Origin of the sequence: Paraburkholderia sp. Cy-641 (genome assembly GCF_011752945.1) — a bacterium.
Lineage (GTDB): Bacteria > Pseudomonadota > Gammaproteobacteria > Burkholderiales > Burkholderiaceae > Paraburkholderia.
Map to the genome: position 1 here is coordinate 1 of NZ_VWWM01000059.1, position 48,293 is coordinate 48,293.

Genomic DNA, 48,293 nt, shown 5'->3' on the forward strand with positions numbered 1-48,293 from the left:
GGCCGCCTGCGCGAGCGCGGCATCGGCCTCAACGCGATGCGAGCGCGCCCATGCCTGCGCCGCCGCGCGTTCGTGCGGCGGCCAGCGGCGCGCATCGGCGCCGTAGGCTTCGACGATCTGATGAAATCTTTCGGGTGTCATGACTTGTCCTTGCCAAGGCCACTGCCGCCGGCCAGTTGAGTGCGCAGATTGCGGCGCGCGCGGGCCAGCAGACTTTCCAGCGCATCGACGCTGACGCCCATCAGGGCGGCCGCGTCGAGGTTCGACATTTCCTGGTGGTAGGTCAGCACGAGCGCCTCGCGCTGGCGAGCCGGCAACGCGGCAAGCGCCGCGCGAACCCGCTCGCTCTCGGCTCGCGCCTCGAGCCGAGCCTCGGGCGGCGCGGCGGGATCGGCCATGTCGGGCAGTTCGTCGTTCGGGTCTTCGCGCCGGCCGCGCAGACGGTCGTAGCAGAGATTGAGCGCGACGCGATGCATCCACGTGTCGAATTTCGCTTCGCCCTCGCGCCAGCGCGCCGCCTGCTTCCAGATTCGCACGAACACCTCCTGCGCGACATCCTCCGCTTCCATGCGATCGCCGAGCATGCGCGTGGCGAGCGCAAGCAGCCGCGGCAGCTTGCGCGCGACGAGCGAGCGAACCGCGCCGGGCTCCTCGCGGCCGATCTGGGCGATCAGCTCGGCGTCGGGATCGGGTGGGGCTTCGCTCAAGGCGCGGCGCTCCAGCGCGACATGACGCGGGTTGGCACGGACCGTCTCACTGCATGAAGATCGTTCACTCGCCGCCGCTCCTTCGCTCGTTGCGCCGCGCCTTGTACTGCGCCTGGTACCACGCCTTGTACCGCTTCATGCGCCGCGTGCTGTTCCGTCAACCCGGTCAATATACGACGATCCCCGGCCGGTAATAAGCCGGCCGCGCCGGGTACACCACACAGCCGGCGAGCGAGACCGCCAGCACAATCATCACGAGTATTTTCATGGCAAACCTGCCTCAGTGACTGAATGAGGCTTCGCGTCGACAAACGCGCAGCACGTTATGGGAAGCGGTGACACAGCCGCAAGACTCAAGTCCAATGCTCAGGCCCAATGCCCCTCGACCCAGCGCCAGTTCGGACCACGCTGCACCCAATGCCCGGGCACCCAGTGATAGCCGACGCGAACCGGCCGCCAGTACCCCGGCGCCCACACGTAACGGCCGTACCGCCAGTGCCAGTGGCCCTGATCCCATACATAGCCCGCCCGCGGCGCGGGAACGACTTCGACGCGCGGTGGCGGCGGCGCCATCGGCGCGATGATGATTTCGGCGCTGGCGGGCGCGGCCGTCAGCGTGGCGGCACAGCACAACGCGGCGGCGAGCGTGGAGCCCAGTAGGCGGGCGATGCGATTCGAGGTCATGTCGGTTTCTCCCCAAAGGACCAGAAAGAGCCGGAGCCTGAAAACGGCGCCGTTTCTGCTTGAACGCGGTGGCGGGAGAAATCCGTCGCCCGATTCGCGGGAAATGGCCGGTACGGTATCCTTGCCGCTTCAGCGACTCTTTTCCCTACACTGCCCGATGGCCGATTTCCCCTTCGATGCCGTGCTCTTCGATTGCGACGGCGTGCTCGTCGACTCCGAACCCATCACGAACCGCGTGCTCACCGAGATGCTCGGCGAGCTTGGCTGGCACCTGAGCGTCGAAGAGACGATGCGCATTTTCGTCGGCAAGGCCGTCAAGGACGAAGCCCCGCTGATCGAGGCACGCACCGGCTTCGCGATCACCACCGACTGGCTCATGCAGTTCCGCGCGCGGCGCAACGCGGCACTCGACGACGAATTACAGGCGATCGCCGGCGCGGGCGCGGTGGTGCGTTCGCTACACGAAACGCTCGATGGACGCATTGCGGTCGCCTCGGGTGCGGACCGCGTCAAGGTCGAGTTGCAGCTCGCAAAGGCCGGCATGCTCGACTGCTTCGAAGGGCGCATCTTCAGCGGTCACGAGATGCCGCGCAGCAAGCCGTTTCCCGACGTGTATCTCGCGGCGGCCGCGGCGCTCGGCGTGGACCCGCAACGCTGCGCGGTGATCGAGGATACGGTGACGGGTGCGACTGCCGGAGTCGCGGCGGGTGCGACGGTGTTTGGTTACTGCCCGTCGCACCTGGCGCATAGCAGCGCAACCGCGTTGCATGGCGCGGGGGTCGTGCGGGTGTTCACGGATATGGCCGAGTTGCCCGGATTGCTGGCGGAGTGGGTCCGCGGGTGATCGGCTGGTTTGGTGGTTTGCTGATATGTTGAAGTGTTGGCGGTTCGACTCATGACGAGTCTCATCCCTGGCGACCTGTCGCGCTGCGACGAACCCGACCGCGCCGGCGCGCAAACCGTACGCGGCGGCAACGCATGCTTCAAACGCGCAGAGCCCAACTGGTGTCACAACGAGCCGCCGCCGATGCGCGTCCCGCCGCACGGGAACCCCTGCCCGCCAGGACATCCCGGCTGCGGGCCGGTCCGTACGCCGATTTGCTACCCACAGCCGGGGCACACCGTGCCATTGTGAGCGCCACTGCGAACACCGCGCGTAGTACTGGCGCGCGCAGCAACGCAATCGCTGCGGCCCGTCTCGCGTGAACCGGCCGCCGCGTGCGCTTCACACGCTTATTCGAAGGCCGGATCGATCGGCACACGATAGCCGACCGCGAGCCGATTGGTTTCGTTGGCCATGCCGACGATCGCGAGCAGTTCGCCGAACATCTCGTCGGTCATGCCTGCGCGACGCGCTGCCGCCGTGTGACTCGCGACGCAGTAGCCACAGTTATTGGTCACACTGACCGCGACGTACAACAGCTCCTTGACGAGCGGATCGAGCGTGCCGGGCGCCATGACCTCCTTCAGACTGTCCCACGTGCGCGCGAGCGTCGGCGGATGTTGAGCGATGTACTTCCAGAAGTTGTTCACGTCGTCGACCTGGCGCATCTGCTTGATGTCGTCGTAGACGGCTTTGACTTCAGGCGATGCGTCGGTGTAGTCGACCGGGTTGGACTGGGACATGCATTCTCCGGGAGATAGAGCGGGGGGCTGAGCGATGGATAAGCGTGCAGATTTTCTTTATCAGTATATCCATAACCCTGCCCTTCCTGATATGCCACGCTCACTTCATGAAGAAAGCATCAACGGCGTTTGCCTGCCGTGAAACTTCAGGCACGTCTACTGCCCGAAATCATTCACGCGTTTCGAAGCGCATGCGCACCGATTCCAATGCCATTGGCAGACGCGGCGAGCGTGGCTTGCGCCTCGGCAGTTCGACAAAGTTGGTTGGGCCGGCATCAAGCCTTTGCCACACGCCCGTAAGTATCTTCAAACCGTACGATATCGTCCTCGCCAAGATAAGCGCCCGACTGCACCTCGATCAGTTCGAGCGGAATCTTGCCGGGGTTCATCAGCCGGTGCGTGACGCCGAGCGGGATGTAGGTCGACTGGTTCTCGGTCAGGATGATTTCCTTGTCGCCATTCGTGACGAGCGCAGTACCCTTGACGACGATCCAATGTTCCGCGCGATGATGATGCATCTGCAGACTCAGTTGCGCCCCCGGGCTGACAATAATGCGCTTGACCTGGAAACGATCGCCGTTGTCGATGCCCTCATAGGAACCCCATGGCCGCACCACCCGGCGATGCGTGACCGACTCGTGGCGCCCCATCTCGTTCAGTTGCGCGACGATCTTCTTCACCTCCTGCGCCTTGTCGCGATGCGCCACCAGCACGGCATCCGCGGTCTCGACGATGACGATGTTCTCCAGACCGATCGCGGCCACCAGCCGATGCTCGGCGCGAATATACGAATTGCTCACTGAATCTGTCAGCACGTCGCCGATCAGTGCGTTGTTCTGCGCGTCAAGCGCGGCGATATCGGCCAGCGCGGTCCACGAACCGATATCGTTCCAGCCGAGGTCGGCAACCGCGACCACGGCCGCGCGGTCGGTCTTCTCCATCACGGCGTGGTCGACGGAAATATTCGGGCATGCCGCAAACGCGCCGGCATCCAGCCGCACGAAATCGCTATCCTGCTGCGCGGCCTGCAGCGAAAGCTCAGCCTGCCGCGCGATGTCGGGTTCATAGCGCCGCAGTTCTTCCAGATACGTGGACGCCTTCAGCATGAACATGCCGCTGTTCCAGTAATAGCGGCCATCGTCGATAAAACGCTGCGCGGTGGCAGCGTCGGGCTTTTCGACGAACGAGTCGACCGCGAACACCGCTGCGTCGTCGATCAGCGGCGCGCCGGCGCGAATGTAGCCATAGCCGGTATGCGGCTCGGTTGGCGTAATACCGAACGTAACGAGACGTCCGTCTTTCGCGATATGCGCCGCGGCTTCCGCCGCCTTGACGAAGGCCGCCTCACCGGCGATCACATGATCGGACGGTAGCACGAGCAGCAACGCGTCCGGCCCGTCACGCAGCGCGAGCAGCGCCGCGGCGGCAATCGCCGGCGCGGTATTGCGGCTCACGGGTTCGAGCACGATTGCCGACGAGGTCACGTCGACCTGACGCAATTGTTCGGCCACGAGAAAGCGTTGCTCGTTGTTCGTGACGACGATAGGCGTGACGATATCGGCAATGCCGCCCAATCGCAGTGCGGTTTGCTGAACCAGCGTATGCTCCCCGGTCAGCTTCAGATACTGCTTCGGATATCCCCCACGCGACATCGGCCACAGCCACGTGCCGCTGCCGCCGCAAAGAATCACTGGATGGATATGCATGATTTCATTCCTTGTATGTTTTCGTGAATCGACTGCATCGTAACGTCCGTGTCTGCCTCGCACGGGACCCTCATCAATCCTTGCCGGCCCACTCCAGCCGAACCGATTCCAGCTCACGTGGCAGGCGCTGCGAAACCGGAGCACGGCGCGGCAACTCGACAAAGCCGAGGCGCCGGTATAAATCGTAGGCGCGCGTATTGCTGACCAGCACGTCGAGCACGATCTGCCGCCGGCTTTCGCTGCTCGCGGCGCCACGTCCTTGCGCGGCCGTCGCCTCCGTGCGCATGGCATCGGCAAATAGCGCGCTGAACACCCCCGTACCACGCATCGGCTCGAACGTCGCGCAATGCGCGATCAGCGTTTGCGACGACTTCGGCGCCGGCAACTCGCTTTCCAGAACGAGCCCGCGCAACAGCATCCGGAGCGTGCGGCGCACGCCGAAAAACCGCAGCAGCATCAGTGCGGCATGCGGATCGTCGAGCCACGTGCCACGCCCATCATGCAGCGCCAGCACCGCGAGCGGCCGATCGTCCGAATGTACGGCCACACGATGACGCCGATGCGAAAAGCGTCCGGATTTCGACGCGAACGCAAAGGCCAGAAATGCGACGCACGTATCGGCCGGTTCGCCGAGAAAGAAGCTGAATTCGCGCACACCCGACGCGAAAATCAACGGCGCGCACGCTTTCGCGTCTTCCGCGCGCGCGGAGCGAAAGCGCAGCGAGACCGGTTCGTTGTCGCAAGGAAATGCACTCGCGCTTGCGGGTTCTACGGCGTACATGGTGAGATAAGTGTTGTTGTGGTGGCGTCAGCGAGGCAGACGTTTAAGTGCCGCAATGGTCCGGCTGATCTGCTCCGGCTCGTGCGTCGAGCAGATGAAAAATCGCAGACGCGCAGCTTTTTCCTCGACCGCCGGATAGAAAATCGGCTGCACGTTGATGCCGTCCGCGAACATCGCGTTGGCCCATTGCGCGGCTTTCAGCGTGCTGCCGGTAATGATCGGAATAACCGCATATCCCGCGCTCTTGCCGGTATCGAATCCCGCAGCGCGCGCTTCGTCGAGAAACTGCTGCCCGCGTGCGCGCAGTCGCGTCACCCGCTCGGGTTCCGCGGCCATGTATTCGAGTGCCGCGAGTGCCGCCGCCGCCAACGCGGGAGCGAGACCCACGCTGTACAGAAAGCCCGGCGCGAGATGCCGCAGGATGTCGATCAATGCCTGCGAACCGGCGATGAACCCGCCGCAGCCGGCCAGCGTCTTGCTCAGCGTGCCCATCCAGATGTCGACGTCGCCGCTTGCGACATCGCAATGCTCGCGCACGCCTTTGCCCCGCTCGCCCAGCACGCCGAGCGAATGCGCTTCATCGACCATCAGAAACGCCGCATGCCGGCGCTTGATATCGACGAACTGCGCGAGCTCGGGGATATCGCCATCCATGCTGTAGAGGCCCTCGATCGCGATCAGGACGCGCCTGTAATCGTGCCGCACGCGCGCGAGCAGCGCATCGAGCGCTTGCCAGTCGTTGTGCGGAAAGCTCAGTCGTTTCGCGCCGCTCAACTGCGCGCCCTGCACGATGCTGTTGTGCGCGAGAGAATCGTGCACGATCAGATCGCCCGGGCCGAACAGCGAGCCGATCACCGTCACGTTGGTTGCATGACCGCTGACGAACACGACACAGTCGTCGACCTCGTAAAACGTCGCGAGCGCGGCTTCCAGCTCGCGCTGCACCGGGCGCTCTCCCGCCACCATGCGACTTGCCGATGCCGACGTGCCATAGCGGTCGATCGCCTCTTTCGCGCGCTCGCAGACGCGCGGATCGCCGGCCATTCCGAGGTAGTTATAGTTCGCGTAGTTCAGATACTCGACCCCGCCGATCCGCGTCGTCGCCCCCGCCACGCCTTCGTGCACGCGGAAGAAAGGCGACTGCACCCGCAGCGTGTCGCCCATCTGGCGCAATATTTCGACCTGCTGATAACCAGGCATGCTTTCGAAGCGGCACAGTTCGGCGCGCGCGGCATCCCGCGCTGCGCCGGCACCTGCGGCCGGGAGCGGCACGCCCGGCGTATCCGCTTCTTTGGACACGCGTTCCAGTTGCCGCTTCAATGCCTTCGCGGCGAGTTGCTGACGAAGGTGATCGCCCAGTCCCATAGTGTTTCGCTCATCCCGTGTGCGAGCCCGTTCAGCTCGCGAATTCGGCCCATTCCCACGCATCGCAATCGGCGAGCAGCGCGGCAACGAGCCGGTAGTTCATTTCATGGCTTGGCCGCAGCGCGCGTACGCGGCCGAGCAACGGCGCACCGGCCATTGCCATGTCACCGACCAGATCGAGTACCCGGTGCCGGACGAATTCGTCGGGTACGCGCATGCCGCCCAGCACGCGATTGCCAACGATCGCCGCGGTACAGGACAACCGCGCGCCGCGCAGAATCGGCATGCCGCGCACGTAACCGGCGAGAATCGCGGGAATCGCCCATTTGACGCGCCCATACGAACGCGACGGCGCAATCTCGCCGGCAAAACTCGCCGGCGTTAGCGCTCCATCCCAGCGCAATTCGCCAAAGCCTTTCAGGTCATTGCGCACGGTCATTTCATAGGCGGACGCGGGTTCGACCGACAGGCTGCGTTCGTCGCGCGTGCCCGCGTCGTCCACGATTTCGACGGGACGCAGTACGCGAATGAAACGCTTCGCCTCAGGCAACTCGACGCGTCCGCACGCGCGAATGGCGTCGAGCCAGGGTTGCGCGCTGCCGTCGAGAATCGGCACTTCCTCGGCGTCCAGCTCGACCGTCGCGCGATCGATTTCACACGCCAGCAACGACGCGAGCAGGTGCTCGACCGTGCGCACGCGCACGCCCCCGGCCGACTCCAGCATCGTGCACAGCGGCTGAGCGCGCCGCCATGCCGGGCTCACTGCGAATTCGGCGAGCACCTTGCCCTGCTGCACGCGTCGAAACACGATGCTTCGTGGACTGTTCGACGTGCCAGGCAAAACGCGCACGTTCACGCGGCGGCCGGTGTGCAGCCCATGACCACTCAGCACGAGCTCGCGCGCGAGCGTTCCCTCCCGGTGGCTCCAGCCTGCGGGCGCGTGCATCAGAGCAGCTCCGGCACGGCGCTCTGCGCCGATAACGCATCGGCAACGTCGGCCAGCGCATGCGTGCCAACGTCGAGCGCATGCTGCGCGGCAACCGCCGCAACTTGCCCGGCCATCTGCGCCGCGCCGCTTCCCGGCTCGGCGGTCTCGCCGTGCGTCTGGATCGATTCGACGATCCGTTGCGCGAGCGAATGCACGGTCGCGCCTTCGGCCATCGTCATGATCGACAGCTTGACCTCGAAGCGCTCCTCGACCGCCATCCCGAGCTCCATGCCCATCAACGAATCCATGCCCATGTCGAGAATCGAGCGACCGGTTTCGATTTTTTCCGGCGACATGTGCAGGATTCGCGCAATCTGCGCCTGCAGCGTTTCCTCGACCAGACGCAACGCATCGGCGAGCGGCATACCCGCGATCTGTTCACGCATCTGCACGCTGCCCTGACGCGCCGGTTCATGGCTGCCGCGCGCGTGCAGTTCGGCATAGCGATGCGCACGCGCCGCCGGCATGCCCAGCGCGAGCGCCTGCCAGTCGAGCCGCACCACGGCCTCGCCCGCGGTCATGCCGACCAGCGCGCGTTCGAGTGCCGCGAGCGCTTCAGCCGACGTGATCGACACGCCGCCAATACGCGCCTGCAATGCTTCACGCGTCCCCGCATTGCGCGCGAGGAAACCGACGTCGTCGAGCGGCCCCCACGCCATGCAGGTCCCCGGCAAACCGGCTGCGCGACGCTGCGCGACCAGCGCTTCGAGGAAGCTGTTCGCCGCCACGTAACTCGATTGTCCCGGATTGCCGAGGAAGGTCGTCGCCGACGAATAGAGCACGAAGCAATCGAGTTTCATGCCGAGCGTCGCGCGATGCAGATTCCACGCGCCGGCAACCTTCGGCGCGAGCACCGCGGTAAAACGCTCATCGTCGAGATTGCGCACGAGACCATCGTCGATGACCATCGCCGAGTGCAGCACGCCTTTGAGCGGCGTGCCGCGTTGCGCGATATCCGCGAGCAACGCGTCGAGCGCGCCCACGTCGGTGACATCGCACGCCACCGTGCTCACTTCTGCGCCGGTCTGCGCCTGCCAGCTCGCGACTTCGCCGGCGAGTTCCGGCGCAAGGACGCCGGAGCGGCTTGCCAGCGTGAGATGACGCGCACCGCGCGACAGCATCCAGCGCGCCGTGGCGAAACCGAGCCCGCCCGTGCCGCCGACGATCAGATACGCGGCGGCCGGATCGAGTTGCAGCGCGAGCGCCTCTTCGATGGGCCGCGCGGGGCTCGGCGTACCAGCCGGATACGTGACGAGAATCTTGCCGATCTGCCGCGCCTGCTGCATGTGGCGGAAGGCCTCTTCAACGCGCTCGGCCGCAAATGCGCGATAGGGCAGCGGATACAGCGTGCCGTCCGCGAACAGCCGCATCACGTCGTCGAACAGACGCGCGGTGAGTTCCGGCAGCGCACTCATCAACTGGTCGGCATCGATGCCGAAATAGCTGATGTTGTTGCGGAACGGCCTGAGCCCGATGCGGCTGTTTTCATAGAAATCACGCTTGCCGAGTTCAAGGAAACGGCCAAACGGACGCAGCGTGTCGATACTGCGCACCATCGCTTCCCCGGCCAGCGAATTGAGCACGATGTCGACGCCCGCGCCTTGCGTGCGCTCGTGGATTTCGTCGGCAAACGCGAGGCTGCGCGAGTCGAGCACGTGGTCCGCGCCGAGCAGACGCACGAACTCACGCTTCTCGCGGCTGCCCGCCGTGGCAAACACCTCCGCGCCCAGATGCTTCGCGAGCTGTATCGCCGCGATCCCCACGCCGCCCGCGGCCCCATGCACGAGCACCCGCTCGCCACGCCGCAAACGCGCCAGCTCGCACAAGGCGTAGTACGCGGTGAAGAATGTGGTCGGCACCGTCGCCGCCTCTTCGAACGTGAGACGCACAGGCTTGTGCGCGATCGCCTCCGCTTTCGTGTACACACGGCTCGCGAACGACGCGGGTGCAAAGCCGAGCACGGCATCGCCCGCCGCGAAGTTCTGCACGCGAGCGCCAACCCGCGTGACACGCCCGGACAGTTCCATGCCGATCGTCGCGCCCGCGAAGCCGTTTTCGACCGCTTCGTCCGAGAGCAGACCCATCGCGTACATCACGTCGCGGAAATTCAGACCCGTTGCGACCGGCTCGATTTCCACTTCATCCGCCGCGAGTTCGCGAGGCGGCAGCACGAACCATTCGAGATTGCGCAACGAACCCGGCGACGCGAAACCCAGCACCGCCGCTTCGTTGCGTGCGCGCAGCGGTTCGGCTGCCGTGCCGCGCAACGCCGCGTTCGCCGCCGGCAACATCCGCGTCACGTAACGGCCATGCGCCGTCAGCAGCACTTCTTCCTCGCCGTCGGACATCAGCAATTCGCGCGCAAGCAGAGCAGCTGCGTCGCCCTTCGCCGGGGATACGTCGATCAGGCGGCACGCCAGTTCGGGATGTTCGTTGGCCAGCACGCGGCCGAGCCCCCACAGCGCGGCCTGCTCGGGACGCAACGCTGCGGCATCGGTGAATGGCGCCGCGACGGGCGCACCGCCGCGCGTGATGATCCAGAGTTGCGGCCGGATCACGTCCGACACCGCGGCCAGATCGCGCACGAGCCGAGCGAGCGCAAGCGTGGTCTGCTGCTGCGCGCGCATGACTTCGGCGCCGTCGGCCGCGGCGGACAACGGCTCGTCCGGCGCGATGAACACGACGTGACACGCGGCACCCATCGGCGTCGCCAGTTTGCTGATATCGTGATGCACCGCTTGCAGCGTGGCGCTCGACGCGGTGTGACCGGCCGCTTGCAGCGCCGCGGCCAAGGTATCAGCGACGGCGTTCGGCGTTGCGCACAGCAGCGACCAATGCGTGGGCAATGGGCGGACCTGGCTCGCCTCGACCGCATCCGCAACCGCCAGCGGCGCGCGCGCGACCAGCAGTGTGGGCGCCCCCTCGAGATCGAGCCCGAGCTCCGCATATCGCGCGACCTGTTCGAAGCCCGCGTCCTTGAATAGCTGCGTCAGCGCCTGCGGCGACAGCCATGCCGCGCGCCGCGCGTGAGCGAGCGCGGCGTGCGCGTCGAGGTCGAAGACGATATCGGCGAAACGGCTGTTGCGCGGCTCCGCGACGATGACCAGGGCGCCCGGAGCCAGCCAGCCGCGCAACGCGGCCAGCAACGCACGCGGCTCGCTCTGCTCGGCCAGCACATGGCTTGCCACGACGACGTCGTAGCGTTCGCTTGCGTCCACGCCCGAAAGCTGCGGTGTCGCGCCGAACTCGACGGTTGCGATACGCAGCGACGGATGCTCGCCGGCATCGAAGCCGCTCAACTGCTCACGCGTACCCGCGATCGTATAGTCGCAACGCGAAGCGGGCATGTGCACCGCAAGCGGTTGCAACACGTCGCTCAGCGGCGAATCGAGTTCGAGCACACGCAGGCGGCGCGGCTCGCTCCAGCCTTCGATCAGCCGATGCAGGCATGCGCCGGTCAGCGCGTTTACATGCGCCCATGTCGGCGACGCCTCGAAGAAATGCTCGACGAGGCTGCTGCGCGCAGACGGCAGAATCTGCGCCCCGCTCACCTCGCCGCGTAACACCGCGGACAACGCCGCACCGCAGTGTGCGAGCAGCGTCAGCTCCGCGACGTGCGTGGGCGACTGCGCCAGCATGTCCCGCCACAACTCGTCGATGCCGGGCAGGTTCGCGCAGGCCTCGTCGTCGCGTACGAGACGCGTGCCGTCGTATCGCGCGAGCCCGTCTTCGACGGCGATCTGCGCGAGTCGGGCCAGCAATACGGGGTTCGCGCAGTCGGGCAGCGCCGGCTGTTCGAACACGTTCAACGCATCGAGTGCGCGCAATGCGTACGCGCCCGCGAGCACGTCGAGCAACGGCAGCATCTCCGTCAAATGCAGGTGTCGGCGCGCTTCGTCCTCTCGCTCGGCGAGAGCCGTGGTCGCGTCCGCGAGCAATGCGGCCGGCCTGGGCAAGGTGTGCGCGTCGACATCGCCGGCGAGCGGTTTGGCTTCGACGATATACGTGTAGTGTCCGGGCGCCTGCTGACGCCGGCCCATCAAATCGACGCGGCGGAACCGGCACGCACTCAGACGCGCGACGATCACGCCTTGCGCATCGGCCAATTCGAACGACGCGACGACCGAATGCGGACTGCGCCGCTCGATGCGCGCAAGCACGTAGTGGACAGCATCGCCGCGCAGATAGTCGATGCGGCCCATTTGCACCGGAACATAGGCCGCCTGCCCGGCCTCGCCCTGCTCCGAGGCGAGCAGGGCGAATAGTGGATGAAACCCGCTGTCCATCAGCGCCGGATGCAGCGCATACGCATTGGCGGCCTCGGCAGATTGTGCGAGCACGGCCGGCATTTCCACTTCGGCGAGTGCGATAGCGGCGTTCGCATCGACATGCACCGCGCGCACCCAGCGGAACGCGGGTCCATAGCTCAGGCCGATCGCGGCGGTGTTCGCATACAACGCGTCACCGGACATTGCCGGCCGCGCCAGCAGATCGATCATCGCGGTGCAAGGCAAAGTGTGCGCCGTGCCGTTTCCATCACGCCCGCTACCCGCGCCCAGCGCGCAACCGCTGGCGAGCAGACGCCCCGTGACGTTCAGTGACCACGCCTCGTCGGACATGCGATCGCGCGTTTCGATCGTGAAGCCCGCAGTGCGCACGTCGACGGTGAAGCGAAACAGCTTCGCATGCTGCGGCTGAAATACGACCGGCAGACGGATTTCAATATTTTCGACCGCACAGCTCGTCGTGCCGAAATGCACGCGCGCGGCAGCCAGCGCCATCTCCACGTAGCCCGCGCCGGGAAACGCCGCGCCGCCGTCGACCACGTGATCGGCAAGCATCGGCAGGCTCGCGGGATCGAGCTGGTTTTCCCATGCGAGCGCATGTTCACGCAGACGATAACCGAGCAGCGGATGTTCGCGGCGCCGGTTGACGAGGTTATAAGCCTCGGCGGTCGGGCCAAGCCAATGGCGCTCGTGCTGCCAGGGATAGGACGGCAGACGCACACGTTTGCCTGATGGAGCGAAACAGTCGACGCTTACGTGTACGCCGTTTGCGACCATGGCGTAGATCGCGTTATGCAGCATCTTTGCGTCGTCGTGCTGGCGCTTGAGCGTCGGCAGCGAGCGACCGGCGATGCGCGCCTCGTCGAGCGTTTGCGTCACGTAAGTGCGCAGAATCGAATGCGGGCCGATTTCGAGGAACAGGCGCACACCCTTTTCGGCAATTCGCGCGATAGCCTCGCCGAAACGCACCGGCTCGCGGATATTGCGCCACCAGTAACGCGCGTCCAGCTCGCTACCCGCGAGCTCGCCCCCCGTCACCGTCGAGACGAAGCTGCGCGTGGCGGCATTCGGCGCGAGGTCCGCAAGGCCCGTGAGCACGTCCGATTCGATCGGGTCCATCTGTCGGCTGTGGAACGCGTAGTCGAGATCGAGCATCTGGAAGAAACGGCCGCCCGCTTTCACCGCGGCGTCGAGCGTTTGCAGCGCATCGAGCGGGCCGGCAAGCGTCACCGCCTGCGGGCTATTGACGCCGGCGATTTCCACCGTCGTGTCCAGCCCCGCCTGCTCGATCAGCGTACGCATCGCCGCTTCGCCGAGACCCGCGGCCGCCATTCTGCCGGCGCCACGCGTGCTCGCCTGCGCGCGACTGCGAATCCGGATCACGTGCACGGCCTGCTCCAGCGTCAACGCCCCCGCCGCCCACGCCGCCGCGACTTCGCCGACGCTATGGCCGACGCACACGTCATACACCACACCGCGCGCGTCGAGCACGCGCACCACGCCGACCTGAATCGCGAACAGCAGCGGCTGCGCATGCTCGGTGGCGGCAAGACATTCGACGCCCACACCTTCGCGCAACACGTCGAGCAACGAAGGGCTGCCGTCAGCGCGCCAGAGTGCGTCGAGTTCCTCGAGCGCGGCGGCGAATACGGGCTCCTGGTCGAGCAACTGCTTGCCCATGCCGGCCCACTGCGAACCGTTGCCGGAAAACACGAGCGCGAGGCGGCCGTCGTCGCCAGGTGCTTCACCGCGCACGAGCACCGCTTCCGTGTGCTCCGATGCCGCCTCGGTCAGCGCGGCGAGCGCCGCCCGAGCTTCAGCGTCTGTCGACGGCGCGACGATCGCGCGGTGCTTGAGCCATTGACGCCGGTGCGCGGCGTTGGCTGCCAGCAGATTCCACGGCGTGCCGTTATCGAGCGCGCTCAGATAGCGAGCTGCGAGTTGCGGCAACGCGGCCGCGGCGCGCGTCGACAGAATGAGCGGCAGCGGCGTTCCGCCGGCTTCGTCGGCCTCGTCGGCTTCCGCTTTGATTGCAGCCGCGGGGGGCGCGGCAGGCGCTTCGCGCAGCACGACATGCGCGTTCGTGCCGCCGAAACCGAACGAGTTGACGCCGACCACGAGCGGCTCGGCGGCCCCATCGGGCGATTCGAGCGACGTCAAACGATCGACCACGCGCAACCGGCCGCCGACGAAATCGATCGCCGGATTGGGGGTTTCGAAATGCAGCGTTTTCGGCACCGCGCGATGTTTCAGGCACAGGATCGCCTTGATCAAACCCGCCATGCCCGAAGCGGTTTCAAGGTGCCCGACATTGGTTTTCACGGAACCGATCAGCAGCGGCCGATCGGCCGGCCGCCCCGCCGACGCGACCTCCATCAACGCACGCGCCTCGATCGGATCGCCGACCGCGGTGCCGGTGCCGTGCGCCTCGACATAAGCGAGCGAACGCGGATCGACGCCGGCGCGCTGGTAGACCATGCGCAGCAGCGCCGCCTGGGTCACCGCGCCCGGCACGCTGATGCCGCCCTGCGAATAGCCATCCGAGTTCACGCCCGTACCGGCAATCACCGCGTGGATCGTATCGCCGTCGGCCAGGGCGCGCTCCAGCGTCTTCAGCATGACGAGCGCGCCGCCTTCCGAGCGGACATAACCGTCGCCCGTGGCGTCGAACGCGCGGCAGCGGCCACGCGGCGACAGCATCGAGGCCTTCGAGAACGTCACGAAACCGAACGGATGCAGCAGCAGATTGACACCGCCCGCGAGCGCCACGTCGGCGTCGCCCGCCTGCAGCGCCTGACACGCCTGGTGCAGCGCGACCAGCGACGACGAGCAGGCGGTGTCGACCGACACGCTCGGCCCGCGCAGATCGAACAGATACGACAGACGGTTCGACGCGATGCTGAGCGTGTTGCCCGTTGCCGAATAAGGATCAATTGCGTTCAGATCGTCGACGAAACGGTTGCCGTAGTCCGGACTCGCGACGCCGACATACACCGCGCAGTTGCTGCCTTCCATCTCGCGCGGACGCACGCCCGCATCCTCGAAGGTTTCCCAGGCGAGTTCGAGCAGCAGACGTTGCTGCGGGTCCATCTGCTGCGCTTCACGCGGTGAAATACCGAAGAACGACGCATCGAAACCGGCGACGTCGTCGAGTACGCCGGCGGAAAACGTATAGCTCTTGCCCGCCTCGCGCTTCGACGGATGCCGGTAAAACTCCGTGCCGAAACGGTCGGCCGGCACTTGCGTGACCGCGTCTTTTTCATCGCGCAGCAATGCCCAGAAATCTTCCGGACTTTGTACATGGCCTGGGAAGCGGCAGGCCATCCCCACAATCGCAATCTGTTTCTTCATCGTTCTTCTGTCGTGTGCAGGCTACGCGCTGGTGTCTCGCCCGGTATCGCCGGCGCAAGCGCCTTGACGAGCGCGACACCGAGTTGCCCCGCGCTCAGATCTTCCCGGGTCGCCGACGCATCGCCGTAGTTGCGCCAGATAAAGTAGTCGCTGCAAGCCGGCTCCTTGCCGAGCGCCGCATAGACATGCGAAAGCGCCGGCACGTGATCGCCGTAAAAACACAGCACCGTCTCGCGGCGCCGCGCGCGCAGCGCGGCGAGCAGGCGGCCCAGCATCGCGTCGGCGTTGGCGAGGTGGCGCAGATAAGCGGTCAGATCGCGCCACTGCGCAGCGTCGCCAAGCGAGTGAAAGGCCGTGCTTTCGCCCGCCTGCACTGTTTCCAGATGCAGCGGGCCGTGGTTTTCCATCGTCATCGAAAAGATGAACGCGGGGTCGGCACGTGTTTCGTCGAGTGCGTCGATGATCGCGCCGGCAACCGCCATGTCGGCAACATAAGGGCCCGCGCGCGGCGCGTCGGCGAATGCCTCGATGTCGACGAACCGGTCGATCTGAAGATGCCTGAACGCCCGCGCGCGGCCGAAGAAATCCGCGTAATACGGGTGAATCGCCAGGGTTTGGTAGCCGCCACGCTTGAACCATGACGCAAGCGACATGCTCGCGCGCCGCACGAACGCATACGGATAGAAGCGCGCGTAGCCGAGCCGGTCCTGATCGGCGCCCGTCAGCACCGCGAATTCCGTGCGCATCGTATTCGCGCCCCACGCGGGCACCGTGAGTTCACCGTGCTGCACCGACTCGCGACGCGCCGTATCGAAGTTGCGCAGGATCGATGGATCGATGGCCAGGGACAGACGCCGCGCGTCGAAAAAGGACTCGCTCTGGATCAGGATGACGTCGGGCGCCGTCATCGGCATGCCCTTGGCGAACGGGCCTGCGGCGAGCGCGGCGCGCAATTGTCGTGCGGTGGCCGGCCTCATGCCGTTCAGCAGATACGCGATTAAAACCGCGAAAAATCCGTGGCGTCGCTGATCGTCGGCGGCATGCAGCGTAAGCGGCAAACGCGCGGCGCACGCGTAAGCGGCGGACAGGCACGCGCCGGCGGCAAGCAGCAGCGCGCCCGTGGGCCGATGCGGCAGTGGTGCGTCCGCCAGAAACGCCGCGACCACCACGACGGCGCCGAGCACGATTGCCGCAACGGTACCGGCGCTCAGAAACGGCAGATAAAGACGCGGATGAGCGAAAAGCTGGCTGAAAAGGCTCAGATCGGTAAACACGAAAGGCTCGCGCAGCGACGTGTATTTCGCGTTGCTGACGCCCGCCAGCAGCGCCACCAAGGCGATCGCAACGAAGGCTGCAAAGCGCACGCGCCCGGTAAGCAGCACGAGACATGTGCAGATGAATCCGATCGCCGCGACGTGCAGCGCGAACGCGAGCGGCAAGCGGCGCAACGACGCGCGCGGCTTCGCAAGCGCTTCAGGCAGAAGCGCGACGCCGGCCGCGGCAGCGAAGTCGAGCGCGAGCATCGCGTTCACTCAATGCTCCTCGCGCGGCAGATACGACAGGCCACCGAGAATCGCGTCGGCGAGCGCTGCGGGCAGCAACGGCAAGAGCCGCATGCCGAATGCGAGCAGGCCCGGAAACGCGATTTCCGTGCGACCTGCCGCCAGTTTGTGCTGGATGTGCCGGGCTGCTTTGTCGGCGGACCAGAGGAACGGCTTGTCGCCGGGGAACACGTCGCTCATTGCGGTCTTCACGAAGCCTGGCAGAACGATCGACATGCGAATGCCGTCTCGCGACAGCAGCGGACGGACCGAATCGCCGTAGGCCTTGAGCGCCGCTTTGCTCGCGCAATAGGCCGGAGAAATCGCCATGCCGCGCAACGCGGCGAGCGAGCTGATCAACGCGATCTGGCCGTGTTTGCGCGCACGCATGCGGGCGATGACCGGCAGTGCTGCGTGCATCGTGCCGTAGAAGTTGGTGTCGACGATCGCCGCCGTGCGCTCCAGATCTTCCCAGTCGGCCGGCGATGCAAGCGTGCTGGCAGCGCCGGCGTTGGCGATGAGCAGGTCGATCGGGTGTGCGTCGTCGAATCGATGCAGCCAGCTTTGCATGGCGTGGGCATCGCGCACGTCTATCAGGCCGGTCTGCACTTGCGCGCCTTTTGCGCGGCAGGCTTGCGCCGACGCTTCAAGGCGCTCGGCGTCGCGCCCGACGAGGCCCAGCACGACGCCCGGCGCGGCATAAGCCAACGCGAGCGCGCAGCCGAGACCGGCACTCGCGCCGGTGATCACGATCTGGCGCGGCGCGGCTTTATGCATGCTCGGTGGCCTCCAGGCGTTGCACCGCGCCGGCTACGGCCATCGCGATGCCGGTCTTCGTATAGAAGTCGCCGTTGATCTGCGTGTGATGCACGACGTAGTCGAGAAAGGCCTGGTACAAGTTCATGTCCGGTTGCTCGGCGTCGCGCCAAAAATCGTCGAGCGAACCTTGCCAGGTCAGGCCGGGCATGTTGTAGATGGCCGTGCCCAGCGCCATCAACGGACGGCGGTGATGCAGCGCCGACAGACCCACCGTGCTGTTCACCACGACCACGCCGCGCGCATTGTCGAGCAGCGTCGGCAGATGGCCGGCGTCGATGAAACGCAGGCGCTCGGCAATGCCGAGGTCGCGTGCGAGTTTCAGCGCGTGACTGCGGTGGTCGATCAGGCCGGTATCGAGCGGATGATTCTTGATGACAAGGCAGGTGTCCGCCGGCGCGTACGTCGCGAACGACGTCAGGACTTTGCTGATGGCTTGGCGCACACCCTCGAATGGCGAGTGCACGACGATCTGCGCATCCGAATTCAGTTGCAGCGGAAAGATGTAGTACCGCTGCTTCGCGTCGAGCAGTTCCCGGGTAACCTGATCGGAGACTTTGTGATGCTGACGCTGACGCAATGCGCGCGCCGCGAGGCCCGCGTATTCGAAGAAGCCGTTTCTCGGACGATGGCTGCGGTAGTGCGGAAAGCGCGGCGCGAACAGCGCGTTGGCCGCCCGGTAGCGGATGTCGTGGAATGCGCGTTCGAAGAGGTTGTAGCCAGTATGTCGTCCCGCTGGGCTAGGCGGCGTGAAACGGCGTTGCGCCAGGTACCAGGCGGGATCGCGCGGTAATTGCGAGCGGCCGTTGACGCCGTACTGTTCCAATGTCAGCCAGTGCGGGCGGACGTAGCCTTCTTCGAATACGTGGACACGCAGGCCGTGAGTTTCGGCGATCGGGTGGATCGGGCGATGAATCTCGCGGCAGTCACCAAACATTATTACGTCGGTGAAATTTCCTGCTTTCAACTGTGCGTCGTACCAGTCTTTTAATTCACTTGCCTGTCCAGCAAAATTCCAGACGTCGCCAATACCAGCGTACGTGAGATCGCCGCCACAGAAATTGACCCGGCGTAACGCGTGTCCGCGCTCACGCAATGCGACGGCAAGACGGCTAAAGAACGGCGAGGCCGTGCCTTGCAGGGCGAGAAAGGAGCGATACATGAAAGGACGTCGAATACGCCCGAGCTTGCCCGTTAGGGCGCGTCAACCAATGCGCCCTCCTCTGGTGGCCTCGGAATTGTTTGAATTAGTTAAGGCTGATTTGAAACAAGATCGGGAGAATACAACACCTAGCCTCAAAATTCGCAACCCCAACGAATTTTTTTGCAAAAAGTGTTGGGGGAATAAAAAACACGATAGCGCGCCATATACCTGCTGGCTATAATTGCACGCCCGTGCCGGTTCGCCTGTCGCTGGTGAAGCCATAGAGTTGCCTACACCGTGAGTCAGGCTGTTCGCCATCTGCGGCCCATGGGACGACAAGAACGTGGCGAAGGCGTGGGCACGCAGGACAGCATCGGCCTATGCAAAACGTTTGCGCCAACCTGGCAACACAACTTGCAAGGCATTTTCGCTCTTCCGCAGCGACTCGTAACCGCGACCGCAAGGAAGTGCAAGACCACTCAGTCTGGACGAGAAGTTGGACACTGTATCTAGCTCACGCAATACGGCGGCCGTGCCGCTTACGGGGAAAACGGGATTCATCGAACGCATCAGGAGAGTTAACCGGCTTTTCCTACTGACCGTGGTGGTGCCTACCACCGTTGCCGTTGGCTACTTTGGGTTGATTGCGTCGGACGTTTACGTTTCCGAATCGCGGTTCGTCGTGCGCAGCCCGCAACGCCAAACGTCCCAGTCGGGGCTGGTCGGTGCTCTGCTGCAAGGCACGGGATTTTCGCGCGCGACCGACGACACTTATCCCGTCATTGACTATATTCAGTCCCGCGACGCATTGAGTCTTCTGAATCGCGATGACTATATTCAGAAAGTATTTGGTCGTCATAACGGTGACATATTTACGCGCTTTCCCGGAATTGATCGCGACCGCAGCTTCGAATCTCTCTGGAAGTATTATCAGAAACGCGTCGTTGAAGTCGACTTCGATTCCACTTCGTCGATTACCACACTGAAGGTCCATGCATTTAGTGCGGAGGACGCACAACGGATCAATGCTGAACTGCTTTCGATGAGCGAGCAGTTAATCAACAGGATGAACGAACGCGCAGCCGACGACGCCGTGCAATTCGCTCAGCGCGAGGTAGATCAGGCAGCCGCCAAAGCGAAAGACGCGGCACTGGCACTCGCCAGTTACCGTAACAACCATACGGTGTTCGACCCGGACAAGGAATCCGCCCAACAGCTGATTCAACTAAGTGGACTGCACCAGCAGCTGTATGCGGCGCAAAACCAACTCACGGTTCTCGAAGCGATCGCGCCGGCTAATCCACAGATTGGCGCGCTCAAGGCAAATATTACCAGCCTGCAACGGCAGATCAGCGACGCCGAAAGCGGTGTAGTTGGAGGAAAGGGTTCTCTGTCGGACAAAGCATCGAGTTACGCCCGACTGCAACTCGACGTGCAGTTCGCGGACAAGCAACTCGCATCCACGATGACGGCGCTCGAAACCGCACGCGCCGAAGCTCAGCGCAAACAACTATATCTCGAGCGACTCGTCGAGCCGAATGATCCTGATATTGCAATCGAACCGCATCGCTTGAAGGACATTCTCGAAGTGTTCGCTCTAGGCATGATTGTCTGGGGTATCCTGACGCTGCTCGTCGCTGGGCTGCATGAGCATAAGGACTAGAAGTGCACGCGGGTTCAACATCGACGTCGTTGAAGCGTTCCTTCAACATTCAGATGCGGGTCATCGGCGCATTGTTGATGCGCGAGGTGATTACCCGTTATGGTCGCCACAATATCGGCTTTCTGTGGTTATTCTTCGAACCGATGCTGTTCACCCTCGGCATTACGACGCTCTGGGTACTCAGCAAGGCAACTCATGGCTCGAACCTGCCCATTACGACATTCTCGCTCACCGGGTATTCGTCAATCCTGCTTTGGCGCAATTGTAGTAATCGCATCGTCAAGGCAATCGAGGTGAATCATAGTCTGATGTATCACCGCAACGTTCGCGTAATCGACGTCTTTTCAGCTCGGATTCTGCTCGAAATCGCCGGCGCGACTTCGTCGTTCATTACGTTGACCATCCTTTTCAGCATCATTGGGTTGATGAAACCGCCAGTCGACATTTTGACCGTGATTATCGCGTGGGTACTACTCGCGTGGTTTGCGTATGCACTGAGTCTGATTGTCGGTGCTGCGTCCGAGCGCTCGGAAATCGTCGAGCGTGTGTGGCATATCTTTACTTACCTGATGTTCCCTCTTTCCGGTGCAGCCTATATGGTCGACTGGTTGCCCAAATCGACGCAGCAAATGGCGCTTTGGATTCCGATGGTGCACGGAACCGAGATGATCCGCCATGGCTTTTTCGGTTCGGCGGTCCACACCTATGAAGATCCTTACTATCTGGCGCTCGTCAATCTCGTGATGACGCTTTTTGGTCTCGCTCTTGTCAGAGAAACTGGCCGCAGAGTGGAGCCGGAATGATCGCGCTGGAAAACGTCACCAAGGTCTACCACACCCGTCAGGGCGCGCGGACCGTTCTCAATAATGTCAATTTGACGGTGGCAAAGGGAGAGAAAATCGGTATTCTCGGGCGCAACGGCGCCGGCAAATCGACGATGATCCGACTGATCAGCGGCGCAGAACTGCCGACCAGCGGACGGGTGCATCGCGGCATTAGCATTTCCTGGCCTCTTGCCTTCGGTGGGGCGTTCCAGGGAAGCCTGAGCGGCCTCGATAATATTCGCTTTATCTGCCGTGTGTATGGTGCGCCGATTCCTCCGGCCATCGAATTCGTTCAACATTTTTCCGAGCTGGGCGCCTATCTGCGCGAACCGGTCAAGAAGTACTCCTCGGGGATGCGTGCGCGGCTCGCATTCGCTATTTCGATGGCGGTGGAATTCGATTGTTTTCTGATCGATGAGATCGTCGCCGTCGGCGACGGCCGGTTCCACGAAAAATGCCACATCGAACTGTTCGAGAAACGCAAAGACCGTGCCATGATCATCGTGTCGCACAGCCCGGAATACATCCGGAATCATTGTCAGCGAGCAGCAGTTCTGCACAACGGAACACTGAACGTTTTCGAAGAAGTCGAGAATGCTTTCGCGTTTTATCAGGATAACGAGCGATAGCGTCACAGGCAGTATCGAGCAACCCGGAGAGAGACGTGATCGATACTGCCGAAGTAGCAACGTGAGATCGAATTGATCACAAAAAATTTCCGCAGCCGGCCACAAGCGGATGCATTTTTAAATAAATAGATAAGCACGCTAAAGCGATGGCACATCAGAATCAGGTAGATTTTTGCGAATCGGTAAAAGCGCGTTTCCCAGATTTCTTCTCCAATGCTCTCGTCCTGGATATCGGATCTCTCGATCTCAACGGGAACAATAAATATCTATTTGATGGCTGTCGTTACCTTGGGCTGGATCTGATGCCCGGTGACAACGTGGACATCGTCGGGAAAGGCCACGAACTTGCTCTTCCCGATGCCACATTCGACACAATCATCTCGACCGAGTGTTTCGAGCATGACAGGTTTTACGAAAAAACGCTGAATAACGCGATCCGGATGCTCAAGCCGGGCGGCATGTTCATTTTTACCTGCGCCACGACCGGCAGGCCAGAGCACGGTACAGCGAGAACGACTCCGCATGACGCACCATTCATCCAGATGATGGGCGATTGGGCAGATTACTATAAAAATCTGACTGAAGAAGATGTGAGAACAGTTCTCGATCTCGACAAAATCTTTTCGTTTTATGAATTTTCAGTCAATCATCAAACGCACGACCTGTATTTCGCAGGATTAAAGAAAAGTGAGCTTACACCTGCCTCTTACGTCTCATCGGGTGAAACAGGGTATTCACCGATGAAGGCTGGTTCTTTTCGGACCGGGATCAACAAGAACAGTGGCGCAAATCGAATGATAAGCCAGAACAAAGCCAAGACAGACCAGCAACGGGCATTGCGCCACGATGATCAGCCGGTTGGCGATGAAGGCGGTGTCTTTATTTCTTCTCCAAATGAAGATGGCGGCCTGTTTCTCTATCAAGCAGGCAAAGTAACAACGCTCGATCGTCATCCAAGCGCGGGGATCTGCTCGAACAACGATATCTTCTACCGCGGCAAGCAGCCTTTTTCGTTAATGATTTACGCGGACCAGGTCCGCGAGCACATGGACGAGCAACTCGACGATATCCACGATGTGTTGTTTTTCAACAACCATCTGTACGTCGTCGGTACGATCAAAAATCAGATCACCAAATTCAATGCAGATGGCCTTGAACTGAAGAGCTGGACATTCTCTGGGCAACACGATTCACGTCACATCAATTGTCTTGGTCTCTGGAACGGAAGAGTCGTTTTTTCCGCATTTGGAGACTTTGCGGAAACCCGCTCTTACAAGGGGAAAACGGCCGGTGCGGGTTACGTCGAGGACCTCGAAAGCGGCAAACGGCTAATCACCGGTCTGAATCAGCCACATAGTCTCGTGCAGTTCGGAGACAACCTGCTGATTGCCAACTCGGGCGATAAAGAACTACGCGAGTATTCCACTGACGGCAAACTAGTACGGAAAAAGCGGTTTAATGGCTATGTCCGTGGAATTACAACCACCGGTGGACACATTTATGTCGGGTTGAGCCGCTCGCGTGAACCGGATAAAGATGATATCAAGTCGGCCACGATCGTCAAGATTCACGCCGACTCGTGGGAACAGATCTTCGCTACCCTGCTGCCGTCGCGTGAGATTTATACGTTATATAGCGTCGAACGGTCGTCGATAGTGAGTAGTCTCATCGCGCGTATCGCGCAGCACACGGCCGTCCAATACGATAGCGAGCTAAAAAGCGTGCGCCAATGGTTGTCCGAACGTGACGATCATTTTGCTCATGTAGTTCGTGCATTGCGTGATCTGGATGAATCGCTGTGCCGCAAGCACTTCGATGCGCAATGGTACTCTGCGCAGTATCCGTCACTCGCTATTACCGGCGTCATGCCGGAGGATCATTTCTTTGCTGGAGGTGGCGCGGAGGAAGGACGCCTGCCGGCCAGCGATCCCTATCTATTTGCGAGCCGCGTTCTGTCCGAATATCGGCAGGTGGCCGCAAACAATCTAGCTGCCCTAGACCAACGCACATCTGGCATCGAACGCGCGGCAAGCGCTCGAGAGCTTGATCTGACGCGTCGTCTGAACGAGCTTTTGCTCGAAAATGCGGAGTTGACTCAGAGTGTTGCTGATGCGCGAGCGCTTGCGAAACAGGAGTTCGATGCTCTCCTCGAATCGCTGCAGGAAAAATCAGACGCAAATCTTCATGCATCATCCGCAAGGGAGCGCGAATATGCGCTCACGCTTCAAGAAAATCACGTCAGGCACGAGTTAAAGCTGCGTGAACTGCAGGAACAGCATGCCTCGCGCGAGCAACATCTTCTCGACCAGGTGATGCAGTCCCGAAGCGAATTGCAGCAAATTCTGAACAGACTATATGATGCGGAAAAGAAACTCGGCATCAAACTGCTCGAACAACAGCAGTTGCACGAGCGGAACGCCGCGGAACTCGCATATGACTTCCGGCAACGCGAGGACGTGCTGCACGGGCAATTGGCTATGCATGCCGGAAAAGCGCAGACACTAGCAGCACAGCTTGCCGAAGCCGAGCGCGCCCATGCAGCAACGATCGAACGCCTCGATATGCATGCAGTGGAAATGCAAGCATTAGTGGAGAAGCATGCTGAGGCCGACCGCACTTATGCAGCGACAATTGCGCGCCTTGAGCAAAGAGCGGAGGCCAACGAGCAGGCATTCGCCGACAGGATGCACGCGATCGAAGCCGCTGCGGAACACAAGCTGTCGGAACAGGCTGCCCAACTGCTCAGTTGCGAAAGCACGTTGCATGAATGGAAGACCGCTTATGAACGTAGCGTGCAAATCATATGCATGGCGGACGACACTCGTACCATCGCTGCTCGGCGCATCCGCGAAATCTGCCGACGGGTCAACTCGTTGCGGCGCTGGCGGTCAGCCACCTCCTTGCGGCAGTTGAAAGCGACGATCGAAGAAGCAAGTTCGCTTCTCGATACATCGTTCGTTGACCCTCAACATCGCCTCGCCATCGAGTCGTCCGAGTCTTTGTTACCTGCGTCGAAAACCACGGCAGGTGTCCATACCCATTTCGCAACACAAGCCATGATAAAAGTATCGAATCAGGTCGACTCGCGCCGTGTAGCAGCATCTGTTAATGAGTTGCTTTCGGAGACCGACGAAGCATTCGTTGGCTGCGCGTATCGCACGCTGCTGCGCCGCGAACCGGATGTCGAAGGTTTCGGCTATTACATTCAACGACTGAGAAATGGTGTTGAAAAGAGCGAAATCATTGCACAGCTTGCTTTGAGCAAAGAAGGCCATGCACGCAATGTCGACTTGCCTGGCCTGCAATCGCTGCTGCGCACCCATTGGTGGCGAAATCTTCCCATTGTCGGTAACCTGCTGCGCCGCAATTCCGGGGAACAGGATCAGATGCTCCGGCAAATCGTCGCGCATCTGCACACGCTCGAAGCGCGAATGGACTCGCAATTCGCGGGCATCGGCTCGTCGATCCGCTCGTTGGCGATTCCTGATGACGAGCCGGTCGCCGTATCACCACCGAAGTTCGAACTCATCGCATCGACTCCAGAGCCAATTTCCGGGCCCATATTCAACATGCGACCGGCATCCGGTGCGTCGATTGTGATTCTTACGGTCAAGCATTGTCTGTATATCGCTCACGCGATACAAACATCGCTAGCCAAAGCTGATATCACGGCAAAGATCATTTTCGAGCGTCCCGAGCAAGGGTATGACGATGTTCCGCATATCGTTATCTGCCCGCAGATCTTCGAGCAGTTGCCTGGTTTCTATGTCGCATTCCAAATGGAGCAGTCCGTCAGCTCACGCTGGTTCACTCCGGAATACTTCCGCACACTTGAGAATTCATATGCGATTCTCGACTACTCGATCGACAACGTAGCTTATCTGTTGGAAAAGGGACTGAGCCGTCGTCAGATCTATCATCTGCCGATCGGTTACATTTCGAACTACCGTCCAGATCTCGACAATGTCGACCAAGACTACGATATCCTCTTTTACGGCGATGTGAATAATGACCGTCGCCGTCATTTCATTGACGAGATCGAAAAGCATTATCGTGTCAAGGTCATCAACAATTTGTTCGGGCCGGAGTTGCAGGAAGAAATAGCTCGGGCAAAACTCGTCATCAACGTTCATTATTACGCTGGTGCGTTACTCGAGACCACTCGAGTCTACGAGTGCCTGTCGCTGAACAAGCTTGTTATTTCCGAGAGTTCAAGCGACATCAAACGTCACTCCGAGCTCACGGATCTTGTCGATTTCGTCGAAATTGACGATGTATCGGCGATGATCTCCCGTATCGACTACTGGTTAAATAATAACGCTCTGCGGCACCAGAAAATCGAGGCGAACAAGCAAATTCTTGAGTCGCAACCCAATCGTTTCGATTACTTCCTGTATCGCTTCCTGCTGGCCACGGACAATATCAACTTCGATCGCTTCTGGTCGCTGATTGGCCATACGATCAAGCTGCCAGGCAATCGGTTATGTTTGACCTTGCCAGAAGACGTCGTGCGCGGCGCTGATTTCATGGCCGACAACCACTATAACTTCTTGATGTTCCCGGGCCTACGGCATACGCAAGGCTGGATCGGCTGTGCGATGAGCTACAAGTTCATGATCATGCTTGCGCGCCAACAGAACTTGCGCAGCATTACCATTTGCGAGGATGACGTCGATTTTCCTGAAGATTTTGCCTCACAATGGCAAACAATCGAACGCTACCTGGACAATGCCATGTCCAGTTGGGACATCTTCTCAGGGCTGCTGGCAAACCTTAGCGAAGAAGTAACGGTTCTGGATGCCAAGTCAACCAACGGGCAGCAATATGTCACTGTCGACAAGTTGATCAGCACAGTCTTCAATCGCTATAACGGCAATATCTTCAACATCATTGCCGATTGGGACCCCCAAAATCGTGACGTTCACACCAACACGATCGACCGGTACCTAGAGAGTAGAAAGTCCCTGAAGGTACTCACGACTGCCCCGTTCCTCGTGGGGCACAAGGAAGACCATACGTCGACTATCTGGGGTTTCCAGAATACCCAGTACACCGATCTCATTGCGGCGAGCAAGGCACTGCTTTCACAGAAGCTGATTGAATTTCGCCTGCAAAACCGGAGGTCAAGGATCAAGGGCGCCGTGAACACACTTCTCAAGCGTGCATGATATGGAAGGCGAGCGTTGACGGCTCAGATCAATGCCCGCTTTTTTCATATGGTCTGGTGCAAGTGATGGCAAAACAGCGCAAAGCGTTCGTCGACGCATTCGACAATCCTTCATCTACCATGATGCACGTTGGCAGAATCGCTCACGTCATACGGTGGTTTGCGCGAGCGTTCAGTACTGAGCGGCCAATTAACGCCGCTCGACGTCTTACGCTGTACATGCTGCAAATCGCTGGAAAATATTCTGGTGCATCACCGTGCACTGGTCCTGTGGATCATTCGACACTCCTGTTTGACAGGAAACTGCCTGCCGGTTGGTACATGCTAGAGCTATGTGTGGCTCAGCAGATCGTGCGTATTCGCGCCGCGTTATTGATCAACGAAGACCGGGAAAGCGGCGTTCAAAAACAGCTCTCGTTACCCGTGTTTTCCGGTCGCATGTGCAAGCGACTGGTATATCTTCCGTCCGCTGCACGGGTCTCGCTAACGTTACCGGATGCGAAAGTCACGATTCGGCATCTCAGGCTCGCGTTAGTTACCCGAAAATTTGCACATTCCCGGATCATTCAGCGACTGAAAAGCGACCATCCGCGTTACATATACAGCGCTGAAGCGGCGAATCATGCTTCCTCAGTCTACGCCGCGTCATCGCGAACTCTGAATGCGCTATGGACTGACTACTGTCGCCTCTTTGAAGATGAAGAGCGCGAACTCTTCAGTTACGAGGATTGGGTTCAGCGCTTCGATACATTATCTAGCGTAGACCTTGATGCTTTGCGCTCCGATGCACACAGTATGCCGATCAAGCCCCTCATTTCGGTGTTCCTCGATGGAGATGAACAACGCGCGCCAGCAATTGAGAGGACCATCGAATCCGTTCTTGCTCAGACGTATCATGAGTGGGAACTATTGATCGATGGAAACCGCCTACGCGCTGAAGACAAGAAGCAGCTTCTGGATCGCAGCGATCGTCGAATAAGGATTCTTGATGTGCCGACGGAGATAGGCAGGTCGGCGCACAAGCGTGACGTGCTATCTCTCGCGAACGGTGATTGGGTTGCATTTGTAGATTGCGGAGACATGCTCTCTGCAGATGCACTGTTTCGAGTTGCCAACGTTATTGCTCGACAGCACAGTGTGCATGTAATCTATTCGGACGAAGATCGGATGGATGGCCAAGGCATCCGCTTCAATCCGTATTTCAAAAGCAATTGGGATAGGTACTTTTTTTACACAACAAACTACGTTTCCAATTTTTTCTGCTGCGCAATCACCCTCGCACGTGAAGTCGCCGTACCTGCGTGCGACGATCCGCAATTCTGGCGATACGATCTGATTGTCAGATGCATCGAGCTGATTCAACCCGATCAGATACATCACATCCAGAAGGTGCTTTATCACAAGAATATCTCACGCGACAACGCCTGTACTGGCGCGGCATGCGAGCCGTGCAAGCACGAAATTGGTCGAAAAATACTAGGCGCTCACTTCGAGCGTATCGAAATTCCCGCTCGCATCGAGAAGGCCGGTGGCTCGTACCGGGTTATTTTCGATCAGCAAAAAAAACTCCCTTCTGTTTCTCTGATCATACCAACCCGAAACGGTATTGCTCATCTTCGCAACTGTATCAGCTCGATCCTTGAGCGAACGGATTATCCGTTATATCGAATTCTTATCTTGGACAATGGGTCGGATGATGTGACAACACTCGACTATCTTCGCGACATTCAGACGCACGAGCGCATCCAAGTCATCCGAGACGATCGGCCGTTCAACTATTCAGCCCTCAACAACCACGCCGTATCGCTAACCACTTGCGACATCATCGGCTTGATTAACGACGATGTCGAAGTGATCAGTCGTGACTGGTTATCCGAGATGGTAAGCTATGCTGCGAGGCCCGATATTGGCGCCGTGGGTGCAAAGCTGCTCTACGCGGACGACACGATTCAGCACGCCGGGATCGTACTGGGCATCCACGGCATAGCAGGTCATATCCACAGATTTCTTCCTCGTGACGGCGTCGGCTACTTTGGACGGACACAAGCGGTCCGAGCAGTGTCGGCGGTGACAGGGGCATGCCTGCTAGTTCGAAGAGAAGTTTACCAGCAGGTCGGTGGCCTAAATGAAACGGAGTTGCAAATCGCCTGCAACGACGTGGATCTTTGTCTTCGGATAAGAGAGGCCGGATACATCAATATCTGGACGCCTTTTGCAGAGCTATACCATCACGAATCCGTTTCGCGCGGATTCGATATCACACCCGAAAAAATCCGTCGCTCCGAAAAAGAAATTGAATATATGAAAAAGCGTTGGGGATCGGTACTGGAACGGGATCCCGCATACAACTTGAATCTCGGACTGTACGACGAGAACAGCAGAATGGCATGGCCTCCCCGTGGCAATTGATATCTTCATCGAAAAACCAACACCAAACACCGATCTCTAGAAAGTAATTTATGTCCGAGAAAAAGCCAGTCATATTGATCGAGATGCGGCCGACGCTTGACGGGTTTGCAGGTATTCCACAAGAAACACGCCTCTTGTTCCGAGGCCTAAGCCTAGTCGACTCTATTGAAGTCGAGGGACTGCTGCAAACTTCGCTGCGGCCTTTGGCATCGGGCACGAAGCCAGATCAGCAGGTCAAGGATAGCGACGACGAAGCCGAACGACTTGGCCTGTACTCCAATCTGCTGATTTCGATCACGGACAAGCCATCAAAAAAACTCGCGAGCGAAATAGCACGTCTGGCAAACAAGACGTGGTCAATTTATATGCTTCTTTTTAAAACCCTGATTTTTCGAAAGATCAGAAAGGTAAAGACCACACTGTTCGATCCGAAATTTTTCGAAGATTTCGTCTGGCAAACCTTTTTCTCCAAGACGCTTCCGTCAAGCGACTATCCGATCGTCACCCGGAAAAAATATCGCGTCGTCAAAACGCCATGGAACAGCTTTCAGACAGTCGGCCTGAGCTCTCTGAAATTTTCCGCCAAAGCGGCATATCCATTTCTCGACACCCGAGGCGCGGAAGTCTTCATTGCTCAGACGCCGTACCCTGGTCGAGTTACCAAGGGCACTTCGTTGGTGGTGCGATACCACGACGCGCTGCCGATTTTTATGCCGCATCTGTTCGCCAACAAGACACGGCACCACGCCGGGCATTTTCACGCGCTGACTAGCAACGTGAAAAATGGCGCCTATTTCGCGTGCGTCTCCGAATCGACGCGCCAAGATCTGTTGCGAATCGCACCGGAACTCAAGGACCGTGCGGTTACCATTCCCAACATGGTGTCGCATCATTTTTTCCCAGATGAGTCTCCCGCGGATAGGCCAGTAAAGATCGTTCGCGCCAGACTCAATCTCGAGAATGCCGAAGCTTGTCCGACGTTTAGTAACCTCAGCGAACAAAGAGAATTCTACGAGGAACACCTTAAACAGACACCTTTCAAGTATCTGTTAATGGTGTCGACAATCGAGCCCAGAAAAAATCATACGCGATTGATCTCGGCGTTCGAGGCACTGCGCGCCGAACTCGATCCAACACTAAAGTTAATCGTCGTCGGCAGCTTTGGCTGGGATGTCGATCCGATTGTGAAAGAAATGAGAACCTGGATCGACCAAGGCGCCCTGTTTGTCTTGCACAAGGTTCCAGCCGCTGATCTCAGGGTGCTCTATCGCCATGCAGAGGCGACAGTTTGTCCTAGCATCGCCGAAGGGTTTGACTTTTCAGGTATCGAAAGCATGCGAAGCGGAGGCATTGCTGTTGCATCGGATATTCCTGTACATCGTGAAATCTACGATGACGGATCCTTGTATTTCGATCCATATAACACTGAAAGTCTCGTCGATCAACTCAAGGTGGTGATGACCGGCAACGATGCAGGTGCAACGAAGCAGAGGTTGCGGGAACGTGGCCAGCAAGTATCCGCCCGATATTTACCAGAAGCGGTCTTGCCGTTATGGAGAAAATTTCTGCACTCGGTGATCGAAGCTAAATCGTCCTCTTAGGTTTCCACTTGCTTCGTCTGATATTTAGGCCGAGCGGCAATGGAACTGCATGAAACTAGTATGCGAAGTCAAGTAGACCTGACTTCGCATACATTCACTCTATATATTACTTGAAGGTCGTAACGGTGGATGTAACTGGATAGACGACTGAGAACACGACATTGAGAAATTTCTGCAGTTCTGCAATTGGCGCATTCGAAACATATAACACATCCTTGTTGTCCATCATGAAGGTCTGGACCACAAAAAAGCTGCGAGGATCTTTCAGATCGATCCGATATACCACCGGAACCTTGCCATTTGCTGCCGTACGTACGGGCTGCTGCGGCCAATTGAGCGCGGCCGGATCTTCAAAGCGGAAAATGAATACGCCCTTGGCATCGGAGCGCGAATCATTCAGACCACCCACACGGGCCAATGCTTGTGCCAGCGTAATGCCTTGCGCTTCGAAATTAACTTCGTCGTTTTTCCCCGTCGCGCCAAGCGCCGTAAAGCTATACGGCTGGTAGAGCGCGGTGACCACGTCGCCCGCGTGCAGCGGCACATTCTGGCGCGGATCGCGAATGATAGTTTCCAGCGGTAAAGCCTGCACCTGGCCACCACGCGTGACCTGCAATGTCATCTTGTCGACTGGCTGACGCACCCCGCCCGCGCTCGCCAGAGCATCGAGCACCCGCTCGCCGCTGGCAGTAAGAGGCATGCGCTTGCTTGATGCCACATCGCCAACAACCGTCACGTATGACGTCGAGTTCTGGACGAGCCGAACCAGCGTTTGCGGTTGATTCGCTTTTCCGTTTAAACGTTCGGTAATTGCGTGAGCCACTTCGTCGAGCGTGCGGCCTGCTGCCCTGATCCGACCCGCGAACGGCACATTGATATTGCCGGAACCGTCAATCTCCTGTTCTGGCAAAACGGTCACACGTGCATTGGACGGACCACCGGAACGTATATCAGTAGGAGACGCGCCAAATAGCATGGCGGGTGGCGCCTCCCAGATCGAAACCTCGATAACGTCGCCTGCGCCCAGAGGTTGCTGCGTGACCGGACGATCACCCAAGGTTTTCGAAAAATCTCCGGCGCGGCGCTCGGCAAGAAGGCGCCGCGCGACGTCATCACTGACATCGACCACCTGAACACCGAGTTCATCGGGCGTTGCAGTCGCGGTAGCAGATGCCTGTACTACTTCCTTTTGACTCGGGCCCGACGTGGGAATGCTCGAACAGGCAGTCAAGGCAGCTGCGCAAAGCAGTGACAGCGTAAACTTAAAGGGAGGCAGGCTTCGCATTATTATTTGTGCTGATCTAAGCGGGTGTTCTCACGAATTTGCAACACCCCAAAAATAAAAACTCAGTGCTAAACGGTCCTACCCGTCGGCCGAGTGATCCGTGCTCAGCCAGAAAAACACCGATTGTGTCGAATGGCCTCGCACGAATTGTCTCACGCACCTTGGCACAATGCGCGCGTGCCGTAAGAAAAATCTATACATAGCCAATTCGCCCAGCCTCTTGAATCGCGTTTGACGGAACTAAGCGCTCGTCAGGGAACTCGCCCCATCGGGACATGGCTCTTTTCGCTGCATCCTGTTCGCCTCGTGATTGCAGCTCGATCCAGTCGGACGCACTGCTATTTCAACCAGATCGAGAACTTGTTGTAACGCATCGCGCGGAGAAATTTCCGCAGTATCCAAACGAAGCTCGGGATTCAGGGGCGGTTCATAAGGCGAATCAATGCCGGTAAAGTTACGAAGAGAGCCTTCACGAGCCTTTCGATATAAACCTTTCGTATCTCTCGACTCGACGACATGTAGCGGGGCATCCAGATGCACCTCGAAGAATTGTCCGTCCGCAAACAACGCTCTCACGGCATCCCGGTCCAAGCGAAATGGGGAAATAAACGAGGCAATCACGATGATGCCCGCGTCGACCAGCATCTTCGCGACTTCGCCTGCGCGCCGAATGCTTTCATGACGATTCGCGTCTGAAAAACCCAGATCGTTATTCAGGCCAAGACGCAGATTGTCGCCATCAAGCAGGAATGTATGAAATCCGTGAGCGTGCAATGCCTCGTCGAGCAGACACGCCAATGTCGATTTTCCAGCACCAGATATGCCGGTAAACCAAACGACCACCGGACGTTGCTGTTTCATCGATGCACGGCCGAACGGCGTAACGAGGGTTGCCGCGGGAACCAGGTGGCCATTGTTGTTTCTGTTCATTTTCTGGGATATCTGTCTAAGTCATTGAAACCCTTCGCTGTCTCGCGAGCGCTCCAAGATTGGCACAATTGTACGGCAAACGAAAGCTGGTCAAGACAGAACTTGACAATCAAACCACAATCTTGAAATAACAAAGTGTTAAAGGGGAATTATCTGTTGCACTCGGGTAAAATAACGCGTAATAAAAACCGCCTGAAAGACGTATTCCTTCTACGCGACTCCTAACAGAACACACACACCCTCGTGTCAACCCTCTTCCTGGATGTCACGCGTCTGCTCATGCGCCTTTACGATGGGCTTTTACCCACTGGCGTTGACCGTGTCGGCCTCGCATACATCCAGAAGTATGCGCCGAAAGCTCGCGCCATCCTCAGCGAACGCGGCTTCTCCACAATCCTCACCGAACAAGACTCACAGCACACCTTTGCACAACTTCTTTCGTCGACCCGGAACAGAAATGCAATTCGTATGCTGGTCGCGCGTGCCTGCCTGAATCGCCTGCGAGAGGCCAAACTGTGCGGAATCCTCCTGCACACCAGTCACAACGGCATGGAATTCAGCCGTTATTACGGTGCGATGACAAAGCGAGACATTCGCCCTGTATTCATGGTCCACGATTTAATCCCCCTGACCCACGCCGAATACTGCCGCCCCGACGTCGACACGGCACATCGCCGCCGCATCCGCACCGCGCTAAAACATGCTAGTGGTCTGATCGCCAACTCCCAAACCACGCTCGACTCCCTCACCGCCGAAGCCGCACGCGCCAATCTTTCGCTGCCGCCGACGGTCGTCGCCCACCTCGCGTCGGGCGTCACCCCATGTCCGCAAGCGCCGCGCCCCATTGCCGCGCCCTACTTTGTGATGCTCGGCACCATCGAGCCGCGCAAAAACCACTGGTTCATGCTTCACCTCTGGCGCCGCCTGGTCGAACAGCTCGGCACCGCGGCACCCAAGCTCGTAATAATTGGCCGACGCGGCTGGGAATGCGAAAACGTCATTGACATGCTGGAACGTTGCGAACCGTTAAAAGGAGCCCTAATAGAAGAGGCTCACTGTTCCGACGAGAAACTACACGCCTATCTACAGCACTGCCAGGCACTGCTATTCCCTTCCTTCGTCGAAGGCTACGGCATGCCGCTCGCTGAAGCGCTCTCGCTAAAAGTACCGGTGCTCGCAAGCGACCTCGCCGTCTTTCACGAAATCGCCGACGACATTCCCGACTATCTGGACCCGCTCGATGGCCCCGGCTGGCTATCCCGCATTCAGGCCTACGCGCAACCCAATAACCCCGAGCGCGACGCGCAGCTAATCCGCATCGAACGATTTCGCGAACCGACGTGGACCGCGCATTTCGAACGCGTCGATGCCTTTCTGGAAACGCTGCGTTAAATGAAGCACCCTGTCGTCGCCAGCGAAAAGGCAGTTGCAAACCCCGCCATTGATCTGCGAAGTGTTACGTGTGGTTTGCGTCTGTGGAGCGGACTCCGCCGGCGAAGCGTCGAGCATGCGTGGATCGATCGTTGGCATGGACGCCTTGTATTACACATCGCGCGTCTACTCCGCAGGCAAATCGACGCAGCGTGGCCGGGACCAGTCTGGTCACGTGGTCCGGCGGGTACGCCATTGTTGTCGTGGTTCTCGATACCTGTTACCGATGCCAGCGCCGCCGCGTTTGCCACCGCACTTGATCAGGCACTCACGGAAACAATCGAACGGAATCGCAACGCCGAGGCATCGCCGGAATTGCAACGGCTGATGCGGCGGTTCGCACACGGTAGTGCATCGGCAAAGCGTCACTTGCAATTCCATTGCCCTATTGCGCTACTGGAACCACGCAACTGCGAGCGCATACTACTGATCGACGAACGTTCGCAGTCGCAAGGACTGGGCGCAACGGTAACGCGCCACTCGTCCAGAGCTTTCGAGCGCATGCTGCAAGCCGCGATTCGCACGCATCCACAAGCTGAATTCTGGATCGCACAATCGAACGATCCGGGTCGCGGCCACTGGCTTTCCGCATTGTCTCAACCCGTACAGCCGTTGACGATTCGCCGCTTCGCCGAACACGAATCGCTATGCGCCGCGCTGCCCCACGTCGATCACGTCTATACGCTAGGCGCGTCCGAAGGCATGCATGCACTTCTGGCCGGCGTACCCGTACACGTATTCGGCGCACCGTATTACGCGGGTTGGCGTTTGACCGACGACGCTCTTCATTTTCCAGACCGCACCGCCCGTCCCACGCTCACGACATTATTTGACGTCGTGTTTCTCCAGTTCACCCGCTATCTGAATCCAGCCACACACACGCCCGGCACGCTCGACGATTTACTCGACAGCATCGAATTACAGCATGCCGTCCAGCAACGATTCGCCGACCTGCACCATGTGGCCGCACTGCACTTCCAATGGTGGAAGCGCCCATTCGCGACACCGTACATCACGGCAGGTAATGCCACGCTGCGTTGGACTCGAGAATCGCAATCCGTACAAACACACGAATGCGCAGTACTGTGGGGCGCACGCAGCGCTGAGGGTCTCGCACCGGAAGTTCGCCGCGTCAGAATCGAAGACGGCTTCTTTCATTCGACGGGTCTCGGCTCCGATATGATCGCGCCGTGCAGTCAGGTGATCGATCGTCGTGGACTCTATTTCGACGCGAGTCAGCCCAGCGACCTCAGCGTGCTGCTCAACGAGACGAATTTCAGCGCGGCCGAACTCTCGCGTGCCGCTGCTCTGCGCGAGCGCGTCGTCAAGCTCGGCGTCACGAAGTACAACCTGGGTCGACGCCGCCCGCTCTGGAGCGCACCGGTCGGCAAACCGATCATCCTGGTCCCCGGCCAGGTCGCCGACGATGCCTCGATCCGCCTCGGCACCCGCGCCATTGGCACCGCCGACGCACTGCTACGCGAAGTACGCCGATTGCGTCCCGATGCATTCGTCGTCTACAAACCGCATCCGGACGTGCTCTCGGGAAATCGCCAGGGCCTGATCGACGCACAGCAGCTCGCAGACGTCGTCGACACCGAAGCGGACCTGCTGTCCCTCGTCAATGTGGCGGATGAAGTTCACACGCTGTCGTCGCTCGCGGGCTTCGACGCGCTATTGCGCGGCAAAGCGGTCCATACGTACGGCCTGCCGTTCTACGCCGGCTGGGGACTTACCCACGACGCGCTCGCGCCGCTGCCGTGGCGTCATCGAACGTTGACACTCGATATGCTGTGCGCGGGTGTGCTGCTGCGTTATCCGCTGTACTTCGACTGGAAAACGCGTCTCTTCACGACACCGGAAGCCGTGGTCGAACAACTGGCACCGCGAGCGGCACGGCCTTTGGAAAAAGTACGCGGCAACCGGCTGCGACCGCTTCTCAAGGCTTTTCGCTGGACCCGCAATGCCATCCGCCACACCGCATGGCGCCTCCGGCAAAAGCGCGCGTCACGAGTCCAGTAAGGCAAACCGGCCAGACAAAACAAAAGCCCCGCAAGATCGCAATCTTGCGGGGCTTTTTTCGCGGCTAACGCCAGAGCTCTATCACCTCACCGCGACATCATATGCATACTCACGTTATGCATCACCCACAACGTCCCGCCGACCACAATAACCGCGGTCAGCACGGTAAACGCAAACGCCACCACGTTCCAGCGCTGCGACGACGACGCGTTCATATGCAGGAAGAAAACCAGATGCACGAGAATCTGCACGAGCGCGAGGCCCGAGATTGCGAACAGTGCGCTCTGGCCCGTCAGCGTGCCGTTCATGACAAGCGCGAATGCCGCGACGGTCAGGATGACGGAAAGCACGAAGCCGGTCGTATAGCTGCCGAAGCTGCCGTGGCCTCCGTCCGAATGCGCGCCATGGGCGTTATGACTATGGTCCATTAGATCACGCTCGCAAGATAGACAAAGGTGAAGACGCCGATCCACACGACGTCGAGGAAGTGCCAGAAAAGGCTCAGGCACGTCAGGCGAATCATGTCGCGTTCGGTCAGGTCGCGATGACGCATCACCTGGATGGACAGCACGATCATCCAGATCAGGCCGAACGTCACGTGCAGGCCGTGCGTGCCGACCAGCGTGAAGAACGACGACAGGAACGCGCTGCGGCCCGGACCCGCGCCTTCGGCAATCAGGTGCGAGAACTCGCGCATTTCCAGCACCAGAAACGCGACGCCGAGCAGGAACGTCACGGCGAGCCAGCCGAGCAGCGCGCCCTTGCGGTTCTTGTGCGCGCCGAGCATCGCGAAGCCGTACGTGATGCTCGAGAGCAGCAGCATCGCCGTTTCGAGCGCGACGCCCGGAATCTCGAACAGGTCCTTGCCGCTCGGGCCGCCCGCGAACTGGTGGCTCATCACCGCGAACACGGCGAACAGCGCCGCGAAGATGATGCAGTCGGTCATCAGGTACAGCCAGAAGCCGAACACCGAGTGCGACGGCACATGGTCCGGCGCGAGTTGCGGCTCAACCGCGATAGTCTTCTGTAGCATCAGTCCACCTCCAGCGCGACCTGCCTGTCGGCGTTTGCACCGACGCCGGCCGCCACGGCGGCACCGCCGCCGTTACGTTTCTCTTCAATCAGCGCGACAGTGTCGGCCGGAATGTAATAGCCCTCGTTGTCCTGGAAGCTGTAGATGATCACGGTGCCGATCGCGCCGACAAAGCCGATGATCGCCAGCCACCAGATGTGCCACACGCCGGCAAAGCCGAGCACCAGCGAGAACAGACCCACCAGCAGACCCGCGGACGTATTCGACGGCATGTGAATGTCGCGATACGCCGGCACCTTCTGGACGCCCTTGCGCGACTTCATTTCGCTGAACGCGTCGAGCGAGCGGATCGTCGGGATATGCGCGAAGTTATAAGCCGGCGGCGGCGAGCTCGTCGCCCATTCCAGCGTATGACCGTCCCACGGATCGCCCGTGAGGTCGCGGTTTTGCGGCAGGTTGCGATCGCGGATGCTGACGAACAGCTGCAGCAACTGGCAGGCGATACCGATGGCGATCAGCACCGCGCCGAACGCGGCGGCGATCAGCCACGGATGCCATGCCGGGTTGTCGTAGTGATTCAGACGGCGCGTCATGCCCATGAAGCCGAGCACGTAGAGCGGCATGAACGCGACCCAGAAGCCGATCTGCCAGAACCAGAACGCGGCCTTGCCGAGCTTCTCGTTGAGCTTGAAGCCGAACGCCTTCGGGAACCAGTAGTTGAAGCCGGCCAGATAGCCGAACAGCACGCCACCGATAATCACGTTGTGGAAGTGAGCGATCAGGAACAGGCTGTTGTGCAGCATGAAGTCCGCACCCGGAATCGCCAGCATCACACCGGTCATGCCGCCGATCGTGAACGTGACCATGAAGCCGAGGGTCCACAGAATCGGCGTCGTGAACTGCAGGCGGCCCTTGTAGATCGTGAACAGCCAGTTGAACACCTTAACGCCGGTCGGAATCGCAATCACCATCGTCGCGATACCGAAGAACGCGTTGACGTCGGCGCCCGAACCCATCGTGAAGAAGTGGTGCAGCCACACGAGGAACGACAGCACCATGATCGCGCAGGTCGCCCATACCATCGTCTTGTAGCCGAACAGCGGCTTCTTCGCGAAGGTCGCGACGACTTCCGAGAAGATACCGAACGCCGGCAGGATCAGGATGTACACCTCGGGGTGACCCCAGGCCCAGATCAGGTTCAGGTACAGCATCGCGTTGCCGCCGGCTTCGTTCGTGAAGAAGTGCATGCCGAGGTAGCGGTCGAGACCGAGCAGCGCGAGCGTGACGGTCAGGATCGGGAACGACGCCATGATCAGCACGTTCGTGCACAGCGCGGTCCACGTGAACACCGGCATCTTCATGAACGACATGCCGGGCGCGCGCATCTTCACGATCGTCACGAAGAAGTTCACGCCGGTCAGCAAGGTGCCGACACCGGAGAGCTGCAGGCTCCACAGGTAATAGTCGACGCCGACGCCGGGGCTGAACTGCAATTCGGACAGCGGCGGATAAGCGAGCCAGCCGGTCTGGCCGAATTCGCCGATCACGAGCGAGACGTTGATCAGGATCGCGCTGACCGCCGTCATCCAGAAGCTCAGCGAGTTGATGAACGGGAACGCGACGTCGCGCGCGCCGATCTGCAGCGGCACGACGAGGTTCATCAGGCCGACCATGAACGTCATCGCCATGAAGAAGATCATGATGACGCCGTGCGCGGTGAAGATCTGGTCGTAGTGATGCGGCGGCAGAAAGCCCGGGCTCAGATAGGCCAGCGCCAGCTGCATGCGCATCATGATCGCGTCGGCGAAACCGCGCAGCAGCATGATGAAGGCGATGACGATATACATCACACCGATCTTCTTATGATCGACGGACGTCAGCCATTCGCTCCACAGGTAGCGCCATTTGCCGAGATACGTGATTGCGCCGAGCACGGCCAGCGCGGCGAGCACCATGCCGGCGCCTGCCGTGACGATGATTGGCTCGTGATACGGAATCGCATCGAGCGTTAGTTTTCCGAACATGCGTTACCCCTTAGGCGCACAGTTGGCGTCCTTCATGTCGTCGAGGACGTTGCCGTTGTTGTATCGCGCAATGATGTTGTTGAAGAGCTTCGGATCGACGGTCGAGAAGTAGCGCACCGGGTCCTTCTCGCTCGGCTCCGACACCGCGTGATAGCGGTCCATGTCGAGGCGGTCCGAGGAAGCGCGCACCTTGGCGACCCATGCGTTGAAGTCTTCAGGCGACGTCGCGAGCGCGCGGAACTTCATGTCCGAGAAGCCCTTGCCGCTGAAGTTCGCGGTGAGGCCCGCGTAGTCGCCGGCGTGGTCGGCGATCAGGTGCAGGCGCGTTTGCATGCCGGCCATCGCATAGATCTGGCCGCCCAGCTGCGGGATGAAGAACGAGTTCATCACCGTGTCCGACGTGATACGGAAGTTGACCGGCGTGCCGACCGGGAACGCCAGCTGGTTCACCGACGCGATGCCGAGGTCCGGATAGATGAACAGCCATTTCCAGTCGAGCGCGACGACTTCGACGTTGATCGGCTTGACCTGCGACTCGAGCGGACGATACGGATCGAGCTCATGCGTGCTCTTCCACGTCAACACGGCGAGGAACAGAATGATCAGCGCCGGAATCGTCCAGACGGCGATTTCGACAGCCGTCGAATGAGTCCAACCCGGACGGTATTCGGCGTTCCTGTTCGACGCGCGATAACGCCATGCGAACAGCAGCGTCAGCGCGATGACCGGAATCACCACGATCAGCATGGCCCACGTGGAAGTCGCGATCAGATCGCGCTCCGCCACGCCCACACTCCCCTTCGGATTCAGAATATCGAGGTTGCTGCAACCCGAAAGCAGCAACATGAGACCGGCGGAAAGAAAGCTTGCCGATCCTCGCAGAGCGCGCCCTTTCATATCCACAGCCTCTTTTTTACGACTTCAACGAACGTCATTCGACGGCTCTCCATAAATAAGCGCTCGCATAATAGGGGCGCGCCGAGTGTCGATAAACACTCGATTTAGCAACGATCTATTGCGCCGTAACGCTGTGTGACACGTTGCCGCACACCTATTTGCGAGCGTCATTTGCGGTGCTCCGGAACGAAGCACCGAAAACGTTGACGCAGCGCAAAGTCCCTCGAAAAAAACACGGGCAAATACCTGTGGCCCGACGCGAGTCCGAGCGATCGCGCCACGCGTGCCGTGTGTCATGTGCCTAAGGGATCTGTTGCGATGCGTAAGAGCGCAGGGCCGTTGCCGCATCCTCGGGTAGGGATGCGGCAACGGCCCTGCGCTTCGTTCTTTTAACCGGGGGTATGTACCGCGGTCGCGGCGACCGGCTCGGGTGCCGCAGCTTGCAGATGTTCGCCGCCGTCCGTCGGTACGGAATCCGAAGGAAGTGCGGAGCGTTCCGATTGCGCAAGCAGCGTGCCGACCGACGGGTCGATCGCATCGGTGAACGGCTTCGGATCGAGACCGATCGCGAGCACGAGCAGCCCCATCGCGCCGAGCAGCACGAACTCGCGCTTGCCGAGGTCCTTCAGCTTCGCGACGCGCGCGTTGGCGATCGCGCCGAAGATCACGCGCTTGTACATCCACAGCGTGTAGGCCGCGCTCAGGATCAGCGTGGTCGCGGCGATCGCGCCGATCCAGAAGTTGAAGCGGATCGCGCCCATCAGCACCATGAATTCGCCGACGAAACCCGAGGTGCCCGGCAAGCCGATGTTCGCCATCGAGAACAGCATCACGAAGGCGGCAAAGCGCGGCATCGTGTTGGCGACTCCGCCGTATTCGGCAATCGACGCGCTCTTCGTGCGATCGTAGAGCATGCCGGTGCACAACAGCATCGCGCCGGACACCACGCCGTACGAGATCATCTGCACGATCGCGCCCGACTGGCCGAAGCGGTTGAAGACGAACAGGCCGAGCGTGACGAGGCCCATGTGCGCGACCGTCGAATACGCGAGCAGGCGGCGCATATCGGTTTGCACGAGTGCGAGCAGGCTCGAATAGATCACGGCGACGAGCGACAGCGTAATCATCATCGGCGCGAAGAAGTGGCTTGCCTGCGGTGCGATCGGCAAGGCGAAACGCAGCAGACCATAGCCGCCGATCTTCAGCATGCCGATCATCACGGCGGCGCCGGTCGGGCCGTCGAGGTGGACGTCGGGCAGCCACGTATGCAGCGGCCACATCGGCACCTTCACGCCGAACGCGGCGAGGAAGCCGAGGAAGATCAGCGCCTGCGGCACCATCGCGATCGGCGTGTCGCGCCACACGGCGAGGTCGAAGCTGTGCGTCTGGCTGTACAGATAGAGCAGCGACATCAGCATCATCAGCGAGCCGAGGAACGACACGAAGAAGAACTTCACCGCCGCATACGAACGGTTCCTGTGGCCGTAGGTGCCGATCAGCAGATACAGCGGAATCAGCGTCGCTTCGAAGGCGACGAAGAACATCATGCCGTCGAGCGACGTGAACACGCCCTGCATGAAACCCGACAGCATCAGGAACGCGCCGAAGTACTGCGCGGTGCGCTGCGTGATCGATTCCCACGAGGCGATCACGATGATGATCGTGGTGAGCGCGGTCAGCGCGACGAGCCACAGCGAAATCCCGTCCACTCCCACATGCCAGGCGATGTCGAACGTCGGCGACCAGCGGACGTTTTCGACGAACTGCATCGACGTCACGTCGTTGCGGAAATTCGTCACGAGCGGAATCACCGGCAGGAAACCCGCCACCGCGCCGATCAGCGCGAGCCAGCGCGTGCGGTTACGCGCCGCGTCGGACCCGGCGCGCAAAACCACGAGCCCGGCGACAATGGGAATCCAGATGAGAAGACTTAGAAGAGGCAATGGCATGTGCTCTGTCAGAACTTGAAGTACAAAACGCCGCGTCAGCGCCCTTGGAAACGGCCGGCGATGAAATGGATACGTAAGCTGGAGTTCGCTGAAACCGGCGTGCAGACGGGGTTTTCCGCTACACGTTTACCCGCAGTCGAATGACCAAAGGGTGGGAGATTACCAAGATAAGAATAATTTTGCAGCGCAGCAGCGCCGGAATCCGCGCCACAATAGATTGTTGCCCCTCGAACACTTGCAAAACGCATGAAAATGTGCGCTTGCACATTGTTACAGATCAATTTTCGAGGCTAAAAAATTTCGTCGCAAAAGCTCACACTTAGCGGTGAGTTGACAACTTTTAAGCGTTTGCTTTGTTTGTCGCCGGACCGGCTGGAATGGATCGTGCCCCGATGCGGGTGTTTCATCGGTGGCGATCCGGTGCCGATGACAAAAATTTTTGCTAAAAATAGATTAAAAAAAATTTTGTGCGGGGCCTCTAAATTCCTCTTGGAGAGCCGGGGAAAGTACCTGGCAGCGCTCGCCCCAAAGACGGCCAGGCGGTCCGCCTGACAATGCTCGGAGCTTCCATTTTCATTACGCATAACAGCGGCAAAGTGTGCGTGTCGCTGCACGAATTCGCGCCGCAAGGCACACTCGTTTCGCCGGCCGACTCCTCTGCCGGCCCTCTTCCGGACCTCTTCGCATGGCGCTTCGTGACGACCCCGCGGTTCCCGCACTCGAATGCCGAGGACTGAGCAAACGGTACGGCGCCGGCCGCATCGTGCTGGCGCAGCTCGATTTCACGCTCGCGGCGGGCGAGTTCGTCGCGATCATGGGCGACTCGGGGGTCGGCAAATCGACGCTGCTCAATCTGATTGCCGGGCTCGACCACGCGGATAGCGGCAGCATCCTGATCAACGGCCGCGCCATTGGCGAACTCGACGACGACGCGGCGACGCGCCTGCGCCGGCAAAAACTCGGCTTCGTGTTCCAGGCCTTTCATGTGCTGCCGCATCTGACGCTCGCGCAGAACGTCGCGCTGCCGCTGCTGCTCAACGATCTGCCGGCCGCCGGCGCGCCCGGAATGCTCGCCGCGGTCGGTCTCGGCGGCCGCGGCGACGACTTTCCGCGCGATCTGTCCGGCGGCGAACTGCAGCGCGTCGCAATCGCGCGGGCGCTCGTGCATCGTCCGACACTGATTCTCGCCGACGAACCGACCGGCAACCTCGACCCGGCGACCGCGCACGATGTGCTCGGCCTGTTTCGCGCGCAGAGCAAGGCGACTGGCGCGGCGACGATCATGGTCACACATTCGGAAGCCGCGGCCGCGGTAGCCGACCGCGTCCTGAGGTTGAGCGACGGCGGCCTGCATGCCGCGCCGCTGCAACCCGCGCCTGCGAGCGGCGCGCTCGCGCAGGCAAGCGCCGTTCGCGCGACCGGTGATGCGCGCTGAGATCGGCTCTGGGCCGCACACGGCGGGACATCGCGTGCTCGCGCGCTGGCTGCTCGGCGCCGAATGGCGTAGCCATCGCGGACGCGCCCTCGTTGCCATTGCGACGATCGCGCTCGGCGTGGCGCTCGGTTACGCGGTGCAACTGATCAACAGCGCGGCCTTCAACGAATTCTCGGCAGCCGCGCGCAGCCTGTCCGGCGAAGCGGACCTGCAGGTGCGCGGCGCGCAGCCGTTTGTCGACGAATCGATCTATGCGCGTCTGTCGAACGATCCGCAGGTAGCGCTCGCGAGTCCCGTGCTCGCGCTCGATGTCATGGTGCCGGGCCGCGACGGCGCGCTACCGATGCTCGGCATCGACGTGTTCAAGGCGAGCCGGATCACACCCGATCTGATCGGCGTGCCGTCGCCAGACCGCCCGTTCGATACGCTCGCTTCCGATGCGCTGTTTCTGTCGCCGGCCGCGCAACGATGGCTGAACCTCAAGACCGGCGATGCCGTGACGCTGCGAAGCGGCACGTCGAGCGTGCGTCTGCGCGTCGCGGGCGGGCTCGCGAGAACGCGGCCGGGCCAGCGGCTCGCGGTGATGGATATCGCCGCCGCGCAGTGGAGATTCGGCAAGGTGGGCAAGCTCTCGCGCGTCGACGTGCAGCTCGCGCACGGCGTCGACCGGCCACGCTTCAAGCGCGATCTGCAAGCCCGGCTCGGCAATCCGTGGATCGTCGCCGAGGCGCGCGACACCGAGAGCCGCACCGATCGCCTGTCGCGCGCTTACCGGATCAACATGAACGTACTGGCGCTGGTCGCGCTTTTCACGGGCGCGTTCCTCGTGTTTTCGACGCAGGCGTTGAGTGTCGTGCGACGCCGCTCGCAGTTCGCGATGCTGCGCGTGCTCGGACTCACGCGCGCCCGGCTGCTGCGGCAGATCCTGCTGGAAGGCACCTTGCTCGGGCTGCTCGGTTCGCTATGCGGCCTGGCGCTCGGCTACGCGATGGCAAGCGGCGCACTGCGTTTTTTCGGCAGCGATCTGGGCGGCGGATATTTTCCTGGCGTACAACCGCGAGTCGGTTTCGAGCCGCTGGCGAGCCTGCTGTTTCTGATGCTCGGCGTTGCGGTATCGGTATTGGGCAGCATCGCACCGGCCGTCGATGCGGCGCGCGCGCATCCGGCCGCAGCGCTCAAGGCAGGCGCCGAAGAAGTCGCATTGGCGCGGCTCGCGACGCCTTGGCCCGCGCTTGCGTGCCTGCTTGTCGCCGGGGTTCTCACGCGCTTGCCGCCGTGGTTCGATGCGCCGATTGCGGGCTATCTCGCCGTCGCCCTGCTGCTGGTCGGCGGCATTGCGCTGATGCCGCGCGTGACCGCGCTGATATTCCGCGCGGCAAGCCGCGCGGGCGGAACGCGACGCCGCTTCGGTGCAACCGGCACGCTCGCGATCGCGCGTCTCGCGAATGCGCCGGGCCACGCATCGATCGCCATGGGCGGTGTGCTGTCGAGCTTCGCGCTGATCGTCGCGATGGCCATCATGGTGGCCAGCTTCCGCGTGTCCGTCGACGCATGGGTCACGCACCTGCTCTCCGCCGATCTGTACGTGCGCGTGGCATCGGGCGGCAATAGCGGCGATGCCGGCGGCTTGCGGCTCGACGAGCAGGCGCGGATCGCCGCGATTGCCGGCATCCGCAACGCTGCGTTCGCGCGCATCACGCATCTGACGCTCAATCCCGCCCGGCCCGACGTCGCCCTGCTCGCCCGCGAAATCGACGCGGCCGATCCTGGCGCCACGCTACAGATGAGCGGCGCGATACTGTCGCCTGCCGCGTTTCACAGCGGCGAAATACCTGTTTGGGTATCCGAAGCAATGGTCGACCTGTATGGATACCGGACGGGTCAGCGTGTGCAATTGCCGCTTGGCGGACACGGACAGGTGTTCGTCGTGGCCGGCGTGTGGCGCGATTACGCGCGCCAGAGCGGCGCCATCCAGATACGGCTCGCCGATTATCGACGGCTGACCGGCGACACTCATGCAACCGATGTCGCCGTGACCGTCGAACCGGGTACGAGTGTCGAGCGCGTGATAGGCGGATTGCGCGCGCTGCCTTTCGGCGCATCGCTCGATCTATCTCAACCGGGCGAGATACGGGCGCGCACACTGGTGATCTTCGATCGCAGTTTCGCAGTAACTTATCTGCTCGAAGCGGTTGCGATCGTGATCGGTTTGTTCGGCGTCGCTGCAACGTTTTCCGCGCAGACGCTCGCGCGCACTCGCGAGTTCGGCATGCTTCGGCACGTTGGCGTGACTCGCGCACAAATCTTCGCGATCCTCGCCACGGAAGGCGGTCTGCTCACGGCGTGCGGTATTGCACTCGGCTTCGCGCTTGGCTTTGCAATCAGCCTGATTCTCGTGTTCGTCGTCAATCCGCAGTCGTTTCATTGGAGCATGTCGTTGCACGTGCCGTGGATCGTGCTCGGCACGGTAGCGATGGTCATGCTGGTTTTGTCCTGCACGACGGCGGTCGTGGCAGGCCGGGGCGCCGTGTCGGTGGATGCGGTACGCGCGGTGAAGGAGGACTGGTGATGGGGAGGCGGGCTACGCGATGCGCGTGGACAAAGCAGCGGACACGCAAAGTCTCTCTGCATTTTGATGCGATTGAGCCGTTCTGTGTTGCACGGCATGGTGGCGCGGAACGATTCAAATGCGTGCCGTCTGTTGAGCCGCGAAAACATCAGCCGCGACTGAAACCCTGCTCGTATGCAACATCATTTGAAACGCCCTTCACTATCGCGCGCAGGACGGGTTCACTGCGGCGATTCTCTTGTCTGTTTCTGTTTTGTGCCGGCATGGCCGCCACGCCTCTCGCGTTTGCCGCGAGTGACAAGTTATCGGCCCCGGCATCCACGACATTTGCCGCGGTTACGCCGGATCATCCGGTCTCGCTGCCACAGGACAGCGGTGCACATCCGACCTTTCGCACCGAGTGGTGGTACGCGACAGGCTGGCTCAACACCCCCGACAATCGGCCGCTCGGATTTCAGGTCACGTTCTTCCGTTCCGCCACCGGTCATGATCCCGCCGATCCGAGCGCGTTCGCGCCGTCGCAACTGATCATCGCGCACGCGGCGTTGAGCGATCCGGCGCTCGGGCGTCTCATTCACGACCAGCGCATCGCACGCGAGGGTTTCGGGCTCGCTTATGCGAAGCCGGCCAATACCGACGTCAAACTCGACGCGTGGAAAATGATTCGTGCCGCGGATGGTCACTACGACGTCGCCATCGACGCAAGCGGATTTTCGCTGCACCTCGTGCTGACGCCGACGCAAGCCCCGCTGATCCAGGGCGAGCATGGCTATTCGCGCAAAGGTCCACGGCCAGAGCAGGCGAGCTATTACTACAGCGAACCGCAATTGCACGTGACGGGCAATGTGATACGCCCCGCCGCAAATGGAAACGCCGCTGGGCGCGATACGCTCGTGACGGGCATGGCATGGCTGGATCACGAATGGTCGAGCACATTGCTCGATGCCGACGCGGTCGGATGGGATTGGCTCGGTGCCAATCTCGCGGACGGCTCGGCGCTGATGGCATTCAAGGTCCGTCGCCGGGATGGTCACGCGCAATGGGCGCACGCGACGCTTCGCAAGCCCGACGGGCAGATAACACGGTTTGGTCCGGATCAGGTCGACTTTACGCCGATTCGCACATGGCGCTCACCGCGCACAAGCGCTTCGTACCCGGTCTCGATGAAGGTCAGGACAGGTCCGTTGACATGGCAGTTCGATCCGCTGATGGACGATCAGGAACTCGACTCACGACAATCGACCGGCGCGGTGTACTGGGAAGGCGCGGAGAGGGTGAGCCGTGAGGGCGTGGAGATGGGCCACGCGTATCTCGAACTGACCGGTTACGCGGACGCACAGCGGGCTGGGCAGCACTGAAGACTGCGCGACGGGGGATTGTGGAGAACGCGGGCGGCATGACGCCCGGGTCCGTTCGAACGCTGCGGCTTC

At 60.7% G+C, this 48,293-nt stretch carries 29 protein-coding genes and 2 pseudogenes; 12 read left to right on the forward strand and 19 right to left on the reverse strand.

What is annotated here, in order from left to right:
* Nucleotides 1–137: 137 nt before the first annotated feature.
* Nucleotides 138–731 (reverse strand): annotated as a pseudogene (locus F3J20_RS25665) (RNA polymerase sigma factor); the annotation flags it as partial.
* Between the two features lie 342 nt (nt 732–1,073).
* The gene (locus tag F3J20_RS25670) at nt 1,074–1,391 is read right to left on the reverse strand and encodes a YXWGXW repeat-containing protein (protein WP_167049412.1); all 318 of its coding nucleotides are present in this window, start codon (nt 1,389–1,391) and stop codon (nt 1,074–1,076) included.
* A gap of 157 nt (nt 1,392–1,548) precedes the next feature.
* Here F3J20_RS25670 and F3J20_RS25675 point away from each other — a divergent pair, with 157 nt between their 5' ends.
* Nucleotides 1,549–2,235, forward strand: a complete 687-nt coding sequence (locus F3J20_RS25675; RefSeq protein ID WP_167049414.1) for an HAD family phosphatase — start codon at nt 1,549–1,551, stop codon at nt 2,233–2,235.
* Nucleotides 2,236–2,624: 389 nt separating this feature from the next.
* Here F3J20_RS25675 and F3J20_RS25680 read toward each other — a convergent pair whose 3' ends face one another.
* The 9 genes from F3J20_RS25680 to F3J20_RS25720 form a co-directional block, all read right to left on the reverse strand.
* Complete coding sequence (locus tag F3J20_RS25680; protein WP_167049416.1) at nt 2,625–3,017, reverse strand: carboxymuconolactone decarboxylase family protein; 393 nt, start codon at nt 3,015–3,017, stop codon at nt 2,625–2,627.
* A gap of 275 nt (nt 3,018–3,292) precedes the next feature.
* On the reverse strand, nt 3,293–4,723 hold the full coding sequence (locus F3J20_RS25685; RefSeq protein WP_167284977.1) for a mannose-1-phosphate guanylyltransferase/mannose-6-phosphate isomerase: 1,431 nt from the start codon (nt 4,721–4,723) through the stop codon (nt 3,293–3,295).
* Nucleotides 4,724–4,796: 73 nt separating this feature from the next.
* Nucleotides 4,797–5,504: an N-acetyltransferase gene (locus F3J20_RS25690; protein WP_167284979.1), complete on the reverse strand. Its 708-nt coding sequence runs from the start codon at nt 5,502–5,504 to the stop codon at nt 4,797–4,799.
* A gap of 27 nt (nt 5,505–5,531) precedes the next feature.
* Nucleotides 5,532–6,869, reverse strand: a complete 1,338-nt coding sequence (locus tag F3J20_RS25695) for an aminotransferase class I/II-fold pyridoxal phosphate-dependent enzyme (RefSeq protein WP_167284980.1) — start codon at nt 6,867–6,869, stop codon at nt 5,532–5,534.
* A gap of 31 nt (nt 6,870–6,900) precedes the next feature.
* Complete coding sequence (locus F3J20_RS25700) at nt 6,901–7,815, reverse strand: UDP-3-O-acyl N-acetylglycosamine deacetylase (RefSeq protein WP_167049422.1); 915 nt, start codon at nt 7,813–7,815, stop codon at nt 6,901–6,903.
* Nucleotides 7,815–15,494, reverse strand: coding sequence for a type I polyketide synthase (locus tag F3J20_RS25705; RefSeq protein WP_167284988.1), 7,680 nt, complete (start codon nt 15,492–15,494; stop codon nt 7,815–7,817). The genes F3J20_RS25700 and F3J20_RS25705 overlap by 1 nt, the downstream gene beginning before the upstream one ends.
* The gene (locus F3J20_RS25710; RefSeq protein WP_205299375.1) at nt 15,491–17,017 is read right to left on the reverse strand and encodes an LTA synthase family protein; all 1,527 of its coding nucleotides are present in this window, start codon (nt 17,015–17,017) and stop codon (nt 15,491–15,493) included. Before F3J20_RS25710 ends, F3J20_RS25705 begins: the two co-directional genes overlap by 4 nt.
* 9 nt (nt 17,018–17,026) lie before the next feature.
* The gene (locus tag F3J20_RS25715; RefSeq protein WP_167284991.1) at nt 17,027–17,812 is read right to left on the reverse strand and encodes an SDR family NAD(P)-dependent oxidoreductase; all 786 of its coding nucleotides are present in this window, start codon (nt 17,810–17,812) and stop codon (nt 17,027–17,029) included.
* Nucleotides 17,805–19,013, reverse strand: coding sequence for a capsular biosynthesis protein (locus tag F3J20_RS25720; RefSeq protein ID WP_167284993.1), 1,209 nt, complete (start codon nt 19,011–19,013; stop codon nt 17,805–17,807). The genes F3J20_RS25715 and F3J20_RS25720 overlap by 8 nt, the downstream gene beginning before the upstream one ends.
* Before the next feature lie 478 nt (nt 19,014–19,491).
* Between F3J20_RS25720 and F3J20_RS25725 the strand changes: the two genes are divergently transcribed.
* The 6 genes from F3J20_RS25725 (at nt 19,492) to F3J20_RS25750 (ending at nt 31,288) form a co-directional block, all read left to right on the forward strand.
* A complete protein-coding gene (locus F3J20_RS25725) occupies nt 19,492–20,658 on the forward strand; it encodes a hypothetical protein (RefSeq protein ID WP_240162906.1) in 1,167 nt (388 codons plus the stop codon).
* A 53-nt stretch (nt 20,659–20,711) separates the two neighbouring features.
* Nucleotides 20,712–21,461, forward strand: coding sequence for an ABC transporter permease (locus tag F3J20_RS25730; protein WP_167285017.1), 750 nt, complete (start codon nt 20,712–20,714; stop codon nt 21,459–21,461).
* Nucleotides 21,458–22,111 carry an ABC transporter ATP-binding protein gene (locus F3J20_RS25735; RefSeq protein ID WP_167284995.1) on the forward strand — a complete coding sequence of 218 codons (654 nt, stop codon included), beginning with the start codon at nt 21,458–21,460 and terminating at the stop codon, nt 22,109–22,111. The genes F3J20_RS25730 and F3J20_RS25735 overlap by 4 nt, the downstream gene beginning before the upstream one ends.
* Before the next feature lie 146 nt (nt 22,112–22,257).
* The gene (locus F3J20_RS25740) at nt 22,258–27,279 is read left to right on the forward strand and encodes a DUF4915 domain-containing protein (RefSeq protein ID WP_167284996.1); all 5,022 of its coding nucleotides are present in this window, start codon (nt 22,258–22,260) and stop codon (nt 27,277–27,279) included.
* A gap of 335 nt (nt 27,280–27,614) precedes the next feature.
* Nucleotides 27,615–29,687, forward strand: a complete 2,073-nt coding sequence (locus F3J20_RS25745) for a glycosyltransferase family 2 protein (protein ID WP_167284998.1) — start codon at nt 27,615–27,617, stop codon at nt 29,685–29,687.
* Nucleotides 29,688–29,737: 50 nt separating this feature from the next.
* A complete protein-coding gene (locus F3J20_RS25750) occupies nt 29,738–31,288 on the forward strand; it encodes a glycosyltransferase family 1 protein (RefSeq protein WP_167285000.1) in 1,551 nt (516 codons plus the stop codon).
* A 106-nt stretch (nt 31,289–31,394) separates the two neighbouring features.
* On the opposite strand, the gene F3J20_RS25755 is transcribed toward F3J20_RS25750, so the two are convergent.
* The gene (locus F3J20_RS25755) at nt 31,395–32,573 is read right to left on the reverse strand and encodes a polysaccharide biosynthesis/export family protein (protein ID WP_167285001.1); all 1,179 of its coding nucleotides are present in this window, start codon (nt 32,571–32,573) and stop codon (nt 31,395–31,397) included.
* A gap of 345 nt (nt 32,574–32,918) precedes the next feature.
* Nucleotides 32,919–33,515 (reverse strand): annotated as a pseudogene (cysC, locus tag F3J20_RS25760) (adenylyl-sulfate kinase); the annotation flags it as partial.
* A 231-nt stretch (nt 33,516–33,746) separates the two neighbouring features.
* On the opposite strand from cysC, the gene F3J20_RS25765 reads away from it, so the two are divergent.
* Together F3J20_RS25765 and F3J20_RS25770 are read left to right on the forward strand one after the other, a co-directional pair.
* A complete protein-coding gene (locus tag F3J20_RS25765; protein WP_167285004.1) occupies nt 33,747–34,895 on the forward strand; it encodes a glycosyltransferase family 1 protein in 1,149 nt (382 codons plus the stop codon).
* On the forward strand, nt 34,896–36,956 hold the full coding sequence (locus F3J20_RS25770) for a capsular biosynthesis protein (protein ID WP_205299374.1): 2,061 nt from the start codon (nt 34,896–34,898) through the stop codon (nt 36,954–36,956).
* 86 nt (nt 36,957–37,042) lie between these two features.
* On the opposite strand, the gene cyoD is transcribed toward F3J20_RS25770, so the two are convergent.
* From cyoD to F3J20_RS25800, 6 genes are all read right to left on the reverse strand, one after another.
* Nucleotides 37,043–37,384, reverse strand: a complete 342-nt coding sequence (gene cyoD / locus F3J20_RS25775; RefSeq protein ID WP_167049447.1) for a cytochrome o ubiquinol oxidase subunit IV — start codon at nt 37,382–37,384, stop codon at nt 37,043–37,045.
* Entirely contained in the window at nt 37,384–37,989 is a 606-nt protein-coding gene (gene cyoC / locus F3J20_RS25780) for a cytochrome o ubiquinol oxidase subunit III (RefSeq protein ID WP_167049449.1), read from the reverse strand. Before cyoC ends, cyoD begins: the two co-directional genes overlap by 1 nt.
* A complete protein-coding gene (cyoB, locus tag F3J20_RS25785) occupies nt 37,989–40,013 on the reverse strand; it encodes a cytochrome o ubiquinol oxidase subunit I (RefSeq protein ID WP_167285006.1) in 2,025 nt (674 codons plus the stop codon). The genes cyoC and cyoB overlap by 1 nt, the downstream gene beginning before the upstream one ends.
* Before the next feature lie 3 nt (nt 40,014–40,016).
* Nucleotides 40,017–40,910 carry a ubiquinol oxidase subunit II gene (gene cyoA, locus F3J20_RS25790; RefSeq protein WP_167049453.1) on the reverse strand — a complete coding sequence of 298 codons (894 nt, stop codon included), beginning with the start codon at nt 40,908–40,910 and terminating at the stop codon, nt 40,017–40,019.
* Nucleotides 40,911–41,299: 389 nt separating this feature from the next.
* Entirely contained in the window at nt 41,300–42,859 is a 1,560-nt protein-coding gene (locus F3J20_RS25795; RefSeq protein ID WP_167285008.1) for an NADH-quinone oxidoreductase subunit M, read from the reverse strand.
* Between the two features lie 290 nt (nt 42,860–43,149).
* A complete protein-coding gene (locus tag F3J20_RS25800; protein WP_167285009.1) occupies nt 43,150–43,488 on the reverse strand; it encodes a hypothetical protein in 339 nt (112 codons plus the stop codon).
* A 56-nt stretch (nt 43,489–43,544) separates the two neighbouring features.
* Between F3J20_RS25800 and F3J20_RS25805 the strand changes: the two genes are divergently transcribed.
* The 3 genes from F3J20_RS25805 to F3J20_RS25815 all read left to right on the forward strand — a co-directional run bounded on the left by F3J20_RS25805 (nt 43,545) and on the right by F3J20_RS25815 (nt 48,221).
* A complete protein-coding gene (locus F3J20_RS25805) occupies nt 43,545–44,294 on the forward strand; it encodes an ABC transporter ATP-binding protein (RefSeq protein ID WP_167285011.1) in 750 nt (249 codons plus the stop codon).
* Nucleotides 44,284–46,863 carry an ABC transporter permease gene (locus F3J20_RS25810; protein ID WP_167285012.1) on the forward strand — a complete coding sequence of 860 codons (2,580 nt, stop codon included), beginning with the start codon at nt 44,284–44,286 and terminating at the stop codon, nt 46,861–46,863. The genes F3J20_RS25805 and F3J20_RS25810 overlap by 11 nt, the downstream gene beginning before the upstream one ends.
* 263 nt (nt 46,864–47,126) lie before the next feature.
* Nucleotides 47,127–48,221 carry a carotenoid 1,2-hydratase gene (locus F3J20_RS25815; protein ID WP_167049461.1) on the forward strand — a complete coding sequence of 365 codons (1,095 nt, stop codon included), beginning with the start codon at nt 47,127–47,129 and terminating at the stop codon, nt 48,219–48,221.
* The last annotated feature ends 72 nt before the right edge of the window (nt 48,222–48,293 follow it).

Bases quoted from the DNA above. Each gene is read 5' to 3' on its own strand.
- F3J20_RS25730 (WP_167285017.1), top strand. From the start codon at position 20,712: ATGCGGGTCATCGGCGCATTGTTGATGCGCGAGGTGATTACCCGTTAT.
- F3J20_RS25670 (WP_167049412.1), bottom strand. From the start codon at position 1,391: ATGACCTCGAATCGCATCGCCCGCCTACTGGGCTCCACGCTCGCCGCC.
- F3J20_RS25710 (WP_205299375.1), bottom strand. From the start codon at position 17,017: ATGCTCGCGCTCGACTTCGCTGCCGCGGCCGGCGTCGCGCTTCTGCCT.
- F3J20_RS25720 (WP_167284993.1), bottom strand. From the start codon at position 19,013: ATGTATCGCTCCTTTCTCGCCCTGCAAGGCACGGCCTCGCCGTTCTTT.
- cyoD (WP_167049447.1), bottom strand. From the start codon at position 37,384: ATGGACCATAGTCATAACGCCCATGGCGCGCATTCGGACGGAGGCCAC.
- F3J20_RS25680 (WP_167049416.1), bottom strand. From the start codon at position 3,017: ATGTCCCAGTCCAACCCGGTCGACTACACCGACGCATCGCCTGAAGTC.
- F3J20_RS25675 (WP_167049414.1), top strand. From the start codon at position 1,549: ATGGCCGATTTCCCCTTCGATGCCGTGCTCTTCGATTGCGACGGCGTG.
- F3J20_RS25715 (WP_167284991.1), bottom strand. From the start codon at position 17,812: ATGCATAAAGCCGCGCCGCGCCAGATCGTGATCACCGGCGCGAGTGCC.
- F3J20_RS25700 (WP_167049422.1), bottom strand. From the start codon at position 7,815: ATGCACGCGCCCGCAGGCTGGAGCCACCGGGAGGGAACGCTCGCGCGC.
- F3J20_RS25740 (WP_167284996.1), top strand. From the start codon at position 22,258: ATGGCACATCAGAATCAGGTAGATTTTTGCGAATCGGTAAAAGCGCGT.
- F3J20_RS25770 (WP_205299374.1), top strand. From the start codon at position 34,896: ATGAAGCACCCTGTCGTCGCCAGCGAAAAGGCAGTTGCAAACCCCGCC.
- F3J20_RS25685 (WP_167284977.1), bottom strand. From the start codon at position 4,723: ATGCATATCCATCCAGTGATTCTTTGCGGCGGCAGCGGCACGTGGCTG.
- F3J20_RS25690 (WP_167284979.1), bottom strand. From the start codon at position 5,504: ATGTACGCCGTAGAACCCGCAAGCGCGAGTGCATTTCCTTGCGACAAC.
- F3J20_RS25815 (WP_167049461.1), top strand. From the start codon at position 47,127: ATGGCCGCCACGCCTCTCGCGTTTGCCGCGAGTGACAAGTTATCGGCC.
- cyoC (WP_167049449.1), bottom strand. From the start codon at position 37,989: ATGCTACAGAAGACTATCGCGGTTGAGCCGCAACTCGCGCCGGACCAT.
- F3J20_RS25755 (WP_167285001.1), bottom strand. From the start codon at position 32,573: ATGCGAAGCCTGCCTCCCTTTAAGTTTACGCTGTCACTGCTTTGCGCA.
- F3J20_RS25795 (WP_167285008.1), bottom strand. From the start codon at position 42,859: ATGCCATTGCCTCTTCTAAGTCTTCTCATCTGGATTCCCATTGTCGCC.
- F3J20_RS25695 (WP_167284980.1), bottom strand. From the start codon at position 6,869: ATGGGACTGGGCGATCACCTTCGTCAGCAACTCGCCGCGAAGGCATTG.
- F3J20_RS25735 (WP_167284995.1), top strand. From the start codon at position 21,458: ATGATCGCGCTGGAAAACGTCACCAAGGTCTACCACACCCGTCAGGGC.
- cyoA (WP_167049453.1), bottom strand. From the start codon at position 40,910: ATGAAAGGGCGCGCTCTGCGAGGATCGGCAAGCTTTCTTTCCGCCGGT.
- F3J20_RS25810 (WP_167285012.1), top strand. From the start codon at position 44,284: ATGCGCGCTGAGATCGGCTCTGGGCCGCACACGGCGGGACATCGCGTG.
- F3J20_RS25805 (WP_167285011.1), top strand. From the start codon at position 43,545: ATGGCGCTTCGTGACGACCCCGCGGTTCCCGCACTCGAATGCCGAGGA.
- F3J20_RS25705 (WP_167284988.1), bottom strand. From the start codon at position 15,494: ATGAAGAAACAGATTGCGATTGTGGGGATGGCCTGCCGCTTCCCAGGC.
- F3J20_RS25750 (WP_167285000.1), top strand. From the start codon at position 29,738: ATGTCCGAGAAAAAGCCAGTCATATTGATCGAGATGCGGCCGACGCTT.
- cyoB (WP_167285006.1), bottom strand. From the start codon at position 40,013: ATGTTCGGAAAACTAACGCTCGATGCGATTCCGTATCACGAGCCAATC.